The 57671-nt window shown below is 70.1% G+C and carries 48 protein-coding genes and 1 riboswitch (1 of these 49 running past the window's edge); of the genes, 38 read left to right on the top strand and 10 right to left on the bottom strand.

Annotated elements, in window-relative coordinates; genetic code table 11:
• The 4 genes in view from ACFXJL_RS33220 to ACFXJL_RS33205 are tightly spaced (at most 5 nt apart) and all read left to right on the top strand, a layout consistent with a single transcriptional unit that may run on beyond the window.
• Nucleotides 1-3185 carry the 3' portion of a hypothetical protein gene (locus tag ACFXJL_RS33220; RefSeq protein ID WP_384698849.1) on the top strand. The gene continues 304 nt to the left of window position 1, outside the view, so the window shows 3185 of its 3489 coding nt (coding positions 305-3489); its start codon lies off the left edge, out of view; its stop codon occupies nucleotides 3183-3185.
• On the top strand, nucleotides 3185-4867 hold the full coding sequence (locus tag ACFXJL_RS33215) for a hypothetical protein (RefSeq protein ID WP_384698846.1): 1683 nt from the start codon (nucleotides 3185-3187) through the stop codon (nucleotides 4865-4867). Before ACFXJL_RS33220 ends, ACFXJL_RS33215 begins: the two co-directional genes overlap by 1 nt.
• Nucleotides 4868-4872: 5 nt before the next feature.
• Nucleotides 4873-6459, top strand: coding sequence for a hypothetical protein (locus ACFXJL_RS33210; RefSeq protein WP_384698843.1), 1587 nt, complete (start codon nucleotides 4873-4875; stop codon nucleotides 6457-6459).
• The gene (locus ACFXJL_RS33205) at nucleotides 6456-7955 is read left to right on the top strand and encodes a hypothetical protein (protein WP_384698840.1); all 1500 of its coding nucleotides are present in this window, start codon (nucleotides 6456-6458) and stop codon (nucleotides 7953-7955) included. The genes ACFXJL_RS33210 and ACFXJL_RS33205 overlap by 4 nt, the downstream gene beginning before the upstream one ends.
• Nucleotides 7956-8067: 112 nt before the next feature.
• On the opposite strand, the gene ACFXJL_RS33200 is transcribed toward ACFXJL_RS33205, so the two are convergent.
• Together ACFXJL_RS33200 and ACFXJL_RS33195 are read right to left on the bottom strand one after the other, a co-directional pair.
• On the bottom strand, nucleotides 8068-8853 hold the full coding sequence (locus ACFXJL_RS33200) for a TSUP family transporter (protein WP_358882322.1): 786 nt from the start codon (nucleotides 8851-8853) through the stop codon (nucleotides 8068-8070).
• A 113-nt stretch (nucleotides 8854-8966) separates the two neighbouring features.
• The gene (locus ACFXJL_RS33195; RefSeq protein WP_384698837.1) at nucleotides 8967-9410 is read right to left on the bottom strand and encodes a MerR family transcriptional regulator; all 444 of its coding nucleotides are present in this window, start codon (nucleotides 9408-9410) and stop codon (nucleotides 8967-8969) included.
• Nucleotides 9411-9469: 59 nt separating this feature from the next.
• On the opposite strand from ACFXJL_RS33195, the gene ACFXJL_RS33190 reads away from it, so the two are divergent.
• Nucleotides 9470-10378 carry an NAD(P)-dependent oxidoreductase gene (locus tag ACFXJL_RS33190; protein WP_384698834.1) on the top strand — a complete coding sequence of 303 codons (909 nt, stop codon included), beginning with the start codon at nucleotides 9470-9472 and terminating at the stop codon, nucleotides 10376-10378.
• Between the two features lie 171 nt (nucleotides 10379-10549).
• Here ACFXJL_RS33190 and ACFXJL_RS33185 read toward each other — a convergent pair whose 3' ends face one another.
• Nucleotides 10550-11044, bottom strand: a complete 495-nt coding sequence (locus ACFXJL_RS33185; protein WP_329014958.1) for a DUF4430 domain-containing protein — start codon at nucleotides 11042-11044, stop codon at nucleotides 10550-10552.
• A 136-nt stretch (nucleotides 11045-11180) separates the two neighbouring features.
• A riboswitch (cobalamin riboswitch) is annotated at nucleotides 11181-11317 on the bottom strand.
• A gap of 239 nt (nucleotides 11318-11556) precedes the next feature.
• Between ACFXJL_RS33185 and ACFXJL_RS33180 the strand changes: the two genes are divergently transcribed.
• Entirely contained in the window at nucleotides 11557-12651 is a 1095-nt protein-coding gene (locus ACFXJL_RS33180) for a M20/M25/M40 family metallo-hydrolase (protein WP_384698876.1), read from the top strand.
• A 226-nt stretch (nucleotides 12652-12877) separates the two neighbouring features.
• Here the strand turns inward: ACFXJL_RS33180 and ACFXJL_RS33175 are convergent, their stop codons facing one another.
• Together ACFXJL_RS33175 and ACFXJL_RS33170 are read right to left on the bottom strand one after the other, a co-directional pair.
• Nucleotides 12878-14395 (bottom strand): DEAD/DEAH box helicase, encoded by a 1518-nt coding sequence (locus ACFXJL_RS33175; RefSeq protein WP_358881692.1) that lies wholly within the window; start codon nucleotides 14393-14395, stop codon nucleotides 12878-12880.
• Between the two features lie 265 nt (nucleotides 14396-14660).
• Nucleotides 14661-14864: a cold-shock protein gene (locus ACFXJL_RS33170; protein WP_142215547.1), complete on the bottom strand. Its 204-nt coding sequence runs from the start codon at nucleotides 14862-14864 to the stop codon at nucleotides 14661-14663.
• Nucleotides 14865-15439: 575 nt separating this feature from the next.
• Here ACFXJL_RS33170 and ACFXJL_RS33165 point away from each other — a divergent pair.
• The 16 genes from ACFXJL_RS33165 (at nucleotide 15440) to ACFXJL_RS33090 (ending at nucleotide 30182) form a co-directional block, all read left to right on the top strand.
• A complete protein-coding gene (locus ACFXJL_RS33165) occupies nucleotides 15440-16495 on the top strand; it encodes a hydrogenase expression protein HypE (protein WP_329014964.1) in 1056 nt (351 codons plus the stop codon).
• Between the two features lie 64 nt (nucleotides 16496-16559).
• Complete coding sequence (locus ACFXJL_RS33160; protein ID WP_384644314.1) at nucleotides 16560-18344, top strand: nickel-dependent hydrogenase large subunit; 1785 nt, start codon at nucleotides 16560-16562, stop codon at nucleotides 18342-18344.
• Nucleotides 18341-18817 carry a thioredoxin gene (locus ACFXJL_RS33155; protein ID WP_384644316.1) on the top strand — a complete coding sequence of 159 codons (477 nt, stop codon included), beginning with the start codon at nucleotides 18341-18343 and terminating at the stop codon, nucleotides 18815-18817. The genes ACFXJL_RS33160 and ACFXJL_RS33155 overlap by 4 nt, the downstream gene beginning before the upstream one ends.
• Entirely contained in the window at nucleotides 18814-19470 is a 657-nt protein-coding gene (locus tag ACFXJL_RS33150; RefSeq protein WP_358881695.1) for a DUF5947 family protein, read from the top strand. The genes ACFXJL_RS33155 and ACFXJL_RS33150 overlap by 4 nt, the downstream gene beginning before the upstream one ends.
• Complete coding sequence (locus tag ACFXJL_RS33145; protein WP_384698828.1) at nucleotides 19467-20147, top strand: DUF6084 family protein; 681 nt, start codon at nucleotides 19467-19469, stop codon at nucleotides 20145-20147. Before ACFXJL_RS33150 ends, ACFXJL_RS33145 begins: the two co-directional genes overlap by 4 nt.
• Nucleotides 20144-21565, top strand: coding sequence for a hypothetical protein (locus ACFXJL_RS33140; RefSeq protein ID WP_384698825.1), 1422 nt, complete (start codon nucleotides 20144-20146; stop codon nucleotides 21563-21565). The genes ACFXJL_RS33145 and ACFXJL_RS33140 overlap by 4 nt, the downstream gene beginning before the upstream one ends.
• Nucleotides 21562-22098, top strand: coding sequence for a hydrogenase maturation protease (locus ACFXJL_RS33135; RefSeq protein ID WP_384698822.1), 537 nt, complete (start codon nucleotides 21562-21564; stop codon nucleotides 22096-22098). Before ACFXJL_RS33140 ends, ACFXJL_RS33135 begins: the two co-directional genes overlap by 4 nt.
• Entirely contained in the window at nucleotides 22092-22196 is a 105-nt protein-coding gene (locus tag ACFXJL_RS33130) for a DUF6893 family small protein (protein ID WP_383541596.1), read from the top strand. Before ACFXJL_RS33135 ends, ACFXJL_RS33130 begins: the two co-directional genes overlap by 7 nt.
• A gap of 191 nt (nucleotides 22197-22387) precedes the next feature.
• Entirely contained in the window at nucleotides 22388-22756 is a 369-nt protein-coding gene (gene hypA, locus ACFXJL_RS33125) for a hydrogenase maturation nickel metallochaperone HypA (RefSeq protein ID WP_358881698.1), read from the top strand.
• Nucleotides 22757-22847: 91 nt separating this feature from the next.
• Nucleotides 22848-23729, top strand: coding sequence for a hydrogenase nickel incorporation protein HypB (gene hypB / locus ACFXJL_RS33120; protein WP_384698819.1), 882 nt, complete (start codon nucleotides 22848-22850; stop codon nucleotides 23727-23729).
• Nucleotides 23726-26080, top strand: a complete 2355-nt coding sequence (gene hypF, locus ACFXJL_RS33115) for a carbamoyltransferase HypF (RefSeq protein ID WP_384698873.1) — start codon at nucleotides 23726-23728, stop codon at nucleotides 26078-26080. The genes hypB and hypF overlap by 4 nt, the downstream gene beginning before the upstream one ends.
• Before the next feature lie 14 nt (nucleotides 26081-26094).
• Complete coding sequence (locus ACFXJL_RS33110; protein ID WP_329014984.1) at nucleotides 26095-26388, top strand: HypC/HybG/HupF family hydrogenase formation chaperone; 294 nt, start codon at nucleotides 26095-26097, stop codon at nucleotides 26386-26388.
• On the top strand, nucleotides 26385-27509 hold the full coding sequence (gene hypD / locus ACFXJL_RS33105) for a hydrogenase formation protein HypD (RefSeq protein ID WP_384698816.1): 1125 nt from the start codon (nucleotides 26385-26387) through the stop codon (nucleotides 27507-27509). Before ACFXJL_RS33110 ends, hypD begins: the two co-directional genes overlap by 4 nt.
• Nucleotides 27502-28575 carry a hydrogenase expression/formation protein HypE gene (gene hypE, locus ACFXJL_RS33100; protein WP_384698813.1) on the top strand — a complete coding sequence of 358 codons (1074 nt, stop codon included), beginning with the start codon at nucleotides 27502-27504 and terminating at the stop codon, nucleotides 28573-28575. The genes hypD and hypE overlap by 8 nt, the downstream gene beginning before the upstream one ends.
• A gap of 296 nt (nucleotides 28576-28871) precedes the next feature.
• Nucleotides 28872-29636, top strand: a complete 765-nt coding sequence (locus ACFXJL_RS33095; protein ID WP_384698810.1) for a restriction endonuclease — start codon at nucleotides 28872-28874, stop codon at nucleotides 29634-29636.
• A 210-nt stretch (nucleotides 29637-29846) separates the two neighbouring features.
• Nucleotides 29847-30182, top strand: a complete 336-nt coding sequence (locus ACFXJL_RS33090) for a cupin domain-containing protein (protein ID WP_384644332.1) — start codon at nucleotides 29847-29849, stop codon at nucleotides 30180-30182.
• 85 nt (nucleotides 30183-30267) lie between these two features.
• Here ACFXJL_RS33090 and ACFXJL_RS33085 read toward each other — a convergent pair whose 3' ends face one another.
• Nucleotides 30268-30690, bottom strand: a complete 423-nt coding sequence (locus ACFXJL_RS33085) for a secondary thiamine-phosphate synthase enzyme YjbQ (RefSeq protein ID WP_329015015.1) — start codon at nucleotides 30688-30690, stop codon at nucleotides 30268-30270.
• Nucleotides 30691-30779: 89 nt separating this feature from the next.
• Between ACFXJL_RS33085 and ACFXJL_RS33080 the strand changes: the two genes are divergently transcribed.
• Nucleotides 30780-31847 (top strand): NAD(P)-binding domain-containing protein, encoded by a 1068-nt coding sequence (locus ACFXJL_RS33080; protein ID WP_384698870.1) that lies wholly within the window; start codon nucleotides 30780-30782, stop codon nucleotides 31845-31847.
• Between the two features lie 98 nt (nucleotides 31848-31945).
• Here the strand turns inward: ACFXJL_RS33080 and ACFXJL_RS33075 are convergent, their stop codons facing one another.
• Nucleotides 31946-33796 carry an ABC transporter ATP-binding protein gene (locus tag ACFXJL_RS33075; RefSeq protein WP_384698806.1) on the bottom strand — a complete coding sequence of 617 codons (1851 nt, stop codon included), beginning with the start codon at nucleotides 33794-33796 and terminating at the stop codon, nucleotides 31946-31948.
• Between the two features lie 197 nt (nucleotides 33797-33993).
• On the opposite strand from ACFXJL_RS33075, the gene ACFXJL_RS33070 reads away from it, so the two are divergent.
• The 15 genes from ACFXJL_RS33070 to ACFXJL_RS33000 all read left to right on the top strand — a co-directional run bounded on the left by ACFXJL_RS33070 (nucleotide 33994) and on the right by ACFXJL_RS33000 (nucleotide 52630).
• The gene (locus ACFXJL_RS33070) at nucleotides 33994-34443 is read left to right on the top strand and encodes a MarR family transcriptional regulator (protein ID WP_358881706.1); all 450 of its coding nucleotides are present in this window, start codon (nucleotides 33994-33996) and stop codon (nucleotides 34441-34443) included.
• Between the two features lie 292 nt (nucleotides 34444-34735).
• Nucleotides 34736-36685: an HAD-IIIC family phosphatase gene (locus ACFXJL_RS33065; RefSeq protein WP_384698803.1), complete on the top strand. Its 1950-nt coding sequence runs from the start codon at nucleotides 34736-34738 to the stop codon at nucleotides 36683-36685.
• Nucleotides 36686-36789: 104 nt separating this feature from the next.
• Nucleotides 36790-37002, top strand: coding sequence for a DUF6059 family protein (locus ACFXJL_RS33060; protein WP_384698801.1), 213 nt, complete (start codon nucleotides 36790-36792; stop codon nucleotides 37000-37002).
• A gap of 469 nt (nucleotides 37003-37471) precedes the next feature.
• Nucleotides 37472-39265, top strand: coding sequence for a fatty acyl-AMP ligase (locus ACFXJL_RS33055; protein ID WP_384698798.1), 1794 nt, complete (start codon nucleotides 37472-37474; stop codon nucleotides 39263-39265).
• A 3-nt stretch (nucleotides 39266-39268) separates the two neighbouring features.
• Complete coding sequence (locus tag ACFXJL_RS33050; RefSeq protein ID WP_384698795.1) at nucleotides 39269-41251, top strand: acyl-CoA dehydrogenase family protein; 1983 nt, start codon at nucleotides 39269-39271, stop codon at nucleotides 41249-41251.
• Nucleotides 41241-43040, top strand: coding sequence for an acyl-CoA dehydrogenase family protein (locus ACFXJL_RS33045; RefSeq protein WP_384644343.1), 1800 nt, complete (start codon nucleotides 41241-41243; stop codon nucleotides 43038-43040). Before ACFXJL_RS33050 ends, ACFXJL_RS33045 begins: the two co-directional genes overlap by 11 nt.
• A 35-nt stretch (nucleotides 43041-43075) precedes the next feature.
• Nucleotides 43076-43384: an acyl carrier protein gene (locus ACFXJL_RS33040; protein WP_329015041.1), complete on the top strand. Its 309-nt coding sequence runs from the start codon at nucleotides 43076-43078 to the stop codon at nucleotides 43382-43384.
• A complete protein-coding gene (locus ACFXJL_RS33035; RefSeq protein ID WP_358881712.1) occupies nucleotides 43381-46440 on the top strand; it encodes a beta-ketoacyl synthase N-terminal-like domain-containing protein in 3060 nt (1019 codons plus the stop codon). The genes ACFXJL_RS33040 and ACFXJL_RS33035 overlap by 4 nt, the downstream gene beginning before the upstream one ends.
• A 100-nt stretch (nucleotides 46441-46540) precedes the next feature.
• Entirely contained in the window at nucleotides 46541-47581 is a 1041-nt protein-coding gene (locus ACFXJL_RS33030; protein WP_358881713.1) for a 3-oxoacyl-ACP synthase III family protein, read from the top strand.
• 238 nt (nucleotides 47582-47819) lie between these two features.
• Complete coding sequence (locus ACFXJL_RS33025; RefSeq protein ID WP_329015049.1) at nucleotides 47820-48047, top strand: acyl carrier protein; 228 nt, start codon at nucleotides 47820-47822, stop codon at nucleotides 48045-48047.
• A 119-nt stretch (nucleotides 48048-48166) separates the two neighbouring features.
• The gene (locus tag ACFXJL_RS33020) at nucleotides 48167-48907 is read left to right on the top strand and encodes a 2-oxo acid dehydrogenase subunit E2 (protein ID WP_384698867.1); all 741 of its coding nucleotides are present in this window, start codon (nucleotides 48167-48169) and stop codon (nucleotides 48905-48907) included.
• The gene (locus tag ACFXJL_RS33015; RefSeq protein ID WP_384698790.1) at nucleotides 48840-49790 is read left to right on the top strand and encodes a 4'-phosphopantetheinyl transferase family protein; all 951 of its coding nucleotides are present in this window, start codon (nucleotides 48840-48842) and stop codon (nucleotides 49788-49790) included. The genes ACFXJL_RS33020 and ACFXJL_RS33015 overlap by 68 nt, the downstream gene beginning before the upstream one ends.
• 282 nt (nucleotides 49791-50072) lie before the next feature.
• Nucleotides 50073-51230, top strand: a complete 1158-nt coding sequence (locus ACFXJL_RS33010) for an alpha/beta fold hydrolase (protein WP_384698787.1) — start codon at nucleotides 50073-50075, stop codon at nucleotides 51228-51230.
• A 125-nt stretch (nucleotides 51231-51355) separates the two neighbouring features.
• Complete coding sequence (locus ACFXJL_RS33005; protein WP_384698784.1) at nucleotides 51356-51625, top strand: hypothetical protein; 270 nt, start codon at nucleotides 51356-51358, stop codon at nucleotides 51623-51625.
• Between the two features lie 3 nt (nucleotides 51626-51628).
• Nucleotides 51629-52630 carry an alpha/beta fold hydrolase gene (locus ACFXJL_RS33000; protein ID WP_384644903.1) on the top strand — a complete coding sequence of 334 codons (1002 nt, stop codon included), beginning with the start codon at nucleotides 51629-51631 and terminating at the stop codon, nucleotides 52628-52630.
• A gap of 98 nt (nucleotides 52631-52728) precedes the next feature.
• Here ACFXJL_RS33000 and ACFXJL_RS32995 read toward each other — a convergent pair whose 3' ends face one another.
• The 3 genes from ACFXJL_RS32995 to fdxA all read right to left on the bottom strand — a co-directional run bounded on the left by ACFXJL_RS32995 (nucleotide 52729) and on the right by fdxA (nucleotide 57462).
• Nucleotides 52729-55587, bottom strand: a complete 2859-nt coding sequence (locus ACFXJL_RS32995) for a BTAD domain-containing putative transcriptional regulator (RefSeq protein WP_384698781.1) — start codon at nucleotides 55585-55587, stop codon at nucleotides 52729-52731.
• A gap of 199 nt (nucleotides 55588-55786) precedes the next feature.
• Nucleotides 55787-56827 carry an AfsA-related hotdog domain-containing protein gene (locus ACFXJL_RS32990; RefSeq protein WP_384698778.1) on the bottom strand — a complete coding sequence of 347 codons (1041 nt, stop codon included), beginning with the start codon at nucleotides 56825-56827 and terminating at the stop codon, nucleotides 55787-55789.
• Between the two features lie 317 nt (nucleotides 56828-57144).
• On the bottom strand, nucleotides 57145-57462 hold the full coding sequence (fdxA, locus tag ACFXJL_RS32985) for a ferredoxin (RefSeq protein WP_358881720.1): 318 nt from the start codon (nucleotides 57460-57462) through the stop codon (nucleotides 57145-57147).
• Nucleotides 57463-57671: the final 209 nt, after the last annotated feature.

The raw sequence follows: 57671 nt of genomic DNA, 5'->3' as shown, positions 1-57671 counted from the left end.
TGGTCCGGGACGCCGTGGTGGAAGCCGTGTTCGTGCACCTCGGGCCGCGGACCGCGGGCAGTGCGGCACGTACGCCGGACGACCCGTTGTACGTCGACGCCTTCTGGGAGGTCGACCTCAAGAGCGCCAAGGGAAAGTCCGTGGTCGGCGCCAGTGTGATGTTGGAGTTCGCTCCTCCGGGCGAAGTGCCGCACACCGTTCCCACCACGGACGAACCCCCGGAGTTCCTTCCGCTGCGGGAACCATCGGACGACCACTACCAGGAGTTCGTGGTCGTCGACTTCGGCACCACCGCATCGACCGTGACCCTCCAGGACACCGGTTACGTGGAACGGCATCCGATCGATCCCGACCAGGGGCGGGCCCTGGGGCGGTTCCTGACCGAACTGCTGACACTGCCGCAGGCCCCGACGGAACCGGGCGGCTCCGAGGGAGTGCCGGCGCAGTGGCGCACTGCGGTCGCCGAGATACTCGACGGCGACTTGACCCTGCGGGGCTCCACCGAGGAGACGGTGACGGGCCGGGAAGCGGTCGCCATGGTGGCCGAGGACAACCCGGAAGCGGTATCCGCACTGCAACTCGCGGTGGAACACGCGCTCCACCGGGGTTCACGGGAGCTGCGCGCATGGCTGGTCCCCCGGCTGCACGAGGGGTACACCCGGGTGACCGACACACCGCCGCTGCGCCTCCACGAGTTGCGGCCGGTGCCGTTTCCCGGCCCGAAGGGGGTCGACACCTTCGCGCCGGCCAGTTCCCTCGTCGAGATCGTCGACACGGTGTCCGACACCTCCACCGGGCTCCCGGAGTCACGGGTCTTCCGCCTCTCGGAGGAGTCCGGCGCGATCACCGGGCTGAAGCGGATGGTCATGCGGGCGAAGCTGCCCGAAGTACCGGACTCCGATCTCTCCGCGATCCATCTGACCCAACACCTGTATCTGGAACTGGTGCGCACGGCCGAGAAGCTGACCGCCGACAAGAACAATCCGGGCAGTGTCGTGCAAACGGTCGTGGTCACCTATCCGACGACCGTGCTCCCCGAGGTGAAGCGTCGGCTGGGGCACCTGGTGCGGGCGGCACTGGGCGCACCCCGTGTGGTCACCGACTACGACGAGGGGTTGGCCGCCGGGCTGTTCTTCGTGATGCGCGAACTCTCGGGGAACCAGAATCTGGGCCTGGAGGCGCTTCGGGCCCGCTCCCGGCGGGTGACCCGTACCCTTCCGCCGCGCCCCGACGCCTCCGACGCCCGGAATGGCCCAGGACAGACGCTGCCCGTCACACCGGCGACCTGGCACCGCACGATGCTCGTCATCGACATCGGGGGCGGTACGACGGACATCGCCCTGCTGAAGTTGGTCCTGGTCGACCAGACCCCGGAGCGAACGGAGAAGGACGGCAGGATCGCCGGCCGCCGCTACCGGTTGGAACCGACACTGCTCGGTTCGACTGGGCACGAGCAACTGGGTGGGGACCTGCTCACACTCCAGGTCTTCTACTGGCTCAAAGCGGTGATCGTGGATGCCCTGCGCATCCGTGGCGAGGGCGAACAGGAAGCGGGGCACAGTCGGCGTTCCCTGGCGGCCCAGGTCTCCGACCAGGCCGGACGCAATCTCGACCAGGTCGTGGACAAGAACGTCAAGGAGACCCTGGACGACTATCTGCCCACCTCGTGGAACGCCTCGTCCCCCCATCAGACCGCCGGTGGGCCCCGGGACAGGTTCCGGAGTCTCTGGCGGCTCGCGGAGGCGAAGAAGCGGGCTCTGAGCGCCGCCGACGGGGGTCTTGTCGAGTTGGAGATGCATGAGCTGACCGAGGTCGTGCAGGGAACCTCCAAGGGGCTGGCAGAGCCTCAGGGCGCGCTCGCCCTCGACGCCGGCCAGTTCCGTAGGCTGATGCTGCCGGTGCTGCAACGCGCGGCCGAGATGGGCGCCGATCTGGTGCGCACCACCTTCGAGCGCGAGCAGGAGAGCATCGCCGCCGCTGCCGCAGCAGGACAGCCGACCTGGCCGGAACCGGTTTTGGACCAGGTCGTCCTGTCGGGACGCACCAGCAACATGGCCCTGGTGCGGGAGACGGTGATCGACGTGTTGTCGCGGGCCGACTCCGGCTCCCAGTTGAAGTTCGGTTGGAATCCGACGGCACTGTCGATCGAGACGGGGTTCGCCGCCAAGCAGGCGACGTCGATCGGCGCCGGGTGGGCGCACACCGTCCGCTCGGTCGCACGGGTCACGGAGACCAAGCGCACCGACGAGCAGGTCTCCCACCCCCGGATGACGGATCTGGACATCGAGACGCACGGCTTGTTCTCCAGCCTGCCCTGCGATCTGGGGCCGCGGGCGGGGGCCATGCGTCCCGTGGTGCTGTTGAGGGCCGGTGAGCCCTTCGTGGAACTCGACGAGCGCGGCACCCTCGGCATCAGATCGGCGTGGAACCTCCTGCCCCGGAAGGTGGAGCTGCACCGCATCACCTCGGCGTCGCGTTCCATCCAGTGGGGCAGCTTCGATGTGGAATTGGCGGCCGAAGGGCGGGACGCCATCGATCTGTCCCACCCGGCGTGGCACCCCCAGCGGGACAACGGGGTCCAGTACCTGATCGAGGTCGACCAGGAGTTGGACCCGTACATCCTGTTCTGCAACGGACGTCCGCACTACTGGGTGGACACGACCCGGCACCATGTGGACCTCGCGGCACTGATCAACGAGGCCGTCTTCGATCCGGACCTCGGTCGCTGCCGGTTGCCGGGTCGGCTCTGTGTGGCGACGGTCGACGGCGGGTTGGCCGAGGTCTTCCCCCAGCCACCGCCCGGGGCCCACGACGACTACTTCACCGAGTCGTTCCACCCGGACGCGGACAGCACCCAGCACCGGTTGCCGGGCCGGATCGCCACCATTTCGGTGCCACCGACGGACGGTCAGTACGAGTTCTATCTCGACGACGGCAGCGGCAATCCGGTGCTCGTGGACTCCCTGCCCGTACCGGAGGCTGCCGTCCACGGACAGCAGCGGCTCCACACAGCGGCCCTGGACGCGCGGGGGCGCCTCTCGGTGTTCCGCGGTGCGGTGCCGTACGCCTCAGCGCTGAATCTGCTGGAGGTGCAGACACAAGCGGGATTGGTGTACCGCAGGCGCATGCACCGGGGGCGACCGGAGTTCAAGGACGAGTGGGACCCGTTCAACGGAGGTCACTGATGGACGACCACACCAGTCCGCCCGACGGCCGGGGAACGGGGTTGTCGTTGGCGCCTGCGGACTGCTCCCCGCAAGAGCTGCTGGCCGAGTTCTCCGCGGGGGTGCTGGCGCTGTTGGGCACGGCGTCTCCCAGTCGGGCCGTCCTGTTGGACGCACTCACCGCCTGCTACGGCGTGATGGACCGGCCGCCCTTCGACGAGGAGATCAGACGGGATCCCCAGGGTCGTCAGCTCCTGCACATCACGGGGTGCTTGGGGCATCTGATCCTGGTGGGCAGACGGGCCGAGGACGGACCGTACGACACCGACACCGACACCGACACCGACACCGACACGGGCATGGGCACCAGCACCGGCACCGGCACCGGCACGGATACGGACGGCGCTCATGCGGCCGGGGCTCCGGGGGCGCCCGCGCACCGTCCACCGGGGGTGCTCGATGGTGCCCAGGGTGTCGGGGGCGTGGAGGGGGAGTCAGCCGACACCGGTTCACCCACTGACCCGGTCACCGACGAGAACCCACAGAGCACAGCCGGCGGTGCCCCACCACCTGCGCACGGTCCACAGACCACGACACCCCCGCCGAACAGCTCGGGAACGTCTCTGCAAGCGGCGAAGGGCCTGCCCGGCAAGACGACGGCAGGCGCCGCACGGGAGCAGCAGCCCTCGACGGCACGGCGGGCAACCCCGCGCACCACCACGGGAGATCGACTGCAAGAGGCGATACGGGAGCAGTACATCGCCCTGCTCGACGACATCGACACCCGGGTCTGGCTCGACTCCCCCGCAGATCTGCTCAGGCTCCGCCCGGCGGAGGAACCTGAGATCACACCCCCGGTCTCGGCGGGCGACTACTGGCGGTTGTCCCATGTGGCCCTGCTCAGACTGCCCGACGATCAGCGCATCGCGTGGCACGGGAAACTGTCGGCCGCGGCCCGGGCTTCGGTCGGTCTGCGCCGGGCGGGCGAGCGGTCGGGACCACCGCGGGAGGAGGGCATCGACGACCCGGACGTCCTGGTCCCGACGCTGGTGGACCACAGCGGCCCCGTGCTGCTGAGCCTGGCGCCGACGGCCAACGGGAAACTGCCGTCCGACCTGCCCGCGGAGCTCAGTCGGGCCGCGGGCCTCCTGGGCGGCCCCGCTGCGGCGAAGGGCACCGAAGCGGATCGGGAGTGCCGGCGCCGTTGGGCCGTACGAGCCCACCAGGCCATGCAGCTGGCGCGCCTCGATCCGCTGCTCGTGCTGCGCTGGAAGGGCCAGAACATCGGGGTCACCAAGGCGGTGGAGAACTTTCAACAGCTCCTCGTCGACCACCTCACCTCCCTCAGTGCCTCACAACGGGTCGACAACGCGGAGAACCGCTTCCGCGCCGAACACCGGCTCGACGCCCTCATCGGATCGGTGCTGCACACCACACCCGCATCGCAGGAGAGCTGGTGGTGGCGGTGGCGAGCAGCTGGCTGGTCGGAGTTGGCGAAGTCGGCCACCCGGGCGGGCTACTCCTTGCACCACCATCCGGAGCGCCTTCAGCGCGAGCAGTTGCTCGCGCTGACGGGCAGTGGTGAGGAGGACAACCTCACCGGGCGCAAGGGCGCCCCGAGGGCGTTGCAGTGGGTGCTCTACGCACTGGCCGGCTCCCAGGACGGCAAGGGCATCGGTGCCGTGGTCATCAGGCCGCGGTGATGAGCATGAGCAAGGGCCGCGTCGACCGACCGTCCCTGCCCTCGACCTGGGTGGAAGGCGCACGGTTGATGTCGAGGACCGCGGTGGGGCGCTCGGGCGGTTTGACACCGCAGTTGGCCCGGGACGCGGCAGCCGTACTGCGGGCCGAGGAGTCTGGTGGGGCGGCGCCGTCGGTGCGGATCGCCGTACTGCGCAGGCTGCCCGATCCGGGAGTGGTGGCGCTGCTCAGCGGCCACCCCGCGGCAGGGGCTGGAGCGCCGCCGACGTGGCGGGCGGGTGCCAGGGGTGGTCGTGGTGTCCTCCCGCTGGTGGTCGCGAGGGCCGGCGATCGGTCCCGGCTGGTGATCGAGGCGGAGCCGGCCGATGCGCTGGAGCGGCTGGGGCTGCGGTTCCTGGGGAATCGCTCGCTGCCCCCGGACACGATCGCCTGGTTGCACGGGCGCCGTGGGGCAGCCCGCCCCTGGTTCGACTTCGCGTCGGATCGAGAGACCGCGACGCTGCTGTGGCGCCGGATCCAGGACCTGGCGGGGGCCGTGCCGGACGGGGACACGGCAGAGCTGGAGCCCTTCTTCGCACAGCCGGTGAGCTGGCTCGGTGTGCCTTCGGGCCGACGTCCGGTGCTCGCGTCGACCGGTGCGGGAACGCCCGTGGAGCTGGTGGACGTGCCCTGCGGTACGCCCGGTTCCGCAGCCGACACCAGCGGGTCGGTGCGGCGGCTGATCGGCTCCTGCCACGGCGTGCTGCTGCTTTTCCCCGCCGGCGCGCTGTCCACCGTTGCCTCGGACGAATCCGGCCCGACGGTGGAGTGGTTGCGGCGCTGGACGGAGCAGTTGAACGCGCTCCCGCACGGCCCTTCGGTGGTCCCGGTGGCCACGCTCGACGAGAGGTCGGGAACCGCCGCCGTGCCAGAACTGGCCGCTTGGTTGAGCGCACGTCTCGCGGTGCTGCTCGGTGGCCCCCGGCCCCGGGTCTCTGCGATCGCCGTCTCCGAAGCGCACGCGGTCGTCGGCACTCTCGCGGCTGCGGCCGAACCTCGGAGCGGGCCAGGCGGTCCGCGTTTCGGATCGTCCGGTGCGCTGCTCGCGCAGGCTCGGGCCGACCGGGTCGGCAGCGGTCTTGCCGCGCTGGGCGATCTGGTGGATTCCGTTGTGCTGGCGAGTGTCGACGGTCTTGCGGAACTGACCCGACGGAGACTGGTCGCGGCCTTCGACGACACCCGACTCGGCTGTCGGGACGCGGCATTCGCCCGCCAGTGGCCGCTTGACCCGCTCGAAGGGCACACCCCCTGGCCCCACAGGGGCAGCACCCCCACCAGTGGCACGGACCCCGCCCTCGGCGCGGACGGGACTTCGCCGCGGCTCGGAGCAGCCGCGATACGGGCCCATGCGGATGAGATGTGGACCCGTTGGGAGAACGACACGGTGGGCCTGCTCGCCGCCCGGGCCGCTGGGCAGGGACGTCGTACGCGCCCCTCCTTGGCCGACTCCTGCGTTTCCGGCGCATCGACGACCGCCACTCCCCCACGGGCCTCCGACGCCCGTTCCACGCCGCCCGATCCCCGGCCGCAGGGCCGGAAGGAGGATTCACCATGACGCTCGTGCTGGGTGTGCTGCTGCTGTTCGCACTGGCGACGATCGGCCTGCTGGTCCATCGGCTCCGGGCCGCACCGCCACCCTCCGTCCAACTCATGCGTGAGGACCGTCCGCTGCCGGCTCCCGATGCCGCGCTGACCCGTCGACTGGGTGAGTTGGAGCACGATGCGGTCCAGCAGCGCGACCGGGTCGAACGCGCGCTGGCGGAACGCGACCGGGCACTGGACGCGCGCGATCGGGCACGGGCCGACCGCGACGGAGGCGCCGCCGAAACGCAACAGCTCACGGCAGCCCGCGATCGGGCGGTGGCCGAGCGGGACCAGGCCCAGTTCCAGGCCGTCAAGGCCACCCGTGAGAAGGAACGGGCCGAGGACGAGGCCATACGACTCCACGAGGAGAAGGAACGGCTGCGCGCCGAGTACGAGGCGGCGCATCGCGAGGTGCTGGCCGAGGCGGAGGAGGCCGTGGAGGCACATCGAAGGGCCGAGGAGCGTCTGCGGGAATTCGATCTGGACGAACACGACCACACCTGGATCTCGTCCGATGCCGGACAGCCGTCGATGGACGAGGAAGACCCGACCCGGTCGGCGATACCGCAACAACTGTCGTTGAGCGCGGACACGGCCGCGGACAGTGTGGTGGACGGGGCGGATCTGGGTGCCGTGGTGGTCCGGGCGGCCTCGGTCTGCGGTGATCGTCACCGGCAACGGCAGCAGCACCGGCGGGACGCCGTGCTGCTGCGGATGCCGGTGGGTCTCGGCGGCTCCACCTTGCTGAGCGCGGTCGCCGCGGGTGCGCCCGACGGTGCCTGGTCGCAGTCGGCGGCTTCCCACGCCTGTCGAGCGCTGGTCACACAGGTCCAGAACCAGGCCGATGTGCTCTCCTCCTGGCTCGCACCTCGCGCGGATGCGCCCCACGGCGAGCCGAACACCCTGGAGGACTTCTCGACGCCCGCGGCTGCGCTGCGGCTGGCCCTCGCGGACGTGGGGCGGGCGATCAGGGTGGAGGCGAACAACCGGGGTTGGTCCTCGCAGGAGGGCACGGCGGACGATCGGGCGGTGGAGGTGGCGATGACGGGACTGCTGTCGCCCCTCGGCGACCGGCCGTCGCGCACCCATCTGGCCTTCGGAGCCGGCGACGGAATGGTGCTGCGGCTGCGCGACGGCCACTGGTCGACGGTGTTCCCCGTCCAGGAGGCCGGGCCAGTTGGCCCCCCACTGCCCAGTAGGGACGCGAAGGTGCGGTGGGACCCGATCCACACCCGGGCGGGGGACCTGTTGGCGGTGTGTTCCAGGCCCACGGCACAACTGCTGCTGCACGAGGGTACGGGTGACTGGTTCGCCGATCGGTGGGAGGGCAGGCAGCCGCGGCTGACATCGTTCCTCCTGCATGTGAGCGCACGTGTGCGTACGGCGATCGAGGACCGCAGCCTGGTTTGTCTGTGGGACTTCGGCAACGCCGCGGACGCGGAACGGGCCGGACAGCCTCGGCGGTGAAAAGGATCCCACGGCTGGCAGAGGCCGCCCGATGCCCTGGCTGTTCACCGGACGACGGAGTTCGCCTGCGCACCGCTTCCCGTCGGACGCTCGCTGTGCCAGGGTGTCGCTCTCAGGTCAGGCCCTGCACCGCGTAGAGGGCGCCCAGCGCCATCGCCAGGGTCCCCAGCAGCAACCTCAACGACCTTTCGGGGAGCTTGGGTTGGAGGTGGGCACCCACCGCGCCCCCGCAGAGGCCACCGAGTCCGCAGACCAGCCCGAGGAACCAGTCCGGAGCGATGTTGTGCCCCGGGACGGCGAAGGCGAGTACCGCATAGGTGGCAGCACCCACGAGAGAGGTGACGAACGTGCAGGCCAATGCGGCGGGAGCGACCCGGGAGACCGCCATTCCCCGGCCCGCCAGGATCGGACCGATCAGCGACCCACCGCCGATGCCGTAGATGCCACCGGCCGTACCCACGGCCAGTGCCAACCACACGGTGGTACGGGTACCGAGATCGGGCCTCTCCACCTGGCCCGACGGTCTGAGGGTGCGGATGCACAACCAGAGACCGAGCGGCAGCAGGAGTGCAGCGACCAGGAGTCGAAAGATCTCGGGGCCGGGGATGGCGAAGACACGGATCACCGCGCCGAGGACCACTCCCGGCACGGCACCGGCGATCAGCAGCCGGGGCAGTCGACCGCCCAGCCCTCCTCGTCGGCGATACCGCAGCAGTGCCCCCGGCCCGGCGACCACGTTGTAGAGCAGATTGGTGGGAGTCACCGAAGGGCTGGGGACCTGGAGCACGCTCAGTTGCACCGGCAGGAGGAACACCGCTCCGGACACACCGACGGGTGCGGTGACGATGGAGATCGCGAACCCGGCCGTGAACGCCAGCAACCCACCCGACCAGTCCACCCGTCCCCCTTCGGATCACTGACTTGAGTATCCACCAGGGCGCGGGCGGACCGGATCGCGGATCAGCCGTGCGACCGACTGCTGCCGTGTCGGGCTGCCTGCTCCGGCGCTCGTCAGACGGGCGTACCGAGCGGTGCCACAGCCGCGTCGCCAGGCCGTTGCGCAGCAACGGCCGCGTGGCAGGCTTCCGGGTCGGCGCCTCCGGTCAGCGCCGTGGCGGCGATGACGGTGTCCAGCCTGTCCCGTGCGGCCAGCAGGCCGGCCACGGCCTCGTCGATGCGTTCACGTTCCCGGTTCAGGTCGGGCAGCATGCCGGAACAGGCCGGCGCCAGGGTCTGCCCGTCGTCGACCATGCAGGGCATCAGTTCGGCGATCGTCGCGGTGTTGAGTCCGGCGCCGAGCAGCATGCGGATGCCCCGGACGGTGGCCATGTCCTCTTCCGTGAACTCGCGATATCCGCTCGGCCGCCGCGACGGCTTGAGCAGCCCCTGCTCCTCGTAGTAGCGCACCAGGCGCTGGCTGACCCCGGTCCGCCGGGAGAACTCCCCCATGCGCATGTGATGACCACCACGTTCAGTTGACTCTCACATCGATGTGAGACAGCAGTCTATTCCGCATGACGAATCAGCGCTCAACAAGCCCTCAGCACACACCCGTTACCGTCCTCGGCCTCGGCCCGATGGGTCTGGCCCTCGCCGAGGCACTGGGGGACCACGGCCATGCCACGACCGTCTGGAACCGCACCCCGGAGAAAGCCGACGGCCTCGTCGCCAAGGGCACCCGCCGCGCGAGGACCGTGGCCGAGGCGGTGTCCGCCAGCCCTGTCACGATCCTGTGCCTCAAGGACTACGCAACCATGTACGCGGTCCTTGAATCGGCCGGTGATGCCTTGGAGGGGCGCGTACTGGTGAACCTCAACTCCGGTACCCCCACCGAGGCACATGCAGCGGTCACCTGGGCAACCTCGCGGGGTGCCGCCTACCTGGACGGCGCGATCATGGTGCCACCACCGCTCGTCGGACACCCCGAGTCCGTCTTCCTCTACAGCGGTCCACAGGATGTCTTCGACGAGCACCGGGCGACGCTGGCGAGCATGGGCAGCCCTCGCTACCTCGGCTCCGACCCCAGCTTGGCAGTGCTCTACAACGCTGCCCTGCTCGACCTGATGTACGCGACCATCAACGGCTTTCTGCACGCCACGGCGCTGGTCGGATCGGCGAACGTCTCGGCGGTCACCTTCGCCGATCTCGCACTCAACTGGTTCATGCCCTCGGTGGTGGACTCAACTCTCGCCGAGCAGGCTCCCGATCTGGACAAGGGCAACTATCCGGGCGACGTCGGCACCATGGAGATGAATCTCAATGCGCTGGAGCACATCACCCGTACATGTGTGGAGCAGGGCGTTCACTCCGACCAGCCGCGGCTGATGAAGGAGATCGCCGAGCGGGCGATCGCCGAGGGCTACAGCGGGAAGAACTACCTCGCCGTGTTCGAAGTCTTCAAAAGGGCGACACGGGTTTCGTGACCTCGTTCCGCGCGGTGCACCACAGATCGGTTGCCGGAACTGGCCCTGGTTCAGGGGCCAGTACCGCCCGTGCGATGCGGGCAGTCCGCTGTCATGCCGCCTCGATGTCGACCGGGCGAGGTCGACGTCGAGGCGGCACTACCCAACAGGGCGAACGGTGTCTGATGCGGCCTAGAAGGCAGTCCAGGTGAAGGCGACGTGGTCACCGGTCCTGATGCGGAACTGGCAGCCACCGACCGGCGTGGGTACGCCGTTCACCGATATGTTCCAGTACGCGGAAGCCCCACCGCTGACTCCCTTGATGGTGTCCACGGAGAAGTCGTCGAAGGACGAGTACCAGGTGCCGTCCCAGGTGAAGTGGCGCTTGCGCGCGGCGTCGTCGAGCGCCGCGGTCGGGGTGGGTACGGCGGTCGGGTACTGACCGCCGTTGGTGCCGTCACAACGGTGGGTACCACCCGTCGCGGTGGTGACGTCGTGCCCCTTGGTTCTGATGAGGCCCTTGAAGAGACGCCCTTCCGGTCCTTGCACCGTGAGCTTCACGAAGACCGGCGCATTCGTGGGGACGGTGGTGGGCGCGGGTGTCGCATGGGCGAGGGGTGCGGCGGTGAGGGTGAGGCCGAGCACGGCGGTGAGGGTCGCAACGCGGAGGGCGAGCGTCTGGCGCACGAGGGTGCCTTTCCGATGGAGGCCGGCCGCGCGACCCCTGGGAACCGACCAACGGCCCACGCACCGCCCCGTGGACGGACGCTGCCGTGCACCGGACTCGGGGCTTCGCGCCGCAGACCATGGCGGTGGGAAGCAGTGCACGCGCGTCACGACGGGCGGTCCGGCTCACGGCAGCCAATCGCCGATCACGGTTGCAGGTCAGCGCCGGAATCACACCGGCTTTCCCCAGTCGTACGCGCATTGAGTTGTCACACCGGTAGGACCGGAGCCCACGCATCGTAGCCTGCTGTCGCCGTTCTTGGGATGATTCCCAACGAACTTACGCTTTACCGGAGTTCGACCCGATCGGGGGTGTCCATGAGCGAGTACCGCAGTTGTCGTGGCGGCCCACGGACGGCCCTGTCCGCCGCGCCGAGAGCACGTGTCGGCGGTAGCGGGCCGGGGGTCGCCGGATCGGATCGACGGGCAAGTCCTCCTGTGTTCAACGAAGGGACCTCGTGGATCTCAACCGCATGCTGACCGAGTTGGAAGAGCTCGTTCTGTGCGAATCCTTCTCGGCCGACCATCAGGCCGTGGCCCGCAGTGCGACGACGGTCGCGGCGCAGGGCAGCCGATGGCTGGACACAGCTCCCGAAACCCTGGTGATCGGCGGGGTGACCCATCTGCGCTGGGCCTTCGGCGTTCCCCGGGTGCTCCTGGTCGGGCACCACGACACCGTATGGCCGATCGGCTCCTTGTCCAGCCATCCCTGGTCCGTCGAGGACGGCATCGCCCGTGGACCCGGTGTCTTCGACATGAAGGCGGGGCTGGTGCAGATGTTCCACGCGGTGGGGAGTCTCGACTCCCTCGACGGCATCTGCATCCTGGTCACGGGGGACGAGGAGGTCGGTTCCCGCACCTCTCGGGAGTTGATCCTGGAATCGGCGCGGGGGTGTGCGGCGGCCTTCGTCCTGGAGGCGTCCGCCGACGACGGAGCGTTGAAGACCGTGCGCAAGGGGGTGTCCCGGTACGACATCTCCGTGCGGGGCAGAGCCGCGCACTCCGGCCTCCAGCCGGAGAAGGGAATCAACGCGGCGATCGAGGCGGCCCATCAGATCCTTGCGCTCGCCGAACTGGACGCGCTGATGCGCGAGGGCCGACCGCACGGCCCGGAGGCCACCACCATCACCCCGACCCTCGTCTCCGCGGGCACCTCCGGCAACACGGTGCCCGATCTGGCCACGATCCGTGTCGACGTACGGGCCGCAAGCGCCGCGGCTCTGACGCGGGTGGACGAACTGATCCGCACGCTCGCCGTACGCACTCCCGGTGCACATCTGGCCGTGGAAGGCGGGCCCCATCGGCCGCCGTTGGAGCACAGCTCCTCGGCCGCACTCTTCGCGTCGGCGCAACGGGCGGCGGCTCGTCTCGGGATGGAGCCGCTGCGTGCGGCGGCGGTGGGGGGCGCCTCGGACGGGAATCTCACCGCGGGCGCGGGTGTCCCGACCCTGGACGGTCTCGGCGCGGTGGGCGGTGGTGCCCATGCCGACGACGAGCATGTGTTGGTCTCCGAGATGCCGCTTCGCGCCACGCTCCTGGCCGAGTTGATCACTACGGTGCGTGGCTGAGACGAGCTGGGTCCCCACCGGAGACGCACTCACCGCGGAGAACAGTCCTATCGACCCGGGCTATCCGTCGCGGAAGCCGCGCGATCGCCCGTGAAGGCCCATGAAAGCCCATGAAGGACAGCGCGAAGGGGCCGCTCGCCTGATGTGGCGAGCGGCCCCTTCGCTTGTTCGGGTCGTCCCGCCAGGCGTCCTACGAAAGGGCAGCCGAGCGGTTCGGAGGTACCGCCTAGGCCGAGCGTCGCACCCGGGCCGCCTTGCGGGCTTCGGCGGTGCGGCGGGACTCGGTGGACCGACGGGACGCACCACCGGCGCGGGCGGGCTGTCCCGGTCGGGTTCCACGGCCTCGGAAGGGGGCACTGCCCGTCTTGGGACGCTGTGCGGCCGGGGCACTCACATTGATGGGTACGCCCGAGGGTGCCTGAGCAGCGGTGATACGGGTCAGCTCGGCCTCGCCGGAACGCACCTGCGTGGTGTGCGGCGCGATGTCGGCGTCCGACATCAGCCGCGTCATCTCACGCCGCTGATCGGGGGTGACCAGGGTGACCACACGGCCCGACTCGCCCGCGCGGGCGGTCCGGCCGCCCCGGTGCAGATAGTCCTTGTGGTCCGCAGGCGGATCGACGTTGACGACGAGGTCGAGGTCGTCCACGTGGATACCGCGGGCCGCGACGTTGGTCGCGACCAGCACGGTGACCTCGCCGGACTTGAACTGCGCCAGTGTGCGGGTGCGCTGCGGCTGGGACCTACCGCCGTGCAGCGCCGCGGCGTGGACGCCGACGCTCAGCAGGTGCTTGGTGAACTTGTCCACCGACCGCTTGGTGTCGAGGAACATGATCACGCGCCCGTCCCGAGCGGCGATCTCGGTGGCGACGGTGTGCTTGTCGGCCGCGTGGACGTGCAGGAGGTGGTGCTCCATCGTGGTGACCGCGCCGACGGAGGGGTCGACGGAGTGGACCACCGGGTCGTGGAGGTAGCGACGGACCAGGGTGTCGATGCTGCGGTCCAAGGTGGCGGAGAAGAACATCCGCTGCCCTTCGGCGTTGACCTGGTCGAGCAGCCGGGTGACCTGGGGCATGAAGCCCATGTCCGCCATCTGGTCGGCCTCGTCCAGGACGGTGATGCGCACCCGGTCCAGGCGGCAGTCGCCGCGCTCGATGAGGTCGTTCAACCGCCCGGGGGTGGCGACGACGACGTCGGCCCCTGTGCGCAGTGCAGCGGCCTGCTTGCCGATCGACAGTCCGCCGACGAGGGTGGCCAGTCGCAGCCCGAGGGAGCGGGCGTACGGGGTGAGTGCCTCGTTGACCTGCTGGGCCAGTTCGCGCGTGGGAACCAGGACCATGGCCAGCGGCTGCCTGGGGGTGGCGCGGTGTCCGGCGGTGCGGGTGAGGAGCGCCAGTCCGAAGGCGAGCGTCTTGCCCGATCCGGTGCGTCCGCGTCCCAGGACGTCCCGCCCGGCCAGGGCGTTGGGCAGGGTCGCTGCCTGGATCGGGAAGGGCTCGGTCACGCCCAGGGTGGTGAGCGTCTTCAGTACCGGAGCGGGAAGCTCCAGTGCGTCGAAGGTCTCTACCGCCGGGAGTGCGGGAGTGATGGTGGTGGGAAGTTGGAAGTCCTGCTTCGGCGCGGGGCGGGGGCGTCCGTTGGAGCCACCCTGGCCCTGGGAGCGGGGGTTTCCGCTGCGACCTGAGCCTGCGGGGGTGCGCTTGCGCGAAGGGGAGGAACGATTCGTACGATGTGGGCGCTGCATGGAGACCTTTCCCCGATATGGCGCGTATCGAGGAATCCCCCGGTGCAAAGAAACCGAATGAATCGCAGAAACGAGCCGAAATGCTGAAGACACGGGCCGTGCTGGTGCTGTAATAGCGCTACCAGGGCATCCGGAATGTCAAGAACTCACCGTGGTGAGGGAGTTGCCATGAGGTCCCGGCCCTGCGTTGGCGAACCTCACATGCGGCAACGAACCAGGGCCCGCACCTCGGGTGCGGGCCCCAGTCGTCTAACACTTTTTAGCTTTAGGCGGGAACGATGTTCTCCGCCTGGGGGCCCTTCTGGCCCTGGGTGACATCGAAGTTCACCTTCTGGCCTTCCTGAAGCTCACGGAAGCCAGAGGTCGCGATGTTCGAGTAGTGGGCGAAGACGTCCGGGCCGCCACCCTCCTGCTCGATGAATCCGAAACCCTTTTCCGCGTTGAACCACTTCACGGTGCCAGTAGCCATAACAAAATCTCCTTGGGGCATGCTCGGGATTCCACACTGTGCGGAACCCGGCGTCGCCGCGATGATTGCCCCGTCCGGAGAGACCGGAAGTATAAAAGTGTCCGACGGAATACGAAACCGCCGAGCACTCGAAATATATGGGAACCACAACTGCAACTTAAACAGACTAGCACGCCTGACGATTCTTCTTCGAGACCCGTCTCAGGGCAGAGCTCGACCGGAGCGGCGGCGGCACCCCGGATCCCTTGGGGCGCCTGACCTCCGCAGGTCCGAGCGGCCGAAGAAGATCCATGTATGCGCGCGTCCAGGGGCTCTCCCGCGACCGTCTCCTACCTTCATTATCGCCCATATGTGCGATTTACCTAGTCGGCCGCCACTCCACCGGCCGAGCGCGCCCCGATGGCCGCCATCGGCGCCGCCACCCGAGGACACCCACCACCCCGCGCCGACCGCCACCCGCGGTACGGCTTTCCGGGCGACCACACCGGGGCTTCCGAACGGCACCGCCCGGGGCGAGGTGCTATGACCTTAGTGAGCAATCTCAGATGATTTGTCCCTTTTAGGGAGGCGGCTTCATGAACGGGACGGCTACCACCGGCACCGAGACCGACACGGTGCACATCCTCTGGATCAACGCGGGCCTCAGCTGCGACGGCGATTCGGTGGCCCTGACCGCGGCGATGCAGCCGAGCATCGAGGAGATCGTCACCGGAGCGCTCCCCGGCCTGCCCAAGGTCGCCGTGCACTGGCCGCTGATCGACTTCGAATGCGGCCCGGTGCAAGGGGCGGACAACTTCATCGAGTGGTTCTTCAAGGCGGAACGCGGCGAGATCGAGCCGTTCGTCCTGGTCGTCGAGGGTTCCATCCCCAATGAGCAGATCAAGAACGAGGGCTACTGGTGTGGGTTCGGCGACGACCCCGAGACCGGTCAGCCCATCACCACCAGTGAGTGGCTCGACCGGCTCGCCGCCAAGGCGACCGCGGTCGTCGCCATCGGCACCTGCGCCACCTACGGCGGCATCCACGCCATGGCGGGCAACCCGACCGGCGCCATGGGCGTCCCCGACTACCTCGGCTGGGACTGGAAGTCCAAGGCCGGGCTGCCGATCGTCTGCGTACCGGGCTGCCCCATCCAGCCGGACAACTTCGCCGAGACGCTCACCTATCTGCTGTACCAGCTCGCCGGCTCCGCGCCGATGATCCCGCTCGACGACAAGCTCCGCCCCACCTGGCTCTTCGGCGCGACCGTGCACGAGGGCTGCGACCGCGGCGGCTACTACGAGCAGGGCCAGTTCGCCTCGGAGTACGGCACGCCCGAGTGCCTGGTGCGCCTCGGCTGCTGGGGCCCGGTGGTGAAGTGCAACGTCACCAAGCGCGGCTGGATCAACGGCATCGGCGGCTGTCCCAACGTGGGTGGCATCTGCATCGGCTGCACGATGCCCGGATTCCCCGACAAGTTCATGCCGTTCATGGACGCCCCGCCCGGATCGCACATCTCCAGCAACGCCAGCTCCGCGTACGGAGCGGTGATTCGGCGGCTGCGCACGATCACCTCGAAGACGCTCGACAAGGAACCCAAGTGGCGTCGGACCGGCCGCCAGCTGACGACCGGCTACCGCTCGCCGCGATGAGTGCGCGGCCCCACCGGTGCCGCCGGCTACGTAGCACCGCTCCCAGAAGGGCATGAGAGACACGATGGCAGCAAAGACCAAGGCGGCCGGCGACGGCAGTGGCCTGGTGGAGATGGCCTGGGACCCGATCACACGGATCGTGGGCAGCCTGGGCATCCACACGAAGATCGACTTCAAGCAGAAGAAGGTCGCGGAGTGCTACAGCACCTCCTCGGTCTTCCGCGGCTACAGCGTCTTCATGCGGGGCAAGGACCCCCGCGACGCCCACTTCATCACCAGCCGGATCTGCGGCATCTGCGGCGACAACCACGCCACGTGCTCCGTCTACGCCCAGAACATGGCCTATGGGGTGAAGCCACCGCATCTCGCCGAGTGGATCATCAATCTCGGCGAGGCGGCCGAGTACATGTTCGACCACAACATCTTCCAGGAGAACCTGGTCGGGGTCGACTACTGCGAGCGGATGGTCCGCGAGACCAACCCCGGCGTCCTGGAACTGGCCGAGCGCACCGCGGCGCCCCATGCGGCCGACCACGGCTATCGGACGATCGCCGACATCATGCGCTCCCTCAACCCCATCGAGGGCGAGTTCTACCGTGAGGCGCTCCAGGTCAGCCGCTACACCCGGGAGATGTTCTGTCTGATGGAGGGGCGCCACGTCCACCCCTCCACCCTCTATCCGGGCGGCGTCGGCACGGTGGCCACCGTGCAGTTGTTCACCGACTACCTCACCCGTCTGATGCGGTACGTGGAGTTCATGAAGAAGGTCGTCCCGCTCCACGACGACCTCTTCGACTTCTTCTACGAGGCGTTGCCCGGGTACGAGGAGGTCGGCAGGCGGCGGGTGCTGCTGGGGTGTTGGGGCAGCCTGAACGACCCGGACCACTGCGACTTCACCTACCAGAACATGACGGACTGGGGACGGAAGATGTTCGTCACCCCGGGCGTCGTCGTCGACGGCAAACTCGTCACCAACGACCTCACCGAGATCAATCTCGGCATCCGCATCCTCCTCGGCAGCTCGTACTACGAGGACTGGGAGGGCAAGGACCTCTTCGTCACCCACGACCCGTTGGGCAACCCCGTCGATCCCCGGCACCCGTGGAACCAGCACACCATTCCCGCCCCGCAGAAGCGGAACTTCGACGAGAAGTACAGCTGGGTGATGTCCCCCCGCTGGTTCGACGGCAAGGAGCACCTGGCCCTGGACACCGGCGGCGGCCCCATCGCACGGCTCTGGTCCACCGCCCTGTCGGGTCTCGTCGACATCGGGTACATCAAGGCGACCGGTCACAGCGTGGTCATCAACCTGCCCCGGTCGATGACCAAGCCGGAGACCACCTTCGAGTGGAAGATCCCGAAGTGGAGCAATGCGCTGGAGCGCAATCGCGCCCGCACCTACTTCCAGGCGTACGCAGCCGCCGCGGCACTCCACTTCGCGGAGAAGGCCCTTGCGGAGGTGCGCGCCGGTCGCACCCAGACCTGGGAGAAGTTCGAGGTGCCGGACGAGAGCATCGGCTGCGGCTTCACGGAGGCGGTGCGGGGCGTCCTGTCGCACCACATGGTGATCCGCGACGGCAAGATCGCCAACTATCACCCGTATCCACCGACTCCTTGGAACGCCAGCGTCCGGGACAACTTCGGCACTCCGGGCCCGTACGAGGACGCGGTGCAGAACACCCCGATCTTCGAGGAGAACTCCCCGGAGAACTTCAAGGGCATCGACATCATGCGCGCCGTCCGCAGCTTCGACCCCTGCCTGCCCTGCGGTGTGCACATGTACGTGGGCGGTGGGCGCACCCTCCAGCAGATGCACGTGCCCACCGGTCTGAGCGGGCTCGGCGGATGACAGCGGACCAAACGGGTGCGCGGGTGCAGGAGGCACTGGACCGGCTGACCGGCAGCGGGGCGCAGGAGGCGGGCGAGACACTGGTCCGCGAGCTGATGGCGTTCTACGACGAGGGGCTGACCGCGCTGGTGGAGGCCGTGCCGGCGCGGGATCTGGCGCCGCTCCTGGACGATCCCGCGGTCGCCGGCCTGCTGGTGCTGCACGAACTGCACCCGGAGGACGTCGGGGCGCGCATCGACCGGGCGCTGACGACCCTGGCCCGTTCGGAGATCGAGTTCGTCGACTTCCAGCCGGACAGCGGCACGCTCACACTGCGGCGGGCGGCGTCGGGCTGCGGTTGTGGCAGCGGTGCGACGGACGTGGAGGACACGATCGCCTGCCATGCACCGGAGGTGACCGAGATCGTCTGGCGAACCGCCCCCGCGCTACTCCAGATCGGTACCCGTCCTCCGACCTCGGCGGAGGCACGATGAGCGGGTACAAGGGGCAGGGTGCGGGTGTCAGGCTGTTGCGCGCCCTGCGCGCTCCGGCACCACCGCAGCCGGAGCGCTGTGCCTTCTGTGCGGTGGCCCTCGTGCCGGGCCACCGCCATCTCGCGGACACCGAGGAACGGGCCCTGGTGTGCGCGTGTACGGCGTGCAGCCTGCTGTTCCAACGCCCCGGTGCCGGGGACGGGCGCTATCGCGCGGTGCCCGACCGCTATCTGACCGACCCCGGCAGGGAGCCGGGCGAGGACGTGTGGACGACCCTGTGCATCCCGGTGAGCACCGCGTTCGTGCTCCACAACACTGCGCTCGGACACCCGGTGTTGTGCTATCCGAGTCCGGCCGGTGCCACCGAGAGCGAGTTGGACGAGTCAACCTGGCGGTCGGTGTTCGCTGACAACCGCCTGGCCGCCGTCCTGGAGCCCGATGTGGAGGCCCTGTTGTTGCGTCGTCCGCGGGGAGAGCGGGGGGAGTACCACTGCTTCCTCGTACCCGTCGACATCTGCTACGAACTGGTGGGGCGGATGCGTCTGCACTGGCGCGGCTTCGACGGCGGTACCGAGGCCCACAGGGAACTCGACGCCTTCTTCGCCGCGGTCGCGGACCGGGCCAGACCCCTGCCGAAGGAGGTCGCGGTATGACCGACCTCGGATTCATCTGTACGGGAGTGCGGGCCGATCCGCATGCGGCGGGCCCCACGCTGGTGCTGCGGCTGCGCATCACGGCGGACCCGGGGACGCGTGTCCACGCACTGGCGCTGCGGTGTCAGTTGCGGCTGCAACCCGCCCGTCGTGGCTATTCCGACGCGGAGGGCGGGCGGTTGACCGATCTGTTCGGCGAGCGCTCGCGCTGGGGCACCACCCTTCATCCGATCGAGTTCGCCCAGGTGCCGGTGATGGTCCCCGGGTTCACCTCGGAGACCGAGGTGGATGTGGTGGTCCCGTGCACCTATGACGTGGACATCGCTTCGGCCCGCTACTTCCGGGCGCTCGACGAAGGCGACGTACCCCTCCTGCTGTTGTTCTCGGGGACGGTGTTCAGCGGCCCGGCCGGTTTCCAGGTCACTCCGGTGCCCTGGGACAAGGAGGCGTCGGTGGGCCTGCCGGTGAGTGTCTGGCGGGAGATGATGGAGCAGCACTTTCCGGGCTGCGGTTGGCTGCGGCTGCCCGGTGATCTGATGGACGATCTGCTCGCCTTCCGCACCGGCAGGGGGCTGCCTTCGTGGGAGGCGACCGTACGCACCCTTCTTGATGCCGTGGAACCCGCGGGCCATGACGGTGCGCGCACGGCGGTGCCGACCGGGGAGGGCGTGCGGTGACCGAGGTGCGCAGTGGGACCGTGCGGTCCTGCGCCGATGCCCAGGAGCTTCCGGCCGAGTGGGACGCCCGGCTGGAGGCGGTACGACAGATCGCCGACGCCGTGCTGTTCGAGGGGTACGTCCTCTACCCCTACCGGGCGTCGGCGGCCAAGAACCAGCTGCGCTGGCAGTTCGGTGTCCTCGTGCCGCCCGGATACGGCGAGGACAGCGCCGAGCACAGCCATCAGCGGACGGAGTGCCTGATGGAACCGCGCCGGGGCGCGCGGATCGCGGTCGAGTTGCGGTTCCTGCGCGCCCAGCGCAAGACCGTGCAGCGGGTCGCCGAGGACGGCGGCTACGAGACGGTCCCTCGTCTGGAGTGCGCGAACCGGGTGCTCGTCCCGTGGGACGAGGGCACCGAGGAGCGGATCAGGCTGGTGGTGCCGGTGGCCGAACTCGCGGACGGGGTGACCCATCCGTTCCGGCTGCCCGCGCGACGCACCGAAGAGGGGCTTGACGAGTCGGGTGTGCGGGTGGGACGGCTGGTGCGGGTCGCCGAGGAGGTCTCGGGCGTGCTCCGGTTGGGCACCGAGGAGATTCCCGGCCCCTACAGCGCACTGCGGTTGACCGCGGTGGTGGAGAACACCAGTCGCTGGCACGGCGCGGGAGAGTCCCGCAGGGACGCGGCCCTACCGCACTCCCTGGTCTCGGCGCACCTCGTGCTCGCCCTTGACCACGGCTCCTTCCTGTCGATGACCGACCCGCCCCGGTGGGCCGAGGCAGCCGTGGCCGAATGCCGCAACGAACACACCTGGCCGGTCCTGGCGGGCCCACCGGACCGGGCGGACGTGGTGCTGTCGTCGCCGATCATCCTGGAGGACCATCCGCACATCGCCCCGGAGAGTCCCGGCGCGCTCTACGACGCCACCGAGATCGACGAGATCCTCGCCCTGCGCACGGCCGCCCTGACCGACCAGGAGAAGCGGGAGGCCCGGGGCACCGATGACCGCGCCGGGGCCGTCATCGATCTGGCCGACTCCATGCCGCCCGAGGTGTTGGAGCGGTTGCACGGAGCCGTACGCGCGATGCGGGACGTCTGCGGTCCCGGCGCAACGGTGTCGGACTCGGGAGAACAACCCTGGTGGGATCCCGGGGGCGATCGGGACGTGGACCCGGCCCGGGACCGGGTGGTCATCGACGGGCGGCGGATCGGGGCAGGAAGCCGGGTCCGCTTGGGTCCCGGCCGTCGGCGCACCGACGCCCAGGACCTCTTCCTGGAGGGGCGCACGGCCCTGGTGGAGGCGGTGCTCCACGACGTGGACGGATCGGTGCACCTGGCCGTGACGGTGGAGGACGACCCGGGGGCCGACCTCTGGCGGGTACAGGGCAGGTTCCGCTACTACCAGCCCGACGAAGTGATCCCGCTGGAGGAGTCATGACCGGGCGTCGGGTGCTGGTGGCCGGGGTGGGCAACATCTTCCTCAGCGACGATGGATTCGGGGTGGAGACCCTGCAACGCCTGGCGGGCGGGGGGCTCCCGGACGGTGTCGACGCGGTCGACTTCGGCGTGCGCGGCGTCCATCTGGCGTATCAACTCCTCGACGGCTACCGGACCCTGGTCCTCGTGGACGCCACCTCGCGCGGCGGGGCTCCGGGGACGGTGTACCTGATCGAGGCGAGGACCGGTCCGGTGGAGTCCACGGCCGCCCCGGCACTGGACGGCCATCGGATGGGGCCGGACGCGGTGCTCGCGCTGTTGGACACCCTGAGCGCCGGTACGGACGGCGTACCGCCCGAGCGGGTGCTGGTGGTGGGGTGCGAGCCGGCCTCACTGGAGGAGGGCTTGGGGCTGAGCGCCCCGGTGGCCGCGGCCGTCGACGAGGCGGTTCGCCTGATCCGGCAGGTGCTCGACGCGGAGGTCAACCGGGCGACGGGGAGCCCACCGTACGAGAGGAAGGCGACAACATGCTGAAGACCGTGTTCCTGGGGGCCGTCGGGGCCCTGGTCGGGGCGATCGTGTGGCAGAGCCTGCCGGACCTCAAGCGGTATCTGCGCATCTCCCAGATGTGATCTGCGGGGCGCACTCGCAGCCGCGAGTGGCCCCCGGGCCTCGAATGCTGCCGACGGGGTTGCTCCCGGCGGGCACTACGGCGTGGCTTCCCCCCTGCGCGACGGTGAGGCAGTGCAATGGAGCCGCTGTCACGCCGTGCGTCCTAGCCGCTGCCAGCCCCCGGAGTGGTGCCGTGGAATGAGGCGTACCGATGCATGAGATGTCGATCGCGGCGGCCGTCGTCGAACAGGTGGGTCGGGTGGCGGTCGACCAGCGTGCGACGGGCGTGACGACCGTACGGCTGGACGTCGGCGAACTCGCCGGAGTGGTCCCGTCGGCCTTGGACTTCTGCTTTGCGCTGGCCTGCCAGGGGACCCTGCTGGAGGGCGCTTCCCTCCGTACCCGGACCGTCCCGGCGCGGGCCAGATGTGGTCCGTGCGATGTCGAATGGCATCCGGGCATGCCGCCTGACCTGGTCTGCCCGCAGTGTCAGGGCGCCAGTGCGGAGTTGTTGAGCGGCCGTGAGCTCCAGATCCGCGACGTCCAGTGGGCTGACGGGCCGTTGCCCGCTCACCAGTGACCCCGGACACCACCGACCCCCGCGCAGCGATCCGGCGCCCAGCTATCCGACCAGCGATCCGTCCAACGAACCGACGAGGAAGGCGAACCCCATGTGCCGTACGACCGATCTCCGGCAGGCAGTCCTCGCCAGGAACGATGCCAGCGCCGATGCTCTGCGGGCGGAACTCGCGGGCAGGGGCGCCATCGCGGTGAACCTGCTGTCCAGCCCCGGCAGCGGGAAGACGGCACTGTTGGAGTCCGAACTCGCCCTGGCCAAGAAGCGCGGCGTGCCCGTCGCCGCGCTGACGGCCGACCTGGCCACCGACAACGACGCCGAACGGCTGGCCCGGGCAGGCGTACCGGTGCAACAGGTGCTCACCGACGGGCTGTGCCATCTGGAGGCGGTGATGCTGCGGGGCTATCTCGCGGGCTGGCTGCCCCGGGACACCCAACTGCTGTTCGTGGAGAACGTCGGCAATCTGGTCTGCCCGGCCGCCTACGACCTCGGTGAGTCGCTGCGGGTGACGCTGGCATCGGTGACCGAGGGGGAGGACAAACCACTCAAGTACCCCGGGGCGTTCGGACTGGCCCATCTGGTGGTGGTCACCAAGACGGACATCGCCGCCGCGGTGGAGTTCGACGAGGAGGCGTTCCTACGGAATGTGACCCGCGTCAATCCCGGGGTGGAAGTGGTCTTCACCTCGGCCCGCAGCGGACAGGGCATCGGCGTCCTGCTGGAACGGGCACTGGCCGTACGAAACGGTGCGCGGGTGCACCGGCCGGTGATGGCCCGCACATCGACGGCCCACGATCACCTCCACCCCCCCGCGGGAGCGGCGTCACCCGCCGCGACGGCCCGGGAGCACCAGCACACGCACGACCACGATCACATCCACGACGGTCTGCCACACACCCACGGGGCTCCCCAGCACGATCACGATCCGCTCCCGCAGGCGCACCGGGGTGAGCGTCCGAGCGTGGATCGGTGGTGATCCACCCCCCACCCCCGGTCGTCCCGCTGTGCCGCAGGGTCACCGTCCAGGGCCAGGTCCAAGGAGTCGGGTTCCGGCCGTTCGTCTTCACGCTCGCCTCCGAACTCGGACTCTGCGGGCAGGTGACCAACACCGGCGAGGGAGTGCTTGCGGAGGTCGAGGGCCCCCCGGAAGCGGTGGAAGCCTTCTGCCGTCGGGTCGCAGCCGATGCACCGGCGCTGGCCCGGGTGGTGTCCGTACGGCACGAGAACGTCGCGGCGACCGGTGCCGCGGGCTTCACGATCGCCCCTTCCCTGGCCTCCCGGCGCAGCGGACGGAGTCTGATCCCTCCCGACACCGCGACCTGCGCACAGTGCCTGGCCGAACTCTTCGACCCTGCCGACCGGCGCTACCGGCATCCGTTCATCACCTGTACGGGGTGCGGTCCGCGCTTCACCATCGTCACCGCGCTGCCCTACGACCGTCCCTCCACCACCATGGCGGGCTTCCCGATGTGCGCACGCTGCGCCCGGGAGTACGGCGACCCCTCCGACCGGCGCTTCCACGCCCAACCCATCTCCTGCCATGACTGCGGCCCCCGGCTCTCGCTGATCGCACCGGGGGCGAGCACCCTCGACGGCGATGCGGCGCTCGTCGAGGCCCGTCGGCTGTTGGCTGCGGGGGCGGTGCTGGCCGTCAAGGGCATCGGCGGCTACCACCTGGCGTGTGACGCCGAGAACGTCGAGGCGGTCCGCCGGCTGCGCCGTCGCAAGAACCGGGGGGACAAGCCGTTCGCCCTGATGACGGCCGATCTCGGCCATCTCGAACCTTTCGTCGCCGTCGACCCGGTGGAACGGGCGCTCATGGCCTCGCCACCACGGCCGATCGTCCTCCTGCGGCGCCGCACCGAAGGTGACCGTCGGGTCGCACCTCTCCCGAACGCGCTGGCGGCGGCGCTGGAGGCCGTGGCACCGGGCGGCCCGGATCTGGGGGTGATGCTGCCGTACGCACCGGTGCACCATCTGCTCTTCGGGCTTCCGGGGGATCCGGTCGGACCGCGGCTGCTGGTGATGACCAGCGCCAACCGTGGTGGCGAGCCGATTGTCACCGATGACCGGGAAGCGCGGGAACGGCTTGCGCCCCTGGTGGACGGCTGGTTGGCACATGACCGTCCCATCCACGTGCCCTGCGACGACTCGTTGGTGCGGGTCGTGGAGGGCGTCCCCCTCCCGTTGCGGCGTTCACGCGGCTTCGTGCCCACTGCGGTTCCCCTCCCCCTGGCGGTCAGGCCGGTCCTCGCGGTCGGCGGCGATCTGAAGAACACCTTCGCCGTGGCCGATGGGCGCTCCGCCTGGCTGTCCGGGCACATCGGCGACATGGACGACCTGGCCACGCTCAGTGCCTTCGACCGGGCCGTGGACCATCTCGTCGCGGTCACCGGTGTGACACCACGGCGCGTGGCGGCGGACCGCCATCCCGGCTACCGCTCGGGAAAGCGGGCCCGGCACCGCGCCGGAGCGGAGCGGGTGTCGCTCGTCCAGCACCATCACGCCCACATCGCAGCCGCCATGGCGGAACACGGTTTGGACGGGACACTGCCGGTGATCGGTGTCGCCTTCGACGGCACCGGCTACGGGGACGACGGCGCGGTCTGGGGCGGCGAGGTGCTCGTGGCCGACTACGCCGCGCACCGGCGCTTCGGCCAACTGCGGTACGTGCCGCTTCCCGGCGGGGATGCCGCGGTGGCCCGTCCGTATCGGATGGCGCTGGCCCACCTCTGGGCGGCCGGCATCGACTGGGCCCCCGATCTGCCCTGCGTGGAAGCCTGCCCCGAGGACGAACGCCGAGTTCTGGCACGGCAGTTGGCGACAGGCGCGGCCTGTGTTCCCACCTCCAGCATGGGGCGACTCTTCGACGCCGTCTCCTCCCTCGCGGGCGTCTGTCACCGGGCGGGGTACGAGGCGCAGGCGGCGATCGAGTGGGAGGGCTCGGCGTATGCCCACGGCCCTGCGGACGGCTATCGCTTCGCCCTGGCGCTCGAAGACGGACGGTGGGTCGCCGATCCGGCTCCGGTGCTCGTGGACCTCGTGGCCGATCTGCGGGCCGGGGCGGAAGCGGGCCTGACGGCGGCCCGGTTCCACACCGCGGTGGCGGAGTTGGTCGGAGATCTCTGCGTCCGAGCACGCGAGGAACACGGTCTGGAGACGGTCGCCCTCACCGGTGGTGTCTTCGCCAACGCCCTGCTGCTGTCGGCCTGCGTGCGCGGGCTGGCGGCGGATGGATTCACGGTGCTGCGGCACCAGTCGGTGCCGCCCAACGACGGTGGACTGGCGCTCGGCCAGCTGATGGTCGCCGCGCGGACCGCGAACTGAGAGGAGTCAGCCCCATGTGCCTGGCGGTGCCTGGCAGAGTGATCGAGATCGCCGAGCAGGACGGTACGCGGATGGCCGTCGTGGATTTCGGCGGCGTGGTGAAGGACGTGTGCCTGGAGTACCTGCCGGATCTGGAGGTGGGTGAGTACGCCATCGTGCACGTCGGCTTCGCACTCCAGCGGCTGGACGAGGAGTCGGCGCGCAAGACCCTGGAGCTGTTCGCCGAACTCGGCCTGCTCCAGGAGGAGTTCGGTGACCCGTGGGAAGCAGCCGCGGGCGATGTGACACCGTCGGAGGCGGAGCGATGAAGTATCTGGAGGAGTTCCAGGATCCGGAGTTGGCCCGCGGCCTGCTGGAGGACATCAGGGCCACCGTCACCCGCCCCTGGGCGCTGATGGAGGTGTGCGGCGGGCAGACCCACACCATCATCCGGCACGCCATCGACCAGTTGCTGCCCGAGGGCGTGGAGCTGATCCACGGCCCCGGCTGTCCGGTCTGCGTGACGCCGTTGGAGGTCATCGACAAGGCGCTGGAGATCGCGTCACGGCCCGGGGTGATCTTCTGTTCCTTCGGTGACATGCTGCGCGTGCCCGGCACCGGGCGCGATCTCTTCCGCGTGCGCAGCGAGGGCGGTGACGTCCGGGTGGTGTACTCGCCGTTGGACGCCCTGCGGATCGCCCGGGAGAACCCGGACCGGGAGGTGGTGTTCTTCGGGATCGGGTTCGAGACCACCGCTCCGCCCAATGCGATGGCGGTCTACCAGGCCCGCAGACACGGCGTCCGCAACTTCAGCATGCTCGTCTCGCACGTGCGCGTGCCACCCGCCATCGAGGCCATCATGACCTCACCGGACTGCCGGGTCCAAGGCTTCCTCGCCGCCGGTCATGTGTGCAGTGTGATGGGCATCGGCGAGTACCCCGAGTTGGCGGCACGTCATCGGGTGCCCATCGTCGTCACCGGCTTCGAGCCACTCGACATCCTGGAGGGCATCAGGCGCACGGTGAAGCAGTTGGAGCGCGGTGAGCACACCGTCGACAACGCCTATCCACGGGCGGTGCAACCGGAGGGCAACCCGGCGGCCCGGGTGATGCTGGAGGACGTCTTCGAGGTCACCGATCGCGCGTGGCGCGGGATCGGCACGATCCCCCTCAGCGGCTGGCGGCTCTCCTCCCGCTACCGGGAGCACGATGCGGAGCACCGCTTCGACGTCGTCGACATCGCCACGCTGGAGCCGGCCGAGTGCCGGAGCGGCGAGGTCCTCCAAGGGCTGCTGAAACCGCATGAGTGCGAGGTGTTCGGCACGACCTGCACACCTCGCACACCGCTCGGGGCCACCATGGTCTCCAGCGAGGGGGCCTGCGCCGCCTACTACCTCTACCGACGCCTGGGCAGTCCGGCGACCCGTCTGGAGGCGAACCCCGTTGGCTAGCATCCAAGCCCCCGCCGAACTGGACTTCGCCGGCTGGACGTGTCCCCTGCCGCTGAGGGACCACCCGCGGGTGGTGATGGGGCACGGCGGAGGCGGCGCCCTGTCCGCGGAGTTGGTGGAGCACGTCTTCGTCCCGGCGTTCGGCGGGGAGGTCCTCGCCGACCTCGGCGACAGCGCCGTCCTCACCCTGGGCGATGCCCGCTTGGCCTTCTCCACCGATTCGTACGTGGTCAGGCCGTTGTTCTTCCCCGGCGGGAGCATCGGCGACCTCGCGGTCAACGGCACCGTCAACGACCTCGCGATGAGCGGTGCCAGGGCCGCCTATCTGTCCTGCGGTTTCATCCTGGAAGAAGGAGTGGAGACGGAGGTGGTGGGCCGGGTCGCCAAGGCGCTCGGCGATGCGGCCCGAACTGCGGATGTCCAGGTGGTGACCGGCGACACGAAGGTCGTGGAAGCCGGGCACGGGGACGGCGTCTACATCAACACCTCCGGGATCGGGCTGATCCCGCAGGGAGTGGACATTCGACCGCAGCGTGCGGCACCGGGCGATGTGGTGATCGTCAGCGGTGAGATCGGGCTCCACGGCGTTGCGATCATGAGCGTGCGCGAGGGCCTGGAGTTCGGTGTGGAGATCGCCAGCGACTGCGCCGCGCTCGGCGGGCTGGTCCAAGCCATGCTGGACGTCACCCCGGACATCCATGTACTGCGCGATCCCACCCGCGGTGGACTGGCCGCGTCCCTCCATGAGATCGCCACCGCGGCGGGCGTCGGGGTCCGCATCGAGGAACGCGCCGTGCCGGTGCCCCCTCAAGTCGCCAACGCCTGCGCCATCCTGGGGCTCGATCCGTTGTACGTCGCCAATGAGGGCAAGCTCGTGGCCTTCGTGCCGCGCGAGGAGGCCGATGCGGTCCTCGCCGCCATGCGGGCCCATCCCCTGGGCGCGGGTGCCGCGGTGATCGGTGAGTGCGTGACGGAGCATCCGGGAATGGTGGTCGCCCGTACGGGGTTCGGCGGCACCCGGGTCGTCGATCTGCCGTTGGGCGAGCAACTGCCGCGCATCTGCTGAGGTCAAGAAGTGCCCGTGTGGGGAGCCTTGGTCGAATCGGGCTCCCCACACCGGTGTCATCCCTTGCCGGGGGCCGTCTTGAGGCGGCGGGTGCCGGTCAGCACACACCGAAGGGCCACGGACGAGATGTACCCCGGCGCCTTGTGTACGGCGATGCTCCCCAGCCGCGTGAAGCCGGCCGGTGGGGGCAGATGCGAGCCAGGAGCGATCTTGGAACGCCGTACTGGGAGATGAGGCCACCGATGACGATGCCCGCGCGCCGGCCGAGGACAGCCCGCCGGAGACCTGCCTTCAGCATGCGTCAGACGGTCCTGGCCTTCGGTGTCGCAGCCGTTCTGATCTGCGGGGCCGGACTGATCCTCAGAGCGATCTGGGAGGCATCGGGACGGAATGCGATGTTCTGGCCCGCGGTGTTCGTCGCAGCCGCCTTCTTGGTGGCGCTGTGGATACGATCGCCGCGCCGTGCCCGTAGCGGCCCCCGTCGGCTCCTTACCGGCCCGGTCGAGGAACCGTCGCTGCACGTACGGCCGGAGCTTTCCGCAGCCGACATCGATGTACTGCCGGAACCCGCGATGAACTCGTCGTACGAGCCCGAGCCTGAGCCCCAGGCCGGTTCGGTCGCCCAGCCATCGGACTTCGCGGCCATGGACCCCGCGGCCTTCGAGGTCGCCGTCGGGCAGCTGTGTGAACGCGCGGGTTGTGTGGACATCGAGGTCACCGGAGGTGCGGGGGACCTGGGGGCCGATGTCCTGGGCACCACGCCCGACGGCCGGCGCATGGTGATCCAGTGCAAGCGGTACGGCCCGGCCAACAAGGTCGGCTCACAGGACATGCAGCGCTTCGGCGGTACCTGTTTCTCGGTGCACGAGGCACAGATCGCCGCGGTCGTGACCACGGGTGAGTTCACCGCACCCGCACAGGAGTACGCGGAACAGTGCGGCATCGTGTGCATCGACCACGATGCGCTCATGGCCTGGGCGGACGGCACGGGCCCGGCTCCGTGGGAGATCCCGTGCGGGGAGGCGACCGCCGGGAACACGGCCGGATGCGCGGAGGGTTGAGCCTCTTCGACCGCGCCCGGGTGTATGCACGCCGCAGTTGCTCTGTGCGCCCCCGCGGGGTGGCCGAACGGCCGTCCAGCAGTTCGGGGGGCTCGACGCGAACACCCGATGGCCGCAGCGGAGTTATCACGCGGGCATGGCACGAAAGTACCTGATGGTGTCATAACAGTCTCTGTCTCGTCGCGCCCCACGCGCGGCACTGTTGCAGACATGCACCCTGAGATCCTTGACCAAGAGGGCTACACCTCCGTCTCTGTCGCCGAGTCCCCTGTCCGTGAGCTGTTCCCCGGCATACGGTTGCGTCCCCTGTGGCGGGGGCCGACCGGCGCGCACGCCAATGTGTTGGAGATGGACGCGGGCACCTCCTGGCCGCACCGCGATGTCCACGAGCCTGGCCCGGAGGAGGTCTACGTGGTTGCCGGCACCTTCAACGACGGAGCGCGCGACTACCCCGCGGGCACGTTCCTGCACGCCCCGGCCGGGTCGTGGCACGTGCCCTCGTCCACCACCGGCTGCACGCTGTTCATCTTCTACCCAGCAGGCTGAGATCTGTCCGGCACCCCATGGGCTGACGTGCTCGCTCGCGGCCATCGGACGCCACCGGTACCGCGCCCCAACGCGGTGAGTCCCCCTAGCCGAGGAAGCTCAGCCGCACCTGGCGGCGAGGGTTGTCCCGGTTGGTGTCGACGAGGCACACCGACTGCCAGGTACCGAGTTCGAGCCGGCCGGCGATGACCGGCAGTGTGGCGTGCGGTGGCACGAAGGCCGGGAGGACATGGTCGCGGCCGTGCCCCGGGGTGCCGTGGCGGTGTTGCCAGCGTTCATCCGAGGGAAGCAGGGCATGGAGCGCGGTGAGTAGGTCATCGTCGCTGCCGGCGCCGGTCTCGATGATCGCGATGCCTGCCGTGGCGTGGGGGACGAAGACGTTCAACAGGCCGTCCCTGCCCTGTGCGGCTTCCTGGAGGAACCGTTCGCAGTCCTCGGTCAGATCGGTCACGGTCTCCTCCGAGCCGGTGGTCACGGAGAGCAGTTGCGTGGTGAAGGGTCCGGGCATGAGGCCATCCTCTCGCAGGGCGTCGATTGTCGTGGGGCGGGAAGATCCGCGAGTCCCCCACCGTTGGTAGAAACGTGAACGACTCTGGGGTGCAGGACGTGGATGTGGTGGTCGTCGGCGCCGGGCAGGCGGGGCTCTCCGCTGCGTACCACCTACGGCGGGTGGGGCTCGTGCCCGGGCGGGACTTCGTGGTGTTCGACCATGCCCCGCGACCGGGCGGGGCCTGGCAGTTCCGCTGGCCCTCGCTCACCTTCGGCAAGGTGCACGGCATCCACACCCTGCCCGGGATGGAGCTGACGGGAGCGGATGACCGGCGGCCGTCGGCGGAAGTGATCGGCGAGTACTTCGCCGCGTACGAGGAGCGCTTCGGGCTGGAGGTGCTGCGGCCGGTCGATGTGAACGCCGTGCGCGAGGGCGAAGGCGGACGACTGCTCGTCGAGACGTCGGCCGGACGCTGGTCGACACGGGCGCTGATCAACGCGACCGGCACCTGGGACCGACCGTTCTGGCCGCGCTATCCGGGGCAGGAGAGCTTCGAGGGGCGCCAGCTCCACACGGCGCAGTACAGAGGACCGCAGGAGTTCGCAGGTCAGCGGGTTCTCGTGGTCGGCGGCGGCGCCTCAGGAACGCAGCACCTCATGGAGATCGCCCCCTTTGCGGCAGAGACCACCTGGGTGACCCGGCGGCCTCCGGTCTTCGTCGACGAGCCGTTCGACGAGGACCGCGGTCGGGCGGTGGTGTCGCTGGTCGAGGAGCGGGTGCGTCAAGGGTTGCCACCACAGAGCGTGGTGTCGGTGACCGGCCTTCCGGTGACCGACGCGGTCCGGCGGGCCCGCGAGCAAGGGGTGCTGGATCGGCTGCCGATGTTCGACCGGATCACCCCGACGGGGGCCGAGTGGGACGACGGAGTGACCGTCGCGGTGGACGTCATCCTCTGGGCGACCGGTTTCCGCGCCGCCATCGAGCACCTCGCCCCGCTGAAGCTGCGGGAGACGGGTGGCGGCATTCGGATGGCGGGGACCCGGGCCGTTCGGGACGCACGGGTCCATCTGGTGGGATACGGGCCCTCGGCATCGACGGTGGGGGCCAACCGGGCCGGGCGGTCCGCGGTCCGGGAGATCCGGGAGTTGTTGGCGCAGGAATCCGCACTCGTCTAGCTGGAGTCGACACTCCTCCAGACGCTTCAGCCTGAGTCTGAGTCTGGGTACGAGGTGCGCCCGCGTTCGACCGAGGGGGCCGGGCAGCCGGCGGATCGTCACTGCGGAATCGGTGCCGCCGCCCGGGAGTCCTCATCGATCGAGGCATGGACGGGTGCGGCTGCCTTCGCGTCCCTGCGGACCAGTGCGGTGTACCGACCGTTCTGGGCGAGCAGTTCATCGTGTGTGCCGCGCTCCGCAATGCGTCCCGCCTCCAGCACGACGATCTCGTCGGCGTCGCGCACGGTGGAGAGCCGATGGGCGATGGTGATGGTCGTACGCCCCCGGGAGAGCGCGTCGATCGCCTGCTGGACGGCCTGTTCCGTACGGGTGTCGAGGGCGCTGGTCGCCTCGTCGAGGATGAGGACCGGTGGGTCGCGCAGGATCGTGCGGGCGATGGCCAACCGCTGCTTCTCACCCCCGGAGAACCGGTATCCGCGCTCCCCCACGAGGGTGTCATAGCCATCGGGGAGTGCGGCGATGTGGTCGTGGATCTGTGCGGCCCGCGCGGCTGCCTCCAGCTCCGCATCGGTGGCGTCCGGTTTGGCGAAGCGCAGATTGTCGCCGACGGATGCATGGAAGAGATAGGTCTCCTGGGAGACGACCCCCACGGCACGGGCGAGGGTGTCGAAGTCGAGGTCGCGCACGTCGACCCCGTCGAGGGTGACCCGGCCGCCGGTGACGTCGTACAGCCTGGGCACCAGATAGCTGAGCGTGGACTTGCCCGAACCGGTCGCGCCGACGACGGCGAGGCTGCCCCCTGCGGGGACCGTGACGTCGAGGGTGTCCAGGGTGGGGCGCGGCTGGTTGCGGTCGTAACCGAAGGTGACGCCGTCGAAGCGGACCTCACCGCGGACCGGGTCGAGCCGGACCGGTTCGGCGGGTTCGGTGATGTCGACGGGCAGGTCGAGGTATTCGAAGATGCGCTGGAAGAGCGCGAGCGAGGTCTGCATGTCCACGCCGGTGGAGAGCAGGCTCACCGCGGGGCGGAACAGCCCCTGCTGGAGGGAGACGAAGGCTACGAGCGTGCCGATCGAGATCGCCGGACCGCCGCCCTGCATGGCGATGCCCGCCGTCCAGTAGATGACCGCCGGCATGGCGGCCATGACGATGCCGATGATGGCCAGCCGCCAGCGTCCGGCCATGCTGGAGCGCACTTCGAGATCGACGAGCCGGTCGGACTCCCGGGAGAAGGAGTCGGTGAGCGAGTCGGCCCGGCCCATCGTCCGCCCCAGCAGGATGCCGCTGACCGAGAGGGACTCGGTGACGGTGGCGGCCATGGCGGCCATCTGCTTCTGCCGCTGGGTGGTGACCTTCTTGCGCTCCCGGCCGACCCGTCGGCTGATCGCCACGAAGACGGGCAGCAGGAGCAGCGTCACGAGCGTCAGCCGCCAGTCCAGGGCGAGCATGGCGACGACGGTGGCGATGACGGCGGTGAGGTTGGAGACCAGGGAGGTCGCCGTGGAGGTCACCGTGGCCTGCATGCCGCCGATGTCATTGGCGATCCGGGACTGGACTTCGCCGGTGCGGGTCTTGGTGAAGAAGGCGAGCGGCATCCGCTGGAGCTGGGCGTACACGGCCGTGCGCAGATCGTGCATGACGCGTTGGCCGACGGTGGTGGAGATCAGCGTCTGGAGCACACCGAAGACACTCGTCATCACCGCGGAGGCGATCATCCCGAGCGCCAGCAGGGACAGCAGTCCGGTGTGGCCTTCAGGGATGGCGGTGTCGAGGATCTCCCGCAGCATGAACGGGGAGGCGACGGAGACGAGGGATGCCGCGCCCACCAGGAGGCCGACCGTCGCCAGTCGGCCACGGTAGGGGCGGAACAGACGCAGGATGCGGCGCACCTGGGCGGGCGGTTGTTCTTCGTCCTTGGCAGGTGGCGTCAGGGGTTCGAGGGGATGCATGGGCTCCTTCGGGGTCTGAGGCATGGTGTCTGGCGGACGGTCGCACGGGGGCCTGCGGCTGGGGTCGTCCCCCGCTCGCAGCGGTCGATCGCGCTCCGCGTTCATAGGTCCGGTGGCGCACCGCACGACGGCCGCTTGAGAGCTTAGCTCACTGTTACCTATGTTCACAATGAAGAACATCCTGATATTGTTCCCGTATGAGCACCCCCGACGCCGACGGCCTGCTGGCCGAGCAGCTGCTGAGGCTGAGCCGACGCCTCCACCGCAGCCAGAAACGGCAGCTCGAATCGGTCGGTGTCGCCATCACTCCGGCGCAGTCCCGACTGCTGCGCACCTTGACGCACTTCACCGACTCACCTCCACGGATGGCAGATCTCGCCGACCGTCTTGAGGTGGTTCCCCGGGCGGTGACGAGCCTGGTGGACGGCCTGGAGAAGAGCGGGTGCGTCCGTAGGGTGCCCGACCCAGCCAATCGGCGGGTAACCCGGATCGAGCTGACCGACACGGGCCGCAGCGTGCTCCGGACGCTGCGCGAAGCCCGTCTTGCGGCGGCCGAGGACATCCTGGCGCCGCTGAGCCGGGAGCAGCGCGAGACCTTCGGCGGACTACTGGCCTCCCTCGTCGACGGGACGGCGCGGGACTGCTGAACCCCGCGCTGGTCGACCGCCGTCGGAAGGTCTGGACAGGACTCCGAAGGAGCGCGGGCTCGTCCCCGTCGCCGATCGTGGGCAGCGGCGCGCATGGATCCATGGCCCCGGGGCATCCGAACCGCTCAAGGCCGCCTTAAGACACCTCCGCGACGCTGAAGGTCGTCGCCCGTCGCAGCGGCGCCGTGCGCCCTGGGGCGGGGCAGCGCCCCGGGGCCTGGCACCGAACCGATGAACAGGGCGACACCAGCGCAAGTGCCCTGTGAAGTGAACGTCGGTGAACGGAGAGAGCATGGCCACGGTTGCGAGCACCACCGTGGGCGAGCGGATCGGGCCCCTGGACCGGCTGCGCGCCCTCCACCGCGACGGGCGGCTCGCCCACGCGTACCCCGAGGTGCCCGGCCTGCTGGCCGAGTTGGCATCGGCGGGCGATCCCGCGGGCCCGCCCGCCCCGGACCTGGTGCGGGCAGGTCAGCTACTGGCCCGGCTGAAGCCGGACGAGATCCTGGCCGAGCACCCCGACACCGCCGCGGTCACCGTCGCGGTCACTGGGCACTCCACCCTGAGCGGGCTCACCGCCCCCCTGACAGCCGAACTCGCCCGGCACGGACTGCTGCTGCGCCATCACTCCGGCGACTTCGGCTCCTGGTTCCGTGACCTCCAGGACACCGGCAGCGAGTTCTACGCGACCCGGGCGGAGATCGCCCTGTGCGTCCTCGATGCACAGATCGTCTTCGACGAACTGCCGCACCCCTGGCTGGTGGAGGACGTGGAGCGGATCGCCACCGCCAAGCTCGCCCTGATCGGCTCCCTCGCCGAGCGCTATGTCACCGAGGGCACGGGCACCTTGGTCCTGAACACCCTCCCCCTACTGCGCAGCCATGTCCGCCGACTGGTGGACGCGCGCTCGCGGGCTCGACTGGGAGTGATCTGGCGCGAGTTCAACGCGGGCCTGCTGCGGTTGTCGGTCGACCACGACCGGGTGCACGTCGTGGACCTCGACCCGTTGGTGGCCACCAGCGGTCCGGTGCACGAACCGCGGCTGGCCGCGTACGCCAAGGTCCTCATCGGCGACGAACTGCTCGCCGGCTACGCACGGGAGGTGGGACACCTCGCCCGCGGTCTGCGCGGGCGCACCAAGAAGGTCCTGGTGGTCGATCTGGACAACACCCTGTGGGACGGCATCCTCGGCGACGACGGGCCGGAGGGCATCGCCGCCGCGACCACCTACCGCGGTGAGGCGTTCGGACGGTTCCAACAGGTCGTGGGGCAGATCGGTGCCCAGGGCGTCCTGCTGGCGGTGTGCAGCAAGAACGATCGCGAGCCGGTCCTCCAGGTGTTGCGCGGGCACCCCGACATGACCCTGCGGGAGAAGGACTTCGTACGGGTCAACGCCAACTGGGACCCCAAGGACGGCAACCTGCTGGAGATCGCCCGGCGGTTGAACCTCGGTGTGGACAGCTTTGTCTTCGCCGACGACTCACCGTTCGAGTGCGGTCTCGTGGCGGGCAGCCTGCCGGGGGTGGCGGTGGTCCGGCTCGATGAGGAGCCGGCGCTCCACATCGAACGGCTACTGGCGGACGGCTGGTTCGACGTTCCCGAGTTGACCGCCGAGGACCGTGCCCGCGCCGCGCTGTACCGGACCGACGCCGCCCGGCAGGACCTCCAGGAGAGCGCCGGGTCCATGGAGGAGTATCTGGCGGGCCTCGGCGTCCAGGTCTCCCTCTCGCCGGTGCGGGAGCACGAGATCGCCCGGGTCTCCCAAGTCACCCTGCGCACGAACCAGTTCAACCTGACCACCGAACGCCTTCAGCAGGCCGATGTACGGGCCCGTCGTGAGTCGCCCGAACACCTGGTGCTGGCGATCCGCTCCGCGGACCGGTTCGGGGACAACGGGCTGGTGGGGGTCATCCTGGTGAGCGGGGTCGGGACGGGTGGTGCCTGGCACATCGACAACATGCTGCTCAGCTGCCGGGTGTTCGCCCGTGGCATCGAGGAGGCGTGCCTCTCGGCGCTCCTCCAGCGGGCCAGGCAGGCCGGTGCGCCCGGTGTGGAGGCCCGCTACCGGCCGACCGCGAAGAACCACCGGGTACGCGGGCTCTATCCCTCCGTCGGATTCACGGAGACGGGCGAGGACGTGGACGGCACGGTCGCCTTCCGCCACGATCTGACCGAGGAGCAGGTTCCACAGCCACCGGAGCACGTCCAACTGACCGTGGACGTCATCGAGCAGTCGACCTGAGAGGCCCATCGATGGCGATTCCTTCGGGCGGACGACGATCGATCCGGCGTGGTGCGCGGTGGCTCGGACGGTTCGTGATGCGGGGCTTCGCCTCGCTGGCGGCCATGTCGGGAACGCTTCCCGCCGACTCCTTCCACACGGCCTCACGGGAGTGGCTGGCCAAGGACGCGGCGAGCCGTGACGACCGCGACGCATCCGCGGCGCAGTTGGCGGGGCCGCCGCCCGCGCATCCGGAGCGGCTCGTGGTGGAGGTTCCGCCCTCCCCGAGCGAACGAGCGCTGTGGGCACAACTGGAGGGCCCCGGCCGGCTCTCGTAGCCGCAGGGTGTTGACCGGGGGGCGAGGCCGCGAAGCGCTGCCGACGTCTGCTCGATGGGTCCGGGACCGTGCTCCACGTCCCGGACCCATCGCCGTGCCTGACCCCTCTCCGTACCCGGGCCCTCTGCGTACCCGGTGCCCTCTGCGTACCCGGACCCATCGCCGTGGCCGGTGCCGGCGAACCGCAACGCACAGCCCGCCCCGACGGCCGGCGCACCCTCTCGCGGCCCTTGCGCTGATCAGCCCGATGGCAGAGCAGCGCAGCTGACGATCGGCGTGCCCGGACCGACGCCGTGCCCCACCGCTGATCCTCCGAACCCCCCACGGCACCCCGGGCGCGAGACGGTGGTCCCGGCCGCCTCAGGGGGATGCAGCCGGTGCGCAAGAGGGCCTTTAGGTCGGGAATCGACGATCGGCGGGACGAGTCGGTCCAACACGATTCACATGGCGTCAAGGCGAGGGGAAGACGGTGGCGGAATTCAGTTCATTCGCGGAGCTGGTGCTGACGCGGTCGGACGAACGGGGTGACGCGGACGCGTTCGTGTTCCTCTCCGACGGGCGTGGCGCGGAACCCGAGCGGCTGCCCTATCTGGAGCTGGACCGCACCGCCAAGGACGTGGCGTCCTGGCTCCAGGAACGCGGCCTGTCGGGACGCCAGGTGCTCCTTCTCTACCCATCCGGCCTGGACTTCATCAAGGCGTTCGTCGGTTGCCTCTACGCGGGTGCGGTCGCCGTACCGGCGCCCCTGCCGTCCGAGCAGGGACAGCACTTCCAGCGGGTCTCCTCGATCGTGCGGGACGCCCGGGTCGGCGCCGTACTGACACTGACCCAGCACGCCCCCGAGGTGGAGGCGTGGCTCGCCGCCGAGGGATTCGCCGATGTGGTCACCCTGGCCACCGACGGCGGACCGGTCGGGGATGCGAGCGCCTGGCGCGACCCGGAACTCGGCCGGCAAGACCTGGCCTTCCTCCAGTACACCTCGGGATCCACCAACTCCCCCAAGGGAGTGATGGTCAGCCACGGCAACCTCCTCGCCAATGAGGCGGCCATCGCCCGCTCGGCGGGCAACACGTCCGACATGGTCATCGGCGGCTGGCTGCCCTTCTACCACGACATGGGCCTGATCGGTCATGTCCTCCAGCCGCTGTGGCTGGGCACGGTGGGCGTGCTGATGTCCCCGGTTTCCTTCCTGCGCCGACCGGCCCGCTGGCTTGAGATGATCAGCGACTACGGGGTGAACGGCACCGGTGGCCCCAACTTCGCCTACGACCTCTGCGTCCGCAGGGTCACCGACGCCCAGTTGGAAGGTGTGGACCTCTCGACGCTGCGGACCGCGTGCAACGGCGCCGAGCCGGTGCGCGCGGAGACCCTGAGGGCCTTCACCAACCGCTTCGCGCCTTATGGGTTCAACGCCGATGCCTTCTTCCCGTGCTACGGCATGGCCGAGACCACGCTGCTGGTGACCGGTACGCCCAAGGACCGCGGCGCCCTGCTGCGGGACGTGGACGCGGCCGGGTTGGAGCGCGGGCGCATCGAGGGCCCCTATCTGGGCGCGCCCACCCGGACCCTGGTGAGCAGCGGAAAGGCCGAGGCCGAGGACTTCGAGGTGCGCGTGGTCGACCCCGCCACCCTGGTCGAGCAGCCGGCGGGCAGGGTCGGGGAGATCTGGGTCCGCGGTGCCAGTGTGGCTTCCGGGTACTGGGAGCGACCCGAGGTCAACGCGGAGGTCTTCGGCGCCCGCATCGCGGGCCAGGAGGCGCTCGGGACCTGGCTGCGCACCGGGGACCTCGGAGTGCTGGACGGCCCCGAGGTGTTCGTGACGGGACGTCTCAAGGAGATGGTCCTGATCAACGGCCGCAACATCTACCCGTACGACGTGGAGAGCTCGGTCCGCGAGCTGGACCCGGCCATCGGCGCGGGGGCTGTCTTCGGTGTCGAGGCGGGTGATCAGGAGCATCTGGTGGTGATCCACGAGGTGCGAGCCGCGGCCCTGGGGTCCGACCTCAAGACGCTCACCACCTCCGTCCAGCGCATGATCGGCCAGGAGTTCGCGGTGCCGGCGGGGAACGTGCTGTTGGTCCGCCCCGGAACCGTCCGGCGCACGACGAGCGGCAAGATCCAGCGGACGCTGATGCGGAAGCTGTTCCTCGCCGGCGCGCTGACGCCGCTGCACGCCGTCCTGGAGCCCGGGGTCCGCGCGGTCGTGGAAGGGGCGAAGACCACTGCGTCAACACCGTCGCCGTCCCTGGTTGCGGTGGGCTGACCCATGGACCATCCCCCCTATCGCGCGGCACAGGAACTGGAACTGCTGCTCGGCGACCCCGAGGACCCCGACGCGGTGTTCTCCCACGCCCGTTGCCTGGAGCTCGACGAGCGGGAGGAGTTCCCGACGGAGATCTGCCGGGCGCTGGAGGACTGGGGTCTGCCCGAGTACTACATTCCGGTCGAGCACGGCGGACGGCTCACCGACTACGAGACCGTCCTCCAGGTGATGCGCGTGATCGCCCGTCGGGATCTGACGGTGGCGGTCGGGCACGGCAAGACCTATCTGGGCGGGGTGTGCGTCTGGGTCTCCGGCTCCGCCGAGCAGGCCAGTGCACTGGCCGCGGACATCCGTGCCGCGCTGCCGGTCTCCTTGGCGCTCACCGAGCGCGCCCACGGCAGCGATCTGCTCGCCGGGGACGTGCTGGGCGAGCCGGACGGCTCGGGCGGTTGGTCTCTCTCCGGGGAGAAGTGGCTGATCAACAACGCCACTCGGGGCAGTCTGCTGTCGGTGCTGACCCGTACCTCCACAGAGGGCGGGCCGCGCGGATTCACGGTCCTCCTGGTCGACAAGCGCACCCTCACGGCCGGTGACGACTACCGCTGCCTGGACAAGATCCGTACGCACGGCATCCGGGGCGCGGACATCAGCGGCATCGTCTTCGACGGAGCGCCGGTGGCCGCGGGCGCCGCGGTGGGTGCGGTGGGCAGCGGGGTGGAGACCGTTCTCAAGGCCCTCCAGCTCACCCGGACCATGTGCGCGTCCCTGTCGTTGGGCGCGGCCGACCACGCGCTGCGGATCGCGTTGGACTTCGCCGAGGGGCGCGCGTTGTACGGGCGCCGCCTGGTGGATCTGCCGCAGGCCCGTCATGTCCTGGCGTCCGCCGCCGCGGACGTACTGATCGGCGAGGCCCTCGCGACGGTGGCCGCGCGCTCGGTGCACACCGCGACCGAGGAGCTCAGTGTGGTCGCAGCGGTGACGAAGTACCTGGTGCCCACCGGCACCGAGGCGGTCATCGGCGACCTCACCAAGGTGCTCGGCGCCCGTGCCTTCCTCAAGGACGTCCACGCCCGCGGCATGTTCCAGAAGATCGACCGCGACCATCGCATCGTGGGTCTCTTCGACGGCAACACACTGGTCAATCTGAACTCGCTGGTGAATCAGTTCCGTTCGCTGGTACGGGGCTGGCGACGGAGCAGTGGCGATGTGACGGGGGCCGTCGCGGCCTTCGACCTGTCGACGCCGCTGCCCCCGCTGGCGGCCGAGCGGCTGTCCCTGGTGGCGCGTCGCGGCAGCGGACTCATGGCGACGCTGCCGACGTCGATCACACGGTTGGAGGCCGAGGCCGAGCAGCGGCCCGAGCTGAAGCAGGCCGTGGCGTCGGCGGTGCGACTGCTCGCCGTGGTCGAACAGGTCCACGAGTCGATGGACGCGTACCGGACGGTGGTGACCGACGTACCGCCCGAGGCGTTCGAGGTCGCCCGGCGCTACAGCCTGTGTCTGGCCGGCGCGGCCTGCCTCGGCCTGTGGGTGAACAACCATGTGGCCGGCGGGGCGGGAGCCACCGGAGGTCTGTGGCGCGACGCGGTGTGGCTGCGGGCCGCGCTCGATCGTCTGTTGATCCGCCTGGGCGAGGCCGGCCCGGAGTCGCCCGAGGCGTTTGCGCACCTGTTGGAGGAACTGCGCGCAGCCGGCAGGGCCGGGGCGCTGTTCTCCCTCTTCACGCTTCGACTGCATCCCGGGGTCGCCACCGCGGACCCACCGGGCAGTCCATCGGATCCGGTGACCGGCGCCCCACCGGGCACGGCACCGGTTCACCCGTCGAGCCCTTCGCGTCCTTCAACGGGCAATGCGGCACCCGCCGCGACCCCTCGCCCACCGGCGACGGGGCACCACGACAGCGATCCGCAAGCCGGGTCCGCTGTCATCGACACCCGAGCGTCGCACCGAACGCCCGGTCATCCGAGGGGGCGTCATGCTGAGTGATCCCGCCGTCCAGGGGCTCCGCGGCGAAGCGGTCCCGACCGGCCAGGCCGAGCGCCTTCCGTCGGGCGCGGACCAGACACAGGAGGACGCGGCCAAGGAACGCGTCGCGGAGTTGGAACGACGTTTCGGTGACCCCGAGGACGCTGCCAACCCCCTGTCCGCGGCACAGATCGTCGCCGCCGACGAGGCGGGCGAACTACCGCCCGCGGGAGAGCAGCTCCTCGACGACGTCGTGTTCAACGCCGAGTTCGTACCGACCGCGCTCGGCGGCCGGCTCGACCGGCTCGACACCCTCGTCCGAACGATGCGTCATGTCTTTCGGCGCGATGTGGCCCTCGGCCTCGGCTACGGCATCACCTCGTTCATGGCGGCGGCCAATGTGTGGACCGCCGGCAGCGACGAGCAGCGCCGTCGGCTGGCCGACCTGCTGCTGGCCGGGTCGAAGGTCTCGGTCGCGTACCACGAACTGCCGCATGGCAACGATTTCGTCCGCAACGAGTTCCGTGCCGACCCGTATCCCGGGGGCTATCGACTCAACGGGCGCAAGGAGGTCATCAACAACGCCGACAGGGCAGCCGCGTTCTCCCTCTTCAGCCGCACGGACGGGAGCCCGGGCAGCCGCAGCCATTCGGTGCTCCTCGTCGAACGGGACCAACTCGACGCCGAGCGCTTCGGAGTCCTGCCGCGCTACAGCGCGGTCGGGGTCCGCGGCTGCCGGCTCTCGGGCCTGGACTTCACCGACTGCCCGGTGCCCGAGTCCGCCCGGGTGGGTGCTGTGGGACAAGGTGTGGAACTGGCCCTGCGCTCGTTCCAGATCACCCGCAGTGCGATTCCCGGGATGGCGATCGGCGCGCTCGACACGAGTCTGCGCACGGTGGTGCGGTTCGCGGTCGGACGTCAGTTGTACCGGCGGACCGTGATGGAGATCCCCCATGCCTCGGCGACCTTGACGGGAGCCTTCCTCGATCTGCTGATCTGCGACAGCCTGGCCCTGGTGGGCACCCGTGCGGTGCATCTGCTTCCCGATGAGACCAGTGTGTACGCGGCTGCGGTGAAGTACCTGGTGCCCAAGATGCTCACGGACACCATGTACGACCTGTCGATCGTGCTCGGTGCGCGGTTCTACGTGCGCGAGGGCGAGTTCGGCCTCTTCCAGAAGCACGTGCGCGACCTACCGGTGCTCAGTCTCGGACACGCGGGCTCGGCAGCCTGCCAGGCCACCATCATCCCGCAGCTGTCCCGGCTGGCCCGACGTGCCTGGTTCGCCGGCGATGAGGCACCCCGGGCGCTGTTCGAACCGCGCACGGCGCTGGGGGACATTCCCTTCGACCGGTTGGCGCTGGCCAGCGGGCGGGACAGTCTCAGTGCCTCCCTGGTGGCGGCGGTCGACGACCTGCCCAGCGGCTCCCCCGAGGAGTTGGCGGTGCAGGCCCTGGTGATGCGGATGCTCGACCAGCTCAGACAGCTCCAGGAGGACAGCCTCAACCTCTCCCCGCAGGATCGGACCGCGCTGGCCAGCCCGGCCAGTTTCGCCCTCGCCGACCGCTATGCGGTCTTCCTCGCGGCGGCGGCCGTACTGGGTGTGTGGCGGGCCGCGCGGGACGGCGGGGACTCCTTCCTCGCCGACCCCGCCTGGGCCGCCGCCGCACTGCACCGCCTCGCCCGCCGGCTGGGGCAGCGCCCGGCCGATCTGCCTCCCGCCTGTGAAGGCCGCGTGCACGAGGAAGTGCTGCGGCGCTTCCACGAACGCCGTAGCTACGACCTCTACGACACTCCGCTGGCCGGCTGATTCCGCCTCCCAGCGCTTCCACCGAGGAGTACCCCATGTCTGTTCCCGCGACCGACCGCCCCACGAGCACCGAGCGCACCGAGCACAGCGTCGAGTCGCTGAGCAGCTGGCTCGCCGACCGCATCGCGCTGTACCTCCAGCGGTCGCCGTCCGAGATCGTGTCCACCGTCCCGCTGGCCGAGTACGGGCTGGACTCGGTCGCCGCGCTCAGCCTGTGCGGCGACATCGAGGAGGACTTCGACCTCGTCCTGGAGCCGACCGTGGCCTGGGACTACCCCACCGTCGACGCGCTGGCCGGGCACCTCGTCGAGGAGCTGCGAGATGTGCAGAGTGAGGCCCGATGAGACCGATAGCCATCGTCGGGCTGGACTGCCGCTTCCCCGGGGCGCCCGACCCCGGTGCCTACTGGGACATGTTGATGCGCTCCGACGAGGGAGTGGGGAAGGTGCCCGGGCAGCGGTGGAACGCCCGCGACTTCCACTCCCCCACCGGCGCGGAAGGCCATGCCAACACCGTCGAGGGCGGCTTCATCAGCGACCCCGACGCCTTCGACAACGAGTTCTTCACCATCTCGCCGCGGGAGGCCGCGGCGATGGACCCCCAGCAGCGGCTGCTGCTGCAATGTGCCTGGCGGGCCGTGGAGGACGCCGGGATCGCCCCGCAGAAGCTGGCGGGGACCCCCACCGGGGTGTTCGTCGGCATCATGGGCAACGAGTGGGCGCAGTTGCACCTCACCGACTACGCCCGGGTCACGGCTCAGGTGGGCTCGGGCAACGGCTACTGCATGACGGCCAACCGGGTCTCCTACCACCTCGACCTCAAGGGGCCGAGCCTGGCCGTGGACACGGCGTGCTCGTCCTCGCTGGTCGCCGTGCACCTCGCCTGCAACGCCCTGCTGTCGGGCGAATGCGACACCGCCATCGCCGCCGGGGTCAATGTGGCCCTCACCCCCGCGCTCAACATCTTCTACACCCAGGCCGGTCTGTCGGCCCCCGACGGCCGGTGCAAGCCGTTCAGTGCCGAGGCTGATGGCATCGGCCGCGGCGAGGGCGTCGGTGCCGTCGTACTGCGCCGGTTGGAGGACGCGGTCGCGGACGGTCAACCGGTGTACGCAGTCATCCGGGGGACGGCCGTCAACCAGGACGGGCGCAGCAACGGCATCACCGCGCCGAACCGTTGGTCACAACAGGACGTGCTGACGGCCGCCTACCGCAGGGCCGGTGTGGAGCCGTCCGATGTGACCTTCACCGAGGCTCACGGCACCGGCACGGTGCTGGGTGACATGATCGAGATCAAGGCGTTGGGGCAGCTCCACGCGGGCCGGACCGGTCGTCCGATGGCGGTGGGGTCGGTCAAGGGCAGCATCGGCCACGCGGAAGGCGCGGCCGGCATCGCCGGACTCATCAAGGTCGCGCTGTCGCTGCACCACCGAACGGTGCCGGCCAGCCGCTACGCCACCAAGGAGAACCCTGCGCTCAAGCTCGCCAAGCACGGTCTGCGGCTGCTCAAGACCCCGCTGCGGCTCCAGTCGAAGCCGGCGATCGGCGGGCTCAGCAGCTTCGGCATGGGGGGTACCAACGCCCATGCGGTGTTGGAGTCCGCTCCCGCCTACGCCGCCCGGCCCGAGGCGGTGTCGAGCCACGATGCCGGCGGCCGGACCGGGCTGGGCAGCGGGGTCTTCACGGTGAGTGCTCCCTCCCTGGACGCGCTGCGGCGCAATCTGCTGGCCCAGGCCGATGCCGTGCAGCGGCGCAGGGTGCCGGTCGGCCCGCTGTGCTGGAACAGCAACCGGGTCAAGACGGGCCACCGCTACCGCTTCGCCGTGCCCGCCCAGGACACGGGTGAACTGGCCGCCGCCCTGCGCGAGGCGGCGACCGACGACGACCGGCTGGCCCAGCTCACCGGGAACCCCGCGGGCAAGCCGCTGGTGGCCCTGCTGTTCACCGGTCAGGGCTCGCAGTATCCGAAGATGACGGCTCGGCTCTACCAGGAGTCGGCGCTGTACCGGAAGTACCTGGACGAGGCGGACGCGGCGCTGACCCCGCACACCGGTGCTTCGGTGCGTGATCTCCTGCTTTCGGGCGACCCGTCGGTGCACCGCACCCGGTGGACCCAGCCCGCCCTGTTCGCGGTCGGCTACGCACTGGCGTCGAGCATGGCCGACCTGGGCGTACGACCCGCCCTCATGCTCGGTCACAGCGTCGGTGAGTACGCGGCTGCGGTTCTGGCGGAGGTCTTTCCGCTGGAGCAGGCAGCGCAGTTGATCGCTGCCCGCGGTGCGCTGATGGAGGAGTTGCCCGAAGGCGGCGGAATGCTGTCGGTACGGGCGACACCGATGGAGTTGGCGCCCCTGGTGGAGATGGAACCCCTGGTGGGGGTGGGTGCGGTGAACGGGCCGCAGGCAACCGTGTTGTCGGGTGATCTGGCGGCACTGGCCCGGGTCGAGGAGTCGCTGCGCGAGCAGGGCATCCGCAGCAGGCGGCTTGAGGTGTCCCACGCCTTCCACTCGCCGTTGATGGAGCCGGTGCTGGAGCGGTTCGCCGACGTCGCGGAGGAGGCCGGCGGCGGGGTGCCCAAGCTGCCCGTGTACTCCACGGTCCGCGGCCGGTTGCTGGAGGCCGAACCGATGGACGCCAAGTACTGGACCGAGCACATCAGCGCCCCCGTGCTCTTCGGCGAGGCCGCGACACAACTGCTGGAGGCGGGGCCCACGCATCTGGTGGAGGTCGGCCCCCGGCCGGTGCTGACGCAGATGGCGCGCCGGCTGCGGTCGTCCGGGCTGACCGGTGGCCAGGGGGTCGCCCTGGTGCCCAAGGAGGACGCGGGCGGCCGGGACCTCGCACAGGCGGTGGCGGAGTTGTACCGCAGTGGTCTGGAGCCGTGGTGGGACGCGGCGTACGCGGAGGAGGAACGGCAACCGCAACGCCTGGCTCCCTATGCCTTCTCGGACACCCATCGCTTCTGGACCCGCGGTCCCGTGCGGTCCGCTGCGGCATCGGGCGTCGGTGTGCTGCCGGCGCCGACCGCCGGTGGGTCCCGCGAGCCCGTGGGCGGCGGGGAGCCGGAGGTGCGCGGGCTGGCCGTGGCACCCGGGGCCGGCGAGACGCTGGGGGTGTTGCCGTCGGCGCGGGAAGCGACGTCGGTGGACTCGGTGGCCGGGGCGGTGATCGAAGCCGTCGCGGCCGTGGGTGGCTACGCACCCGACGAGGTGTCACCCGCCTCCCTCCTCTATGAGGACCTGGGATTCGACTCGGTGATGGTGATGGAGCTGAAGGACCGCATTCAGGAGCGGTTGAGCGGGCTGGAGACGATGAGCGTGCAGGATCTGCTGCCGCGCCTGTCCTCCGTCGGCGACCTCATCGACTATCTGCGCGACCGGGTGGGTTCCGCAGTCGCCTGATACGGCCCCGGGGCCGTTCGCCCCGTTCCGCGCCCTTGGGCGCCCAGACCATGTCGGCCCTTTCGGGCCCACCGGCCCTGAAAGGAAGGAAGGACCCACGATGCAGTCATCCCCACCGTCCACCGAGGTCGTCGCCCATCTCGCGGCCGTCGGTACCGCGCTGCCGGGCGACCCCGTGGACAATGCGATGCTGGCGAAGACCCTCGGTGTGAACGAGGAGTGGATCGATGTTTTCATCGGCACCCGCACCCGGCACTTCGCCCGCGATCTGATCACCGGTGAAGTGCGCTGGTCGCTCGCCGATCTCTGTGCCCAGGCGTCACAACGGGCGCTCAGCGCGGCCCGGATCGCACCGGAGGAGATCGAGTTCGTGGTGATGGGCACCGCGACCCCGGACCACTTGATGCCCGCGACGGTCAATCAGGTCGCCGACCAGCTGGGGCTGGACCAACTCCCCACCTATCAGCTGCAGTCCGGGTGCGCGGGCGCCGTCCAGGCCCTGGAGCTGGGACGCACCTTGATCACCGGCGGTGGCTACGGCACCGGATTGGTGATCGGCGGCGATGTGTGCAGCAAGCACCTGGAGCTGGACCGTGATCTCTCCGGTGCGGCTCCCAGTGATCTGGTGAACTACGTCCTGTTCGGGGACGGCGCGGGGGCCGCGGTCCTCACCGCCGAACCGCGCGGTGAGCGGCTCGCGCTGCGCCGGGTGCTGAACCGGTTCACCGGTCTGGGCCGGGAGCCCGGTCAGGTGATCGACTGGTTCGGGCTCGCCGACCGGCACGAGGACCGACAGGCCGTGCGGGAGGACTACAAGGCGATCGAGGCCGCCGTCCCGGTGATGGCTGCGGAGATTCTGTGGGAACTGCTGGAGGAGCTGGACTGGACCACGGATCAGGTGGACTTCCTGCTGCCACCGCAGCTCTCGGGTCGGATGACCCGCCGCATCACCGAGCAGTTGGACCTTCCCGGCGCCGTCGAGGTGTCCTGTGTGGCGGAGACCGGGAACAACGGGAACGCCCTGCCCTTCCTCCAGCTGGAGGGGCTCCTGCCGAAGATGACGGACGGCCAACGGGCGCTGGCGGTCGCCGTCGAATCCAGCAAGTGGATCAAGTCCGGCTTCGCACTGGAGAAGGTATGACCGGTGTCCGCCAAGCCGGGTCGGACGCATCCCGTCCGGTCCATGGGGCGGGAGAAGCTCTCCATCAGCCATGACCTAGATCGTTCCTGACGGGTTCCACCTGGCCCGCCCCCCTTCGGGCGGACGACGCCATTCGTCAGAGACACCACCGGCGCGGGGCCGCCACACCGCATGGGCGCGGTGTGGCGCCCCGCCCGTCATCACCATTCCGCTCCGCGCCCGGGAGGGCCGTTTTCGCATGCAGACCATCGACGACTTCGTCCGTCTCGTCCGAGACGAACTGGGTATGCCGCTAGAAGACCACGAGGTCCACGCCGATCTCGACCAACTACCCGAGTGGGACTCCCTCTACCTGCTGAAACTGGTCACCGTACTGGAGCAGACCACGGGCAGGCCGCTGCCGGTCGGCAGGCTGCTGGAGGCCCGTAGCCTCCAGGAGATCTACCGGCTGGCGGTCCAGACGTGAGCGGGCTCCGGCGCCCCGACCCCAACGACCGGGCGCCGGCCACCCCCGTACGCGTCCACTCCGTGCGTCGCCGGCTCCACACGCTGTACTTCCTGGAACACGCCGCCCGGCAGCGGCCCGTGCACCTGGACACGGACATCGACATGTCACGGGTGGAGGCGCACCGGGCCGCGGCCAGGGCGGCGGGCCGGCGGTACTCGGTGGTCGGCTATCTGTTGTGGGCCGCCGGGCGGGTGTTGCAACGTCATCCGGAGGCCAACGCGGCCCTGGTACCGAGCCGGTCGGGGCTGCGGGCTCCGCGGACGGTCCGCTTCGCCGGGGTGACCGCGAAGGTGGCGCTGGATCGTGTCGTCGACGGTGAGCGGACGGTGCTCTCCGCACTGCTGCCCCGACTGGAGTCGGCCGATCTGGACGCCATCCAGGAGCGGATCGACCGCTACCGGCAGCCCGACACCGCACAGTTGCCGGAGTTCCGCGGGGTGCGGCTACTGGGCAGACTGCCCGTACCGCTCGGCCGGCTCGCCTTCGCCGCCGCGGTGCGCACCCCGGGCACGCTGGGCACCGTGTCGGTCAGTTCGTTGGGGCATCGGCCCGTCGACGGGTTCCACTCGAGTGGTGGTACCGCCGTCACCCTGTGCGCGGGGCGGGTGATCGACCGTCCCGTCGTACGGGACGGACGCCTCGCGATCGCGCCGGTGATGCGCCTCGGGTTGACCTTCGACCACCGGATCATCGACGGCGCGGCAGCGGCGGACGTGCTCGGTGATCTCACATCCACCTTGGAGGAGTTCGATGACGGCGCGGAGGAGGACTGTATCCAGCCCCTCGTTCGGGGAACCGGTCAAGATCTCCGGACGTGACGGTGCCTGGGACCGGGTCCGCGCCGATCTGGAAGAGCACTCGGTCGCGGTCCTGCACGCCCGGCTCGCCGACTGGCGGCCGGATCAAGCGGGCGGACCGCGGCTGCGGGCGTTGCTCGGCCGGGACTGGGAGCGCTATCTGGAGATGTCGCATCCGGCGGTCCGGGTCCGCTTCGCCGCGTCCCGGGTGCTGTTGAAGTTCGCCGCTGCGGTCGCCCTCCGGGTGCCCCCACAAGTGATCGAGCTCGCCTACGGTCCCACCGGACGGCCCTATCTGCGCGGTTGTGACGCCGTGGACATCAGCCTCAGCCATACCGAGGACCTGCTGCTGATCGGTCTGACGACACGCGGTCTGATCGGTGTGGACGCCGAGCGGGAGGATCGTCCGCTGTACACCCGTGGGTTGCACCGGCACGTGTGCACCCCCCATGAGTTGGCAGCATTGGAGTCGCTGCCACCACAACAGCGGGAGCGGGCGCTCGTACGCCTCTGGACGCTCAAGGAGGCGTACAGCAAGGCCATCGGTCAGGGGATGCGGTTCCGTTTCACCGATTTCGGCTTTGGCCCTGATGGGCAGCCCGCACGGGTGCTGGCCCCCGACGGCGCACCGGGCACCGGCGTCGAATGGGAGTTCCAGACCTATACCGTCGACGGGGGCTATGCCGTCAGTGTGGCCGTCAGCGATTCCGGTTTCGGTGATACGGAGGACACCGCTGCGCGCACCATGCTCGATCCACGGGTGGTGGCAGCCGTGACGGAGGCATTGGGCGACGACGAGGCCGACGACGACAACACGGACCACAACACCGACCGCGCCACGGATCCCCACGCGGGGGGCGGTGGCACGGGTACCCGGCCACAGGCGGCGACAGCGTACTGGTGAGGCGGAGCACCATGTCCGGAGTGCAGCTTCCGGCGGGCGCCGTGGTAGCGGGGGTTCCCCCGCTACCACGGCGCCTTCGTGTGTCCGGGCGACAAGCGTGGCTTAAGGGGCGAGACGCAATCTGGTCATCGGGCGGGCGCTCCGCCGAAGGCTCCACACCCCCCACCTCGGCATGGCGCCCGCCCCGATCCGTAGCGCTGCGCATCTGACCGACCAGGACGGCGCTCCGGTGCCGCGCTCGTCGGCCACCGGCCCTGGTCACCGGGGAGACGGAGGACACCCATGAACCACCTCGAAGAACTCAAGGAGTTCGCCCGGCTCCATGCGCGGGGCCAGGGCATGACCGAGCGCCAGGTGGCGGCGGTCCTCCCCTGGATCACCACGGACGAGCCGGGGCATCCGGGGTCCTGGGCACGGGTGTGGAGCGCCGAGGCCGACCGACTGGCCTTCGCCGGCCGACCGATCGACGCCTGCCGCCGCTATGCGCTCGCCCGCTTCCCCCATCACGGCGACGACGACCGCCTCAGGGCGCAGCACAACTGTGTGCGCACCTTCGATGACTGGCGCCGGCGCCGGGGCGTGGACCGGCTGGTGCTGGACCATCCGGGCGGCACGGTCGCCGCCTGGACGGCCGGACTGGACGGTGGGCGTCACCGCCCGCTGGTGGTGATCATGGGTGGCATCGTGAGCGTCAAGGAGCAGTGGGCGCCGCTGCTGCCCAAGCTGGCCCGGCTCGGATACGCGGCCATCGCGACCGAGATGCCGGGGGTCGGCGAGAACACACTGCGCTACCGTGCCGATTCCTGGGAGCTGCTGCCCTACCTCCTCGACCACCTGGGCGATCGGGCCCGGGTGGCGCAGACTTCGGTGTTGGGATTGAGCTTCAGCGGCCATCTCGCCCTGCGGGCCGCGGCCGATGACTCCCGCATCCGCAGCATCCACACCGTGGGCGCCCCGGTGGCGGAGTTCTTCAGCGACCCGTTGTGGTGGCCCCGCGTTCCCGGTATCACCCGGGAGACCCTGCGCAGGCTCACGGGCGTCGCCGATCAGGGCGAACTGCGTTCCCTACTGGCGGACTTCGCCCTCGACGAGACGACTTTGGAGTCGGTCCACGTTCCGGTGAACTACGTCGTCAGCAGGCGGGACGAGATCATCCCGGCCGGGGAGCACCAGTTGCTGGCCAGGACCCTGCCGCGGGTGCGGTTCAAGGAGTTCGACGACGTGCACGGCTCACCGGCGCACCAAGGTGCGTTGCGCTCCTGGTTGGTCGCCTCGCTGGTGCGCTCGCGCATCGCGGAGTCCACGGGGCGCGCCGGTCGGTACCGAAGGGCCGCGGCACGGGTGACCGCGCCGCACGGCACGGCTCTGCCCGCCCCCGGTGCTCAGCTGCCCACGACGCGTTCGGGCGGTCGTCGCCCCTCCTCGACCCCCGGCAGCTGACGCCCGCCAGCTGCGTCAACCGTTCAGCGCCGCCGTACGTCTGTCCGTACCTCACGCCAGTCGAACGATCCGCCCGGCAGCGCCCGCTTCCGGGCCCCGTGAACGCCGACCGAGAGGCGGTTGCCATGCCCTCCGCGACCACACTGTCCCCCGCGCCACCGCGGGCCGTCTTCCACGGCACCGTCCAGCCGTGGCGCTCCTTGACCTCGCTCGGGATAGACCCCGTGCCCCTGGACACCCGGTCGGTGTCAACGCTCGACGAGGGGCAGCAGATCGACGTCGGCGATGCTTCCGGCGCTTCGGACCACGGCGGGCCGCACGCTCCCCTGGTCTCGTTCCCCTCGTCCGACTTCCTGTCCGCCCTGACGGGACGTCCAGGTCCGAAAGAGGCATGATCCGTGGCCAGACCCCAGCTCGGCAGCGATCGCCCCGAACGTGATCGTCCGCGGACCGGGGGCGGTGGGGTGCGGCTCCGCACCCGGTTGCTGCACGGACACCGCCACGCCTACCGGATGGCCGGCAAGGGGCCGGCCGTCGTGCTGATCCACGGCATCGGGGACTCGTCGGCCACCTGGGCGGAGATCGTCCCGGGGCTCGCCCGCCGATATCGGGTGGTCGCGCCGGATCTGCTGGGACACGGGGCGTCGGACAAGCCCCGCGGAGACTACTCACCGGGTGCGTACGCCAATGGGCTGCGGGATCTGCTGAGCGCCCTGGGCATCGACAGGGCCACCCTGGTGGGGCACTCGCTCGGTGGGGCGGTGGCCGCGCAGTTCGCGTACCAGTTCCCCGAGCGCACCGAACGGCTGGTCCTGGTGGGCAGTGGCGGCATCGGACGGCATGTGACGCCGCTGCTGCGAGCGGCCAGCCTGCCGGGGGCCGGACTGCTGTTGGCCGCCCTGCAACTGCCCACCGTACGGTGGCAGCTCGGGCTGACCGTCCGTGTCCTCCAGTCACTCCACAGCGGGTTGGGGCTCGATGCCCCGGAGTTGCTCCGGGCCGTGGACGCACTGCCCGACGCCACGTCACGCAGTGCGTTCGTGCGTACCCTGCGGGCGGTGGTGGACTGGCGCGGCCAGGTCGGCACGCTGCTGGATCGCAGCTATCTGACGCAGGGCATGCCCACCATGCTGATCTGGGGCGGGCGCGACATGGTGGTGCCGGCCGTGCACGCGGGGTTGGGGCATGTGGCGATGCCGGGCAGCAGGCTGGAGATCTTCCCGGAGGCGGGGCACTTTCCGTTCCGTGCGGACCCCGAACGGTTCCTCGCGGTGGTGCACGACTTCATCCGCGGGTCGCAGCCGGCGCAGTTCAGCGCGGAGGAGTGGCGGCAACTGCTGCGCAACCGCCGTCCGCAGGCCCGCACCGCCGCGCCCGCTGCCCCACGTACGGCGGGCTAGTAGGGGCGCAGCTCCGCGCGCATGGCGGGGTGCGCCGCCGTGGCGGGTACCGGATGTACTGCCCGGCACCCACCACGACTCTCTGGGAAATCCGCCCGTCACAGGGACAGTGCGGGCACCGGGGCGCGGCGCGTACGTCCCGCCGCGGCACCGATGAGCCACATCCCGGGGCGCACTTCCACCGCGTACTGGCCCGGGACATCTCCATCGGCGCCACCGCTCACCGCCGGGGCGGGAGCGCCCGACTCGTGCGCAACGGGCATGTCCTGGGCCAGCCGTGCGGCCGTGCGACGCGTGTACTCCGCCCAGCGGCGGTCGCCGAGGCGCTCGGCCCACCGACGGCACTGGGCCAACTGCCCGGTGGCGGTGTCACGGCGGCCCTTGCGCAGATTGACCAGGGCGAGTCCATTGAGCGCCGCCACCTTGCCCCACAGGTCCTGGGCGGCCAGGCACTGGTCCAGGGCCCGTCCGTAGCGGCGGGCTGCGGCGCCCAGTCTGCCCTGGCCCAACAGGATGTCCGCCATGCCGATCCGGCAGCGGGCGGCACCGGTCCGGTCCCCGACCCGATCGAAGCAGCGCTGAGCTGCGGTGAAGTGCTCCAGGGCCCTGCGTCCCTCCTGGCGCTGCCAGGCGAGATCGCCCAGTCCGTAGCGCACGACGGCCTCCGCCGATGTGTTCCCCGCGCGCAGTGCGGCATCGAGCGCCAGTCGGTGCGTCTCCTCCCAGTCGTCCCAGGCGGCGCAGACGTGGAAGTAGCCGGTGGCACTGTCGGCAAGCTCCCACACCAGGTGCCACAGACCGGCCGCGTGCGCCTGTCGTACGCTCTCGACCAGCCCGGTGGCCTCGTCGCGGAACCAGCCGAGCGGGCTGGAGCCGACGATCGCCGCCCGGTCCAACAGGGTCGCCCGGTACGTCTCGTCCAGTGCGGCCGAGCCACCCGACAGCGCGTGCGCGCTCCAGTTCCGGCCGGGGGCGAGCCGTCCGTCCGCGTACCGGGCGAGGTCCAGGTATGCGTGGCACAGCCGCTCGACGGCCTGCCGCCTTTGCTCACGGCCACCGGCGTCGGCGTCCCGCAACTCGACGGCGAGCACCCGGAGCAAGGAGTGGAAGCCGTAGCGGGCGGGGCGCCCGCCGGGACGTGCTTCCAGGAGTTGGGCCCTGACCAGTTCCTCGGCGACCTCGTGCGCGGCACCCGGTGCGACCCCCAGGAGCGCGCCCGCCGTCCAGGCTGCGAAGTCGGGCGCGGGGGCCAGGGTCAGCAGCCGGAAGGCGCGCTGGTTGGCGGGGGCCGCCTCCTGGTATCCGGTCAGCAGGCTGGTGCGCAGATCGAGGTCGCCTTCCCGTAGGACGCCGAGCCGGGTCCGCTCGTCCCGCAGCCGCTCGGCCAGTTCGGCTGCCGTGGTGTGCGGACGGGCGGTCAGCGCCGCCGCGGCCACCCGCAGCGCCAGGGGCAGATAGCCGCAGAGCCGGGCGATCTCGGCAGCGGCGGCCGGATCGTCGGTGATGCGCTCACCAGCGGCCGTACGCAGCAACTCCAGTGCGTCGTCCGGCCGTACCGCATCCAGCACCAGGTGTTCCGCGCCGTCGAGTGCCGCCGCCGTGCGTCGACCGATCAGGATCACGGCGCTGCCCTCCGCGGGGGGCAGCAGGGGTCGGACCTGTTCCTCGGAAGCGACGTCGTCCAGGACCAGCAGCAGCTTCCGTCCGTTCAGGGCGCGCCGCAGCCGATCCGTCAGCTCGACCGGGTCGGTCGGCACGGCGGGACCGGCGGTGTCGCCCAGGAGTCCGCGCAGCAGGGCGGCCTGCGCCTGTAACGGGGTCAGCGGTCGGCCCTGCGGACCGCGCAGGCACACCAGGAGTTGTCCGTCCGGGAATCGGCCGGCCAGCCGATGGGCGAGTCTGAGGGCGAGTACGGACTTGCCGACACCGGCGCGACCGGAGATGGCGAGCACGCGCACGGGGGGATGACCAGCGCCGCCGCGCAGCGCGCGTTCGCCCTGGGCGAGTTCCTCGTGGCGGCCCACGAAGCCCGGGGCGGCGGCGGGCAGTGCCGGAGGGGTCGGTACGGGCGGGGTCGGTATGGGCAGGGTCGGTGCGGGCAGGGTCGGTGCGGTCGGGCCCGGTGTCGAGGAGGCCGCGCCGGGATCGGAACGCATCGCCGGGGGACGGGCGTCCACCGGGATGGGCGGAACGGGCGCCCGCCAGTCCAGCGAGGGGTCACGGCGCAGTACGCGTTCGTGGAGCCGGGCGAGCGTGGGCCCCGGCTCCACTCCCAACTCCTCGACCAGGGAGCGCCGCAGCCGCCCGTAGACCCGCAGTGCGTCGGAGCCACGCCCGGTGCGGTACAGCGCCACCATGAGATGGGCGTGGAGCGTCTCGCGCAGCGGGTGTTCGTTGGCGAGGGCCAGCAGTTCACCGGCGAGCTCCTGATGGTGTCCCAGCCGGAGATCGGCCACGATGCGCTGTTCGAGGACCTCCAGGCGGAGTTCGTCGAGGCGGATGGCCGCGGACTCCAGCCGTACGCCGTGCGGGATCCCGGAGAGCGCGGGTCCGCCCCACAATGCGAGGGCATCGCCGAGCAGACGGGAGGCACCGGTGAAGTCATTGCGCTGGTAGGCGGTGCGACCGTCGGTACGCAGTCGTTCGAACAGGGGCAGGTCGAAGTCCTGCTCCTGGTCGGGTATCTGGAGCAGATATCCCGGGGGGCGGGTGACCAGGAGACCGCCGGTCGTGGTGGCCGGGCCTTCGGCAAGGATCTTGCGCAGTTGGGACACGTACACCTGGAGGGTGGTGGTCGCTGTCCGCGGCGGCTCGTTCCCCCAGAGTTCGTCGATGAGGCTGTGCGCGGGCACCACTTCTCCGGCCTGCACCAGCAGGGTGGCGAGCAGGGCGCGCGGTTTGGCGGCGGACGGGGTGCGAGGGGACAGGCTCACCGGCCCCAATACCCGAAAACGCATGGTCTGGCTCCTCTCGAAAGCAAACGGAAGGCTGTGTGATCGGGGGGTGGGGTGCGGGGGCTGTCGGACCGCGGAATCTTCAGACCGGCAATCGTCGGACCGGGGGATCGTCGGACCGGGCGCTGGAGAGCTGGAGGATCGAAGACTGGGCGGCTGAACAACTGAACAGCTGGACAACGGGACGGTTGACGGAGGGGCGTCAGCAGTCCTGGAGCAGGGTCGCCGTCGCGGTGCACAACACCCGACTGCCCTGGCTGAAGGTGATCCGGGTGTGGACGACGGGACGACCGGCACGGTCACGCAGGGGATCACGTGTATTGACGGTGCAGGTCAGGGGGAGGTCCGCCTCGCCGAAACCACGGAATGAGGCCCACCAGTGGGTGAGTACGGCATGGGCGGGTTCGAACCCCTGGAGTTCGGCGGCGACGACGAGCGCCGCCTGCCTGGACGCTTCGAGGAACACCGTCCCCGGGATGTGCCCGCCCGGTCCGCCGTGGAAGGTCTCATGGCCGGGCTGTGGGGTGACGGGCAACATGAACTCGCCGTCGACCGCGCGGAGCGGTGGGCCCACCAGGACGTTGCGCACATCGCCGCGGCCGGCCTGTTCGGGGCGGACGGTCGCCCGTCGGGCCGTCGGAGAGGCGGGGGGCAGAGCTCCGCGCAGGCTCTCCCGACGCCCGAGTTCACGGTGTGCCCGGTACACCCGAGGCATCAGGAACTGGAGACGCGCGGTTCCGCTGCCGCAGCTCACGCCGTCGATCGCCACTCCCCCTCGGCACTCCAGACCGCGCGGGACGCCGTTCACCACGTCGACGGGGTTGAGCGTGATGTCCAGCGTCATGGACGCCGGCCGGCCGGTGCGGCGCCAAGGGGTGAGCTCCCGGATGTCGATACCGCTCGACACAAAGACGGCGGGGCGGTCGACGGGGACCCGGAAGTACTGGTGGGCGACGAAGAACGTGGCTTGGCGCAGTGACTCCGCGGCGAAGAGCAGGTCGTGGAAGGTGTCCGGTCCGTCGTTGAAGACCGGGTGCTCATCGGGCAGTTCGGCGGAGAGCGCGAAGTGCTGCTCCACCGGGGCCGTGGCGTCCAGGAGGAAGCCCTCCGGGGTGTCGGGCCGGTGCAGGAGATGCAGCGGGGCCAGGTCGTGGGAGCCCGGCAGGCCGGCCGCGAGGGTGGCGCGGGGCGCGGGCTCGGTTGGTCTAGCGGGTGCGTCGGAAGCGTTGGGCGCGCTGTCCATACCAGCTCCTTCGGGTGCCCCGGGCTGGGCCGTGGGCGGCGAGAGGGACGATCGTGCGGGGTACGACGCGGAGCTTCCGTACCGTCCCATCGCTCACGGCCACCATCGATGCGCATGTGACTGGCGCATATGCATGTGTCCATGAGCGGTGTACTGGGCGATCAAGCCTTTTCCGGACCGGAAACACCGAGGGCGGTGGCGGGATTTACCCGTCACCGCCCCAACGTTCTCTCGGGTCGCTGCAATCGCTCTGGACTTGGCCTGTACCGGGACTGGACCGCACCGGAATGCGATCTACCACCAACGGGCCCGAGAGGCTACTCCCCCGCCGCCCGAGCGGCGACCAGGGGGTGGTCGACACTGAGCGGTCCGGCGCCGCTGGCTCCTCCGGGAGAGCCGAGGGGCACGAAGACCTCGGAGTCGGCCGTGCGGAAGTCGCTCCACTCGGCCGGGACGTCCTGGTCGAAGAAGACGGCCTCGACCGGGCAGACGGGCTCACAGGCCCCGCAGTCCACGCATTCGTCGGGGTGGATGTAGAGCTTGCGGGGACCTTCGTAGATGCAGTCGACGGGGCATTCGTCGATACACGCCCGGTCCTTGACGTCGACACAGGGTTGAGCGATCACGTACGCCATGGGTCCCCTCCCTGGGGTGTGGGTTCTCGGGCGGATCAGACGGGCTGCGGGGTCGCGCTGCTGCGCTCCGGACGAACGACCCAAGCGTCGTTGCCGGTGAGGAGTGCGCTGAGGTCGCCTTTGCCGAGTTGTTCGGTGGCGGTGTCGAGTTGGTTGTTCATGAGGGTGTCGTAGACGGGGCGTTGGGTGCTGCGGAAGACACCGATGGG

It is taken from the genome of Streptomyces sp. NPDC059256, assembly GCF_042753785.1.
Taxonomy (GTDB): Bacteria; Actinomycetota; Actinomycetes; order Streptomycetales; family Streptomycetaceae; genus Streptomyces.
The sequence above is the reverse complement of the archived record's forward strand: the minus strand, read 5'-3'. Positions and strand labels throughout refer to the sequence as shown.

Coding starts and splice junctions, on each gene's coding strand:
- hypB (WP_384698819.1), top strand. CDS start 22,848: ATGTGCCGTACGACCGATCTCCGGCAGGCAGTCCTCGCCAGGAACGAT.
- ACFXJL_RS33190 (WP_384698834.1), top strand. CDS start 9,470: ATGACGAATCAGCGCTCAACAAGCCCTCAGCACACACCCGTTACCGTC.
- ACFXJL_RS33035 (WP_358881712.1), top strand. CDS start 43,381: ATGAGACCGATAGCCATCGTCGGGCTGGACTGCCGCTTCCCCGGGGCG.
- ACFXJL_RS33160 (WP_384644314.1), top strand. CDS start 16,560: ATGGCAGCAAAGACCAAGGCGGCCGGCGACGGCAGTGGCCTGGTGGAG.
- ACFXJL_RS33010 (WP_384698787.1), top strand. CDS start 50,073: ATGAACCACCTCGAAGAACTCAAGGAGTTCGCCCGGCTCCATGCGCGG.
- ACFXJL_RS33075 (WP_384698806.1), bottom strand. CDS start 33,796: ATGCATCCCCTCGAACCCCTGACGCCACCTGCCAAGGACGAAGAACAA.
- ACFXJL_RS32995 (WP_384698781.1), bottom strand. CDS start 55,587: ATGCGTTTTCGGGTATTGGGGCCGGTGAGCCTGTCCCCTCGCACCCCG.
- hypD (WP_384698816.1), top strand. CDS start 26,385: ATGAAGTATCTGGAGGAGTTCCAGGATCCGGAGTTGGCCCGCGGCCTG.
- ACFXJL_RS33205 (WP_384698840.1), top strand. CDS start 6,456: ATGACGCTCGTGCTGGGTGTGCTGCTGCTGTTCGCACTGGCGACGATC.
- ACFXJL_RS33015 (WP_384698790.1), top strand. CDS start 48,840: ATGACGGCGCGGAGGAGGACTGTATCCAGCCCCTCGTTCGGGGAACCG.
- ACFXJL_RS33030 (WP_358881713.1), top strand. CDS start 46,541: ATGCAGTCATCCCCACCGTCCACCGAGGTCGTCGCCCATCTCGCGGCC.
- ACFXJL_RS33025 (WP_329015049.1), top strand. CDS start 47,820: ATGCAGACCATCGACGACTTCGTCCGTCTCGTCCGAGACGAACTGGGT.
- ACFXJL_RS33050 (WP_384698795.1), top strand. CDS start 39,269: ATGGACCATCCCCCCTATCGCGCGGCACAGGAACTGGAACTGCTGCTC.
- ACFXJL_RS33085 (WP_329015015.1), bottom strand. CDS start 30,690: ATGCCCGGACCCTTCACCACGCAACTGCTCTCCGTGACCACCGGCTCG.
- ACFXJL_RS33165 (WP_329014964.1), top strand. CDS start 15,440: ATGAACGGGACGGCTACCACCGGCACCGAGACCGACACGGTGCACATC.
- ACFXJL_RS33130 (WP_383541596.1), top strand. CDS start 22,092: ATGCTGAAGACCGTGTTCCTGGGGGCCGTCGGGGCCCTGGTCGGGGCG.
- fdxA (WP_358881720.1), bottom strand. CDS start 57,462: ATGGCGTACGTGATCGCTCAACCCTGTGTCGACGTCAAGGACCGGGCG.
- ACFXJL_RS33095 (WP_384698810.1), top strand. CDS start 28,872: ATGCGTCAGACGGTCCTGGCCTTCGGTGTCGCAGCCGTTCTGATCTGC.
- ACFXJL_RS33170 (WP_142215547.1), bottom strand. CDS start 14,864: ATGGCTACTGGCACCGTGAAGTGGTTCAACGCGGAAAAGGGTTTCGGA.
- ACFXJL_RS33135 (WP_384698822.1), top strand. CDS start 21,562: ATGACCGGGCGTCGGGTGCTGGTGGCCGGGGTGGGCAACATCTTCCTC.
- ACFXJL_RS33110 (WP_329014984.1), top strand. CDS start 26,095: ATGTGCCTGGCGGTGCCTGGCAGAGTGATCGAGATCGCCGAGCAGGAC.
- ACFXJL_RS33060 (WP_384698801.1), top strand. CDS start 36,790: ATGTCGGGAACGCTTCCCGCCGACTCCTTCCACACGGCCTCACGGGAG.
- ACFXJL_RS33175 (WP_358881692.1), bottom strand. CDS start 14,395: ATGCAGCGCCCACATCGTACGAATCGTTCCTCCCCTTCGCGCAAGCGC.
- ACFXJL_RS33070 (WP_358881706.1), top strand. CDS start 33,994: ATGAGCACCCCCGACGCCGACGGCCTGCTGGCCGAGCAGCTGCTGAGG.
- ACFXJL_RS33180 (WP_384698876.1), top strand. CDS start 11,557: ATGCTGACCGAGTTGGAAGAGCTCGTTCTGTGCGAATCCTTCTCGGCC.
- ACFXJL_RS33210 (WP_384698843.1), top strand. CDS start 4,873: ATGAGCAAGGGCCGCGTCGACCGACCGTCCCTGCCCTCGACCTGGGTG.
- ACFXJL_RS33150 (WP_358881695.1), top strand. CDS start 18,814: ATGAGCGGGTACAAGGGGCAGGGTGCGGGTGTCAGGCTGTTGCGCGCC.
- ACFXJL_RS33155 (WP_384644316.1), top strand. CDS start 18,341: ATGACAGCGGACCAAACGGGTGCGCGGGTGCAGGAGGCACTGGACCGG.
- ACFXJL_RS33195 (WP_384698837.1), bottom strand. CDS start 9,410: ATGCGCATGGGGGAGTTCTCCCGGCGGACCGGGGTCAGCCAGCGCCTG.
- ACFXJL_RS33090 (WP_384644332.1), top strand. CDS start 29,847: ATGCACCCTGAGATCCTTGACCAAGAGGGCTACACCTCCGTCTCTGTC.
- ACFXJL_RS33005 (WP_384698784.1), top strand. CDS start 51,356: ATGCCCTCCGCGACCACACTGTCCCCCGCGCCACCGCGGGCCGTCTTC.
- ACFXJL_RS33045 (WP_384644343.1), top strand. CDS start 41,241: ATGCTGAGTGATCCCGCCGTCCAGGGGCTCCGCGGCGAAGCGGTCCCG.
- hypA (WP_358881698.1), top strand. CDS start 22,388: ATGCATGAGATGTCGATCGCGGCGGCCGTCGTCGAACAGGTGGGTCGG.
- ACFXJL_RS33065 (WP_384698803.1), top strand. CDS start 34,736: ATGGCCACGGTTGCGAGCACCACCGTGGGCGAGCGGATCGGGCCCCTG.
- ACFXJL_RS33215 (WP_384698846.1), top strand. CDS start 3,185: ATGGACGACCACACCAGTCCGCCCGACGGCCGGGGAACGGGGTTGTCG.
- ACFXJL_RS32990 (WP_384698778.1), bottom strand. CDS start 56,827: ATGGACAGCGCGCCCAACGCTTCCGACGCACCCGCTAGACCAACCGAG.
- ACFXJL_RS33145 (WP_384698828.1), top strand. CDS start 19,467: ATGACCGACCTCGGATTCATCTGTACGGGAGTGCGGGCCGATCCGCAT.
- ACFXJL_RS33040 (WP_329015041.1), top strand. CDS start 43,076: ATGTCTGTTCCCGCGACCGACCGCCCCACGAGCACCGAGCGCACCGAG.